Source organism: Streptomyces sp. NPDC051315 (assembly GCF_044455165.1).
Classification (GTDB): Bacteria; Actinomycetota; Actinomycetes; order Streptomycetales; family Streptomycetaceae; genus Streptomyces.
This window is the reverse complement of record NZ_JBITEN010000003.1, coordinates 170738-227945: the sequence shown is the minus strand read 5'-3', so window position 1 is coordinate 227945 and position 57208 is coordinate 170738. Positions and strand designations below refer to the sequence as shown.

Here is a 57208-nt window from a genome sequence, read left to right as displayed (position 1 = left end):
GCGAGGTCTTGCGGGAGGCCACCTTGCGGGCCCGGTCGAGGCAGGCGTTCACCGTGATGCGGTGCAGCCAGGTGGTGACGGCGGACTGGCCGCGGAACGTGTGGGCGGCCCGGTACGCGGAGACCAGGGCGTCCTGGACCGCGTCAGCGGCCTCCTCGCGGTCTCCCAGGGTCCGCAGCGCCACCGCCCACAGCCGGTCGCGGTGACGTCGTACGAGCTCACCGAAGGCGTCGGGGTCGCCCTCAACATGGCGGGCGAGGAGGTCCTGATCGCTTACGTCGCCGTATGCGCTGCCCTCTGCCATCGGACCCCCCTCCCTCGTTCCTCAGCTGGCTACTTTGATGTCCGCCACCCGGCCACGGTAGGTGCCTTCCTCGGTCAGCGGCAGCTTGGTCAGCCAGACCAGCAGGTAACGGGTCTTGACCGACTGGGTCGGCTGCAGGGTCACGGTCGTGCCGGACCCCTCGGCGACCTTCGTGAAGGCGTCGAGGGACGTGGGTTCCGATCCCGCTTCAGCGGAGGCGGCACGGAGCTGGACCGACGTCTGCCCCACGAAGGTGACGGTCACCTTCCCGACCTGCTGCACCTTGTCGAGGTCGAGGATGAGGCCTAGGCCCTGCTTCAGATTCCCGAAGTTGGCGCCCTCGTAGAAGTTCGTCTCCCAGTACGTGGAGGAGCTGTTGTCGTAGGCCTTGTCCACGTCGGAGGGCTTCTCGGAGCCGTCCCCGAGCGGGTCGAAGTCCCGGACGCCGCTGATGGTGATCGGCTGGCTGGCGGGCTTCGTCGGGCTCTTCTCGTTGCCCTCCGTCGTCTGCGTCTGGTTGGTCTCCTCGGACTTGCCCTGGTCCATCAGGGCGTCCGCGAGCTGCCAGCTGCCGAGGCCGAGGGCGGCGATGAGCAGGGCGGAGACCGCCCACTTCAGGGCCTTGCCGGTGCGGCTCTGCAGCGGGGGCGGCGGCGTCGGCACCCCCTGGGTGACGCCCGGGTGCGCGGAGGAGCGGCCGTAGGTGCCCTGCTGGTACGTGGTGCGCTGGTACTCCGGGGGCGCGGTGAAGGCCGGCTCCGGCGGGCGGATACGGGGCATCTCCCCGATCGCCTTCACCAACTCCTCGGGCGTGGTGCAGGCGGCCTCGTGCCGGGAGGCGGTGGCCCCGTCGTTGGCGAGGGCGCGCATCGCCAGCTCGGACAGACCGCGGTGGACACCGGCCCGCACCTGGTCGGGAGCGATCAGGCCGATGTCCTTGGGCAGCCCGGACAGGCCGTAGGCGTCGCTCTCGTACGGCCAGCGCTGGGTCAGCGCCGCGTACAGCAGGGCGCCGATCGCCTCGGTGTCGGTGCGCTGAGGGGTGTCGGAGCCGATACCGCGCAGTGCGGCGTTCACGGCGAGGCCGCGGATGCGCCATTGACCCGTGGAGGTGCGCAGTACGGCGTTCGGGTTCAGACGCAGGTGCGCGAGGCCCTCACGGTGGGCGGCGGCCATGGCGGAGGCGATCTGGCTGACCATCTGGTAGGCGTCGTGCGGCTCCAGCGGCCCGGAGGCGAGGAGCGTGGTCAGCTCGGTGGCGTCGGGCAGCCACTCGTGGACGACGTAGACAAGGTCGTTCTCCTCGACGGCGTCCAGTACCTGGACGAAGCGAGGATCGCCGAGCAGCGCCGAGGAACGGGCCGCGGCCAGCACCGAACGGGCCCGGGTGTGATCCGCGGGAAGGACGTGAACGCCGACGGCGCGACGCAGTTTCTCGTCGACCGCACGCCAACTGCTGAAACCGTCCAGACGGGTGACACAGTCCTCGAGGCGGTAGCGTCTGGCGAGCTTGTGACCGCTGTGCAGTTCAGGCGCCGAGGCCTTCCCGGGACGCTCCGTCCCTCCACTCCCCTGTGCCTCGTCGCTGTCCGTGTCCCGCTCCCGGTTCTTGGCCACCCCGTCGGCCGTGGACTGGTCCGCCTCTGCGGTCAGCGGCTTGTCACCGCTGGTGTCTGCCACGTCGACGGCAGCCGTACTCCGTTCCGCCACCGTCGTTCCTGCCTCCCCATTCGTTGCGCGCCGCCGACCTCGTGCGCGCCGTCCGACGCCGAACCCAATTGTGCCCACAGTCCGCCGCTATGCACGACACGCGGCGGCGGACGATGGTTGTGCGCCTACCCCCTGCCTCAGCGACCCAGGCGTCCGCGGACCATGCCGACGAGCGAGTTGAGCTCCTCGATGCGCATGCGGCGGGCGGCGACGTAGAAGATGCCGAGCAGAACGGCCCCGCCGGCCAGCAGCGAGGCGAAGGAACCGAGGACGCCCTGTCCCAGGCTGTGACCGATGCCGTAGCAGGCGGCGCCGCTGAGCAGGGCGGCCGGTACCGAGGCGATGCACAGCCGCGCGTACGTCCGCAGCACGCGGGACCCGTCGAGGTCGCCGCCGAGCCGCCTGCGCAGCCGGTTCCAGGCGACACCGACGCCGATCGCGTAGGCCAGCCCGTAGGAGGCGGCCATGCCCACCACCGCCCAGCGGGGGTCGAGCACGAAGAAGCAGACCGCGGAGGCGCCGGCGTTGACGGCGGCCACGATGACCGTGTTGTAGAAGGGCGTCCGGGTGTCCTCGTAGGCGTAGAAGGCGCGCAGGACGACGTACTGCACCGAGTAGGGGACCAGGCCGAGGCCGAAGGCCATCAGCATGAAGCCCATGTTGGTGGCCTCGCTGGTGCCGGAGGAGCCGAAGATCAGGGTGCACATCGGGATGCCGAGCGCCAGGAACCCGAAGGCGATGGGCACGATCGCGACGGCCGTGGTGCGCAGGCCCTGGGAGATGTCGTCGCGGACCGCGCCGCTGTCGCCCTCGGCCGCGGAGCGGGACAGGCGGGGCAGCAGGGCGGCCATCAGGGAGACGGTGATGATGGCCTGCGGCAGGCCCCAGATCAGCTGGGCGTTGGCGTAGGCGGCGAAGCCGGTGCCGTCGACGGGCGAGTCCTTGCCCGCCGCGGTGGACAGCTGAGAGACGACGATCGCGCCGGCCTGGTTGGCGAGGACGAACAGGAACGTCCACTTGGCGAGCGTGACGGCCTTGCCGAGGCCGTGGCCCTTCCAGTCGAAGCGCAGCCGCACCCGGAAGCCGGTCTCGCGCAGGTACGGGATCATCGCCAGGGCCTGGACGACCAGGCCCAGCAGGACGCCGACGCCGAGCAGCCGCTGGCCCTCCGGCGGAATGGTGGTGACCTTCATGCCGGAGTCCGCGGCGGTGCCGTAGACGTAGATGAACATGCCCAGCGTCACGATGATGACGATGTTGTTCAGGACCGGCGTCCACATCATCGCGCCGAACCTGCCGCGCGCGTTGAGGATCTGTCCCATCACGACGTGGACGCCCATGAAGAAGATCGAGGGCAGGAAGTAGCGGACGAAGGTGATGCCGACCTCGTTGGCGGCCGGGTCACTGGCGACCGGGTCGGACAGGAGGCGGATCAGGACCGGGGCCGCGGCGACCGAGGCGACCGTGAGCAGGCCGAGCGCCACGACGACCAGGGTCAGCAGGCGGTTGGCGTACGCCTCGCCGCCGTCGTCGTCCTCCTTCATGGCACGGACGAGCTGGGGCACGAAGACGGAGTTGAGACCGCCGCCGACGGTGAGGATGTAGATCATCGTCGGCAGCTGGTAGGCGACCTGGAAGGTGTCACCGAGCAGGCCGACGCCCAGCGCCGAGACGATCAGCGCGGAGCGGATGAAGCCGGTGAGGCGCGAGACCATCGTGCCCGCCGCCATCACGGCGCTGGACTTCAGCAGGCCCGCGGCCCGCCCGCCCTTCTTCCCGGCGGGGGCCTCGGGGGCCGGTGCGGCGGGAGTGGCGGTCAGGTTCATGGTCGCGTCGGCACCGGCCGGCGGTTCGGCGGTCACCGACAGGTGCGGAGCCGCCGCCTGGTACTGCGGCGCGGGCCCCTGGCCGCTTGGGGCGGGGGCCGGCCCCGGAACCGCCGGGGCATCCGTCGACGGCCGACTGACGCCCTGCTGCTGGTCCCGGAAGAGGTGTGCGAAGGCGTCGGGCTCGTGCCGCTCCTCGCTGGAGTGCGTGACCAGGTCGTCCACGCCCACGAACTGGGTCGTGCGGGGATCGTCGCCGTACGGCAGGTACTGGGTGGGGCCGTCCGGCTCGGGCGCCGGCGTCTGGGCCCACACCCGCGGGTCCGGGGCGTACGGGGACTGCTGCGGCTGGGCGTACAGCGGCTGCTGCGGCTGATAGGCACCCGGAGGCGGCGGAGGATGTGCGGCACGGTCGTAGAGCGCCTCGGCGACCGGATCCTGCGCGGTGAGGTCCTGGGCCCGGTAGGGGTCCTGCTCGTAGGCGTCCTGGAGGTACATGTCCGCGGGGTGCTGCGGCGGCACCTGGCCGTGCTCGGGCGGCGGGCCCTCGGGGTAGCCCGAGCTGCCCGCGGCCTGGCCGCGGTCACCGTCGTACGGCGCGTTCATGGTTACCCCACCTCATCGTCCCGGGCCCACGGCCACGACATCCTCAACGGTCCACTCTCTCACCCGTCCCGGACGGGCCGGTGCTTTCCGCTGCGGTGTCCGGAGTCCCGTCACTCGGCTGCACCGGGTCGACTGCCCTGGACCGGACACCGGACTCTTCGGTGCGCAGGCCCTCGGAGTCCTGCGGGATCACGGGGGTTCCGGCGGCGTCGCCCGTCTCGTCGGGGGCGTCCTCCTCGGCCTCGCGGGCCGCGGCGCGCTTGCGCTGTGTGTACATGCGAAACCCGGCCAGCACCAGCAGCAGCACTCCGCCGCCGATGACCAGCATCACGGTCGCCGTGATCTCGGTGACCTTCACGTCGAAGGTGACCGGCGCGCCGTACTCGCGGCCGTCCTCCGTGTAGAGCTGGGCGACCACCGACGTCTGGCCGTTGACGTTGGCGGACGTGGTGAACTTCACCGTCGTGCTGTGTCCGCCGGAGACCGCGATGGGCTGCTGGAAGTAGGCCTCGCCGCCGATCTCCAGACGCGTCGGGTTCGTCGAGGTGAGCCGCAGCACCAGATGCTCGACGCCCTGCACCAGGTTGTTCTGCACGGTGACGGGAATCGTGGCGCTGCGCCCGGAGAGCTTGGTGTCCGACTTCTGGATCAGCTTCACCTGGTCGGCGAGGGTGTCGAGGTGGTCCTGGACGCCCTGGCGGAAGGAGCTCGCGGCGGTGGTCCGGCCCCGCCACGACGTGGCCATCTCCCGGTTGATCGCGCGGCCGAACGGGGTCACCACCCGGGACTCGTCGGTGAGGATGACCTTGAAGTTGCCGAGCCTGGCCTGCGTGGTCGCGATCTCCTCGAAGGCCGACCGGGGCAGCTCCCGCTTGCGCAGTGCGGAGGGGTACTTCGAGCGCGAGGGCACCTTCGTGGTGGCGCCGGGGTCGGGCTTGGCCGTGGCGGCCGCCGTGAGCTGCTGGGACTGCGACCAGGTGCCGCCCTGGAGGGCGGTGACGGCCTCCGCCATCGCCCGGGCCTGGCTCGCGGTCGGCATCCGCTGCGGGGCGACGACGATGCTGCGCTCCTTGCCCGTCTGCAGGTTCAGCCCCAGGCTCTGGGCGAGGAACTCCTGAACGGCGAGCGTGGACGTGGAGGCCCTCGTCAGATCGCCCTGGAAGGCCGTCGAGAGCCGGGCGTCCGCTACCACCGCCGTGGTGCCGCCGCCGATGGGGCGGGCCGCGGAGGGCGTGTACGACAGGCTGCCGGTCTCTTTCAGGCTGTCGCTGCGCGCGATCACCTTGTCGGCGCCGGCGGAGGTAGCGACCTTGACGATCGACGGATCGACCGCGCCCTCGACCGGCCAGGCGAAGTCGGTGCTCGGGGTGACGTGGAGCACCGTCTCGACCGTGATGGCGGCCACGTCCGTGGCCGCCTTGAGCTGGCTCAGCGATCCGGTGACACCGGTGCCATTGTGGGCGAGGGAGGCGAGGTCCGGGTCGGCGAAGGGCAGGGCGACGACCTCCTTGTCCTGCACCGCGCCCTGCAGGTTCGCCAGGAACTGCTTGGCGATCGCCTGGTGGGTGCCGGCCGTGGTGGTGGTGCCCTCGCCGCGGACGTCATAACGCCCGGTCATCGCGTCCACGGAGGCCAGCAGGTCCGGGTCGATCACCCAGGTGACATCGAGGGCCTTGCCCAGGGTGACGAGCTGGTCCAGGCGTCCGCCGGGCGAGATCTCCTCGGCGAGGTCGTCATGGAGGAAGACCGGCGTCTGCTGCTCGTTGGAACCGGTCTCCGCCGTCATGTGGACGGTGGACATCAGCGGCCACAGCACGGTCGTCTTCGTCGCGGTCTTCGCCTCGTCCGGCTGCCAGGGCAGGAACGTCCGCTGGATGCCGAGCATCTGCTCCCACGGCTTCGCGGCGGTCTCGCCCGAGAGCGAGACGCCCAGGGGGTAGACCCCGTCGTCCTCGAGCTCGAGCTCGTCGACCGGTACGGAAATGCTGAAGTGCTGGGCGACACCCGGTGTGAGCCTGGCGAACTTGGCGACGTACTTCCCGCCCACCGGGGACCCGGCGGTGCCCGAGAGGCTGTCGGACTTCTTCGCCAGGGTCTCGATCGCCGAGCGGGTGGTCAGAGCGGACCCCACGCGCAGGTCGACCTGGGCCTCGGTGACGGCCTGCTTGCCCTTGTTGGTCACCGTGCCGGACACGGTCAGCGTGTCCCCGTCGGTGGGGACGCTGGGGCTGAGGGAGTCGACGGCGACGGCCACCGTGCCCGCGTCGGAGACCTCTCTGGCCGACGCCTGGCCGTCGGCGTGCGCCGGGGAGGCGGGCAGCTGGAGCAGACCGGCCAGCAGAGGCGCCCCCGCGAGCAGTGCTCCGGTGCGCCGCAGCCACCGGCGGGCAGGTGAGGGAGTCATCCCCGGGAAGTCTGCCGCCTCGGCCACGCGTTCGTCCGTCCCTCGTCGTCGTCAGTGGTCGTCGGAAAGTGCGTCCACGCATGGTAACGATGCGCGCTGAGGGTAAGTGCCGCGGAGTGCTCCACAAGATCGGGGAAGACGGCCGGGCCGTCCTCATATGTGCACGTATAAAGAGGAGAGCCCGCGTACGTCACGAGCGCTCGTCTTGGGCGGCTATCCGGGGAGGTGTCCGCCCCCCTTGATCGGGCGCCGGTGGCACGCCGGGCCACGTACCCTCTTCTGTTGTGCCGAACGCCAACGAAGACAACCTCAGTGCCCTGAGCCAGGTGCAGCACCGCGCGGTGAGTGAACTGCTGCGGGTCGCCCCTGTCGCCGACGACCTCGCCCGTCTTTTCCAGGAGGCCGGGTTCTCACTCGCCCTGGTCGGCGGCTCGGTCCGGGACGCGCTGCTCGGCCGGCTCGGCAACGACCTCGACTTCACCACGGACGCCCGCCCCGAGGACGTACTGAAGATCGTCCGGACGTGGGCGGACGCCGTCTGGGAGGTCGGGATCGCCTTCGGCACCGTCGGTGCGCAGAAGAGCGGCTACCAGATCGAGGTCACCACCTACCGGTCGGAGGCCTACGACCGGACCTCCCGCAAGCCTGAGGTGTCGTACGGCGACTCCATCGAGCAGGACCTCGTCCGCCGTGACTTCACCGTGAACGCGATGGCCGTGGCGCTCCCGGAGAAGAAGTTCATCGACCCGCACGGTGGCCTCGACGACCTCGCGGCCCGTGTGCTGCGCACCCCGGGTACTCCCGAGGAGTCCTTCTCCGACGACCCGCTGCGGATGATGCGCGCCGCGCGCTTCGCTGCCCAGCTCGACTTCGAGGTCGCCCCCGAGGTCGTCAGGGCGATGACGGACATGGCCGGCCGCCTGGAGATCGTCTCCGCCGAGCGGATCCGGGACGAGCTGAACAAGATGGTCCTGTCCGCCCACCCGCGCAAGGGGCTGACACTGCTGGTGGACACCGGTCTCGCCGACCACGTTCTGCCGGAGCTCCCCGCTCTGCGGCTGGAGAGCGACGAGCACCACCGGCACAAGGACGTCTACGAGCACACGCTGATCGTTCTTGAGCAGGCGATCGCACTGGAGGAGAACGGTCCCGACCTCACGCTCCGGCTGGCCGCGCTGCTGCACGACATCGGCAAGCCGCGCACCCGGCGCTTCGAGAAGGACGGCCGGGTCTCGTTCCACCACCACGAGGTGGTCGGGGCGAAGATGACCAAGAAGCGTATGACGGCGCTGAAGTACTCCAACGACCTGGTGAAGGACGTCTCACGCCTGGTCGAACTGCACCTGCGCTTCCACGGGTACGGCACCGGCGAATGGACCGACTCCGCCGTCCGTCGCTATGTGCGGGACGCGGGGCCTCTGCTCGAGCGTCTCCACAAGCTGACCCGCTCGGACTGCACCACGCGCAACAAGCGCAAGGCCGCCGCGCTGTCGCGCGCGTACGACGGGCTGGAGGAGCGCATCGCCCAGCTGCAGGAGCAGGAGGAGCTGGACGCGATCCGTCCCGACCTCGACGGCAACCAGATCATGGAGATCCTGGGTGTCGGTCCCGGTCCCGTCATCGGCAAGGCGTACAAGCATCTGCTGGAACTCCGGCTGGAGAACGGGCCCATGGAGCACGACGCGGCGGTGAAGGCGCTCAAGGAGTGGTGGGCCGAGCAGGGCTGAGGCCGTGGAACCGGGGTCATGTTTCACGTGAAACATGACCCCGCGGGGACAGACCGAGGGGCGATGTTTCACGTGAAACATCGCCCCTTGTCATGCGTGCCGCGCGACTCGGCTACTAGACCTCCTTGAGGCAGAGCACGACGTTGTGGCCGCTGCCGACCTGGTAGTAGGAGATCGTCGCTTCCTTGACGGCCTCGCACTTGGTGTCGTCGCTGGTGTCGTCGAACTTCTCGACGACCTCGAACTGGGCGTCGCTGGACGAGCAGTCGACCTCGTTGAGGTCCGGGCTCGTCTCCGTGCCGTCGTTGTGCATGCAGGAGCCCACCGAGGTGGTCTCGGCGTCGGTCCGGTCGGCCCACCAGCCGATGCCGAACTTCACACCCAGGACGAGTATGCCGACCGCGATGATGCCGAGGATGCGCACGACCTTCTTGCTGCCGCGGCCGCTGGGCGCGGGCGGCGGGGGAACGGGGGTGCCCTGGTTCGGGAACGGTGCGTACGGCTGCTGCGGGACTCCCGGCTGGCCCGGGGTGGCAGGCGTCTGGGCGTACGGGTTCTGGCCCGCGGGCGGAGTGGTCACGTTGGGGGTCCCCCTAGAACAGTGGTGCGCACAGCGCGAAATAAGACGCACGTAAAGTACAGGCCGCCACTGACAGCGCCCTAGCTGAGGGGCATCCTGTGGCATTTATGTGACACTTAACGGGCCTTAAAACGAGTCATAGCGACAGCAACCGCCCCGTAGATAACGGCCACCGTGACCACCAGCACCACCGAGCGGCCGTCCGGTGGCAGCATCAGGGCGGCGACCGCCGCCGCGCCGACGAAGGCGACGTTGAAGAGCACGTCGTAGACGGAGAAGATCCGGCCGCGGAAGCCGTCGTCGACCGAGGACTGCACGATCGTGTCCGTGGCGATCTTCGCGCCCTGGGTGATCAGGCCCAGCACGAACGTCGCCACCAGCATGGGAGCCGTGGCGAACGGGAGGCCGAGGGCGGGCTCCAGGACCGCTGCCGCCCCCGCGCACACGACGATCCAGCGCCCCGGCCCGAGCCGTCCCACCACCCCCGGGGTCACGACGGCCGCCGCGAAGAAACCGGCGCCGGAGATGCCCAACGCCACTCCCAGCAGGGCGAGCCCGTCGTCCGGGTCGGTGGTCAGGGCGTACCGGCACAGCATCAGCAGCATCACCAGCAGGGCGCCGTAGCAGAACCGCATCAGCGTCATCGCGCCGAGCGCCCGGGCGGCCTCCCGGCGGCCCGGCTCGGCGAGATGTCGTACGCCCGCCACCATGTCGCGGGCGGTGCCGGCGAGCGCGGCCGCGAGCCGGGGCTGCACCAACTCGAGGTCGGGTCCCAGCAGTTCCCGCGCCATGCGCAGCGAGGCGAGCGCCGCGCACAGGTACAGCGCGGCCCCGAGCAGCACGACGGCCGCGTCGGAGTCCGCGACCACCAGCCGTACGACGAAGGCGAGGCCGCCACCGGCCGTCGCGGCCAGGGTGCCGGCGGTCGGGGAGAGGGAGTTGGCCATCACCAGGCGCTCGGCGTCGACCACCCGTGGCAGAGCGGCGGACAGGCCCGCGAGGACGAACCGGTTGACCGCGGTGACGCACAGCGCCGAGACGTAGAAGAGCCAGTCGGGGACCTCGCTGATCATCAGGGCGGCCGTCGCCGTCGCCAGAAGGGCGCGCAGCAGGTTGCCGTGGACGAGGACCTGGCGGCGGCGCCAGCGGTCGAGCAGGACGCCGGCGAAGGGACCGACGAGGGAGTAGGGCAGCAGCAGCACCGCCATCGCGGAGGCGATCGCGGCGGCCGAGGTCTGCTTCTCGGGGGAGAAGACGACGTACGTGGCGAGCGCGACCTGGTAGACGCCGTCCGCGCACTGCGAGAGCAGTCGTACGGCCAGCAGGCGCCGGAAGTTGCCGAAGCGCAGCAGCACGCGCAGATCACGGACGACGGGCATGGGGCACAGCCTCACATACGGAGAGGGTCCCCGGGTCATCAGACCCGGGGACCCTCTTCAGCCCTGGCAGGAGCGACTCATCGACGAGCTTTAGCGCTCGACCTCACCCTTGATGAACTTCTCGACGTTCTCGCGGGCCTCGTCGTCGAAGTACTGGACCGGCGGGGACTTCATGAAGTAGCTGGAGGCCGAGAGGATCGGGCCGCCGATGCCGCGGTCCTTGGCGATCTTCGCGGCGCGCAGCGCGTCGATGATGACACCCGCGGAGTTCGGGGAGTCCCAGACCTCGAGCTTGTACTCCAGGTTCAGCGGGACGTCACCGAAGGCGCGGCCCTCGAGGCGGACGTACGCCCACTTGCGGTCGTCGAGCCAGGCGACGTAGTCGGACGGGCCGATGTGGACGTTCTTCTCGCCGAGGTCCCGGTCGGGGATCTGGGAGGTGACGGCCTGCGTCTTGGAGATCTTCTTCGACTCGAGGCGGTCGCGCTCGAGCATGTTCTTGAAGTCCATGTTGCCGCCGACGTTCAGCTGCATCGTGCGGTCCAGGATGACGCCCCGGTCCTCGAACAGCTTCGCCATGACGCGGTGCGTGATGGTGGCGCCGACCTGGGACTTGATGTCGTCACCGACGATCGGGACGCCCGCCTCGGTGAACTTGTCCGCCCACTCCTTGGTGCCGGCGATGAAGACCGGGAGGGCGTTGACGAAGGCGACCTTGGCGTCGATGGCGCACTGGGCGTAGAACTTCGCCGCGTCCTCGGAGCCGACGGGCAGGTAGCAGACGAGGACGTCGACCTGCTTGTCCTTGAGGACCTGGACGACGTCGACGGGTTCCTCGGCGGACTCCTCGATGGTCTCGCGGTAGTACTTGCCGAGGCCGTCGAGGGTGTGGCCGCGCTGGACCGTGACACCGGTGGCGGGCACGTCGCAGATCTTGATGGTGTTGTTCTCGGACGCGCCGATGGCGTCCGCGAGGTCCAGGCCGACCTTCTTCGCGTCCACGTCGAACGCGGCGACGAACTCGACGTCACGGACGTGGTACTCGCCGAACTGCACGTGCATCAGGCCCGGGACCTTGGACGCCGGGTCGGCGTCCTTGTAGTACTCCACGCCCTGCACCAGCGACGCGGCGCAGTTGCCCACGCCGACGATGGCTACGCGAACCGAACCCATTCCGGTTGCTCCCTGTGTGTACGAGTGAGGCCCTGAGTGAGCGCTCACGTGGCGGTGTCGTCGGGCGTATCCGTCCCGGGGGTGCCCCCGGGACGGGGCAGGCCGCCCGTCGCTCCAGATGTGGTGTCCTGCTGAGCGGTCTCCCCGGAGGCGGAACCTCTCAGGTCCCGTCCGGCCCGCTCGCTCTCGATGAGCTCGTTCAGCCAGCGCACTTCGCGCTCCACGGACTCCATCCCGTGGCGCTGGAGCTCAAGCGTGTAGTCGTCGAGGCGCTCTCGCGTGCGTGCCAGGGAGGCCCGCATCTTCTCCAGACGCTCCTCCAAGCGGCTGCGGCGACCCTCCAGGACGCGCATGCGCACGTCGCGGGATGTCTGCCCGAAGAATGCGAACCGAGCGGCGAACGTCTCGTCCTCGTACGCGTCCGGGCCCGTCTGCGAGAGCAGTTCCTCGAAGTGCTCCTTACCTTCCGCCGTCAGCCGATAGACGATCTTGGCGCGGCGGCCGGTGAGCGGAGCGGTGAGCGCGTCCTCCGGGGTGTTTCCCGCCTCCTCGATCAACCAGCCGTTGGCGACCAGCGTCTTGAGGCAGGGGTACAGCGTCCCGTAGCTGAACGCACGGAACACGCCCAGTGACGTATTGAGTCGTTTGCGCAGCTCATAGCCGTGCATCGGGGACTCGCGGAGCAGGCCGAGTACGGCGAACTCGAGAATCCCGGAACGCCGGCTCATAGATCGCCTCCCCTCTGCCGCGGCCCGTGGTGACGGGCGCCCTGACGGTTTTATGTCGTGCTGATGTATCGACTCGATACATCAGCACGATAGAACGGCCATCCGGAGGCGACAAGAGGGGGGAGGGTGAACGGGATCACATCGCCGATTCATCCAAGCCTGTTTGTCTGATTTGAGGCGAAGCTCGGAGCTAGGCGGGTTTTGACGGTGCGTAGTCTGTGCGCCATGCACACCACCGGGACTCGCGTGACGCCGGGGGGCGTCGAGGCCCCCGGTGCCGTACGGGTGAATGCGCCAGCGCCCGCATCCGTACTTCGGGGGGACAGGAAACCAGCCGCCGTTTCCAGGCGCGCACGGGTGCGCCTGCCCGAGGAGTAATCGTTCGATGAGCGAGCACCGTCGCAAACCGCCGCAGCCGCAGGGAGGCGGACGTGCCGCGGCCCGACGCGGCCCGTCCGGCTCGTCCTCCGGCCGCCGTGCGGCACCGCGAGGCGCCACCGGGTCTCCTTCCGACTACGGGTTCAGCCACGAAGCGGGAGGCGAGGAGCAGTCGTACAGCGGCCGCGCCGAGGCCCGGCGCGCGGCACAGAGAAGCACGGGTGGTCGACGCAGAGCGGCCGAACCCTCGGCAGGCCGCCGCGGTGCCCCGTCCGGGCCCCCCGGCCGGGGCAGGGGGCGCACGGCGCCCGCGCGGAACCGCCTGGTCGACTACCCGCGCGCGGACAAGTACGGCTGGCGCCGCTGGGTGCCGTCCTGGAAGCTCGTCGCCGGCCTGTTCGTCGGGTTCGTCGGCAGTCTCGTCGCCGTGGCGGGCATCGGCTACGCCATGGTGAGCGTCCCCAAGGTCGACGAGACGGCGACGGCGCAGAACAACGTCTACTACTGGAAGGACGGCAGCCAGATGGTTGCCACCGGTGGGGAGACGAACCGCCAGATCATCGACTCCGCGCAGATCCCGGCCGACATGCGCTGGGCGGTGATCTCGCAGGAGAACAAGACCTTCTACGACGACAGCGGCATCGATCCCAAGGGCATCGCGCGCGCCGTGTTCAACATGGCCCGGGGCGGCCAGACGCAGGGTGGCTCGACCATCACCCAGCAGTACGTCAAGAACGCCATGCTGAACGACCAGTCGCAGACGCTCTCCCGGAAGTTCAAAGAGATCTTCGTGTCGATCAAGGTGGGAGCCACGGTCGACAAGGAAGAGATCATGGCCGGTTACCTGAACTCCGCGTACTACGGGCGCAACGCCTACGGGATCCAGGCCGCCGCCCGCGCGTACTTCAACAAGGACGCCATCAAGCTCAACCCGGGCGAGTGCGCCTTCCTGTCCGCCATGCTGAAGGGCGCCACCTACTACGACCCCGCGGGTGCGGTGTCCATCGACTCGGCCGCGACGCCGGAGGCCAACAGCAAGCGTGCGCTGGTGCAGATGCAGGACACGCTCGACAAGATGGTCGAGTACAAGCACCTGAGCCCCGAGGTGCGGGCCAAGTACACCGAGCTCCCCAAGTGGCAGAACCCGCGCTCGAACACCCAGCTGAGCGGGCAGATCGGCTACCTCGTCGACCTCGCCAACAGCTATGTGGTCACCCACAGCAAGGAAACGGGGATCACCCAGGACAAGCTGCAGCAGGGCGGCTACTCGATCTACACGACCTTCGACAAGAAGAAGGTCGACGAGCTCACCAAGGCCGTCACCAAGGTGCAGAAGGCCAACATCAAGCCGGAGAAGCGCCCGGACACGGACACCCACGTGCAGTTCGGCGGTGCGTCCGTGAACCCGGCGACCGGTGCCATCGAGGCGATCTACGGCGGTGAGGACGCGACCAAGCACTTCACCAACAACGCCGACCAGACCGGTGCCCAGGTGGGTTCGACGTTCAAGCCGTTCGTGCTCGCGGCCGCGATGACGTGGGGCGTGCGCGATCCCGACCTCGGTTCCTCGCAGGCGCAGGACGAGCGCACCATCGTCTCGCCCGAGAGCCTGTTCAGCGGCAAGAACAAGCTCAAGATCAAGAACTATGACGGGACGATCTGGAAGAACGAGAAGGGCGAGGAGTGGCTGCAGACCAACGACGGCAACGTCTCGCTCGGCTCTCCGCCGGACTACAAGATCGACCTGCGTGAGGCGATGCGGGAGTCGGTGAACTCCGCCTTCGTGCAGCTCGGCATGGACGTCGGCCTGGACAAGGTGAAGGAGGCCGCCGTCAACGCCGGCGTCAAGGAGAGCACCCTCGCCGGCACGGGCTTCCCGTCGTTCTCGATCGGTATCTCCGACCCGAGCGCGATCCGGATGGCCGGCGCCTACGCCACCTTCGCGGCCAGCGGCAAGCAGCGGGACCCCTACTCCGTCCAGAAGGTCACGAGCAAGGACGGCGACATCTACACGCACAAGACCGAGACGAAGCAGGCGTTCACCTCGAAGGTCGCCGACAACGTCACGGACGTCCTGAAGACCGTGGTCGAGAAGGGCACCGGTACCGCCGCCCAGCTGGAGGGCCGTGAGGTGGCCGGCAAGACCGGTACCACCGACGGCAACAAGTCGGCCTGGTTCGTCGGCTACACGCCGCAGCTGTCGACCGCGATCAGCATGTTCCGTTACCCCGACGACGAGACGCAGAAGAACCGCACGTTCCTCGAGATGTTCGGAACCGGTGGTCAGGAGAAGATTCACGGCGCCTCGTTCCCGGCGGAGATCTGGCACGACTACATGGAGGAGGCCATGGAGGGCCTCCCCGTGAAGTCGTTCCCGACCCCCGAGCCCATCGGTGAGGTCGTCAACGACGAACCGGCGCCGGTTCCCACCCCCTCGGTCACCGAGACGGAGGAGGAGAGCCCGTCGCCGTCTCCGTCTCCCAGCGAGACGGAGACCGAGCCCTCGCCCTCCCCGAGCGAGACGTGCACCAACTTCTTCGACTGTGACGACAGCTCGGGCGGCACGAACAGTGGTGGGAACGATGGAGACACGGGCGAGACAAGTCCTTCGCCGAGCACCTCGGAGTCCGAGGAAAGCAGCAGAGGCAATCAGAACGGCGGCATCTTCGGAGGCCCAACCGGTTAGCGCACAATCGCCCGACGCGGGCGTTTCACGTGAAACATGCGCATGTTTCACGTGAAACGAGGGCCGTCCCACTGGAGCAGGCGGGGCGGCCCTCGGTTTTTTCCTAGGTCCGTACGGCAGGATGTGGCGCATGCCCAGTGCAGAATCGACGCCGGCGCGCGTCCACGAGCCGGGCCCGGTGCGGCCCACCAGGGACGACGAGGTCGCTGCGGCCGGCAGTGAGCTGATCGGCGGTCCCCTCGGACGGCGAGCCCTGACCGGGACGTCCTGGCTGACTCCCGTACGGGTCGTCGCGCTCGTGGCGATCGGGATGTTCGCCCTCGGACTGGTCCAGAAGGCGCCCTGTTACAACGGCGCCTGGTTCTTCGGCGCCAGCTCCCAGTACACGCACGCGTGCTACTCGGACATCCCCCACCTCTACCAGGGGCGCGGGTTCGCCGACGGGCTCGTCCCGTACTTCGACAAGCTCCCCGGGGACATGCAGTACCTCGAATACCCGGTGCTGACCGGAGTGTTCATGGAGGTGGCCAGCTGGCTGACACCGGGCAGCGGCAGCATCCAGCACCAGGAGCAGTGGTACTGGATGGTCAACGCCGGGATGCTGATGGCGTGCGCGGCGGTCATCGCGGTCTGCGTGGCCCGTACGCACGCCCGGCGTCCCTGGGACGGTCTGCTGGTCGCTCTGGCGCCCGCCTTCGCGCTGACCGCCACCATCAACTGGGACCTGCTGGCGGTCGCTCTGACGGCCGCGGCGATGCTGATGTGGTCGCGGCGCCGGTCGCTCGCCTTCGGCGTCCTGCTGGGCCTCGCCACGGCCGCCAAGCTCTATCCGGTCTTCCTGCTCGGGCCGCTGTTCGTGCTGTGCTGGCGTGCCGGGAAGTGGCGGCAGTTCGGCACCGCTCTGGGCGGGGCGATCGTCTCCTGGCTGGTGGTGAACCTGCCGGTGATGCTCTTCGCCTTCGAGGGCTGGTCGAAGTTCTACACGTTCAGCCAGGAGCGGGGCGTCGACTTCGGTTCCTTCTGGCTGATCCTGGCCCAGAACTCCAGCGACCCGCTCACCACCGACAGCGTCAACACGCTGGCCACGGTCCTGGTCGGGGTGTGCTGTCTCGGCATCGCGGGACTCACGCTCACCGCCCCGCGCCGACCCCGCTTCGCCCAGCTGGCGTTCCTGATCGTGGCGGCGTTCATCCTGACCAACAAGGTCTACTCGCCGCAATACGTGCTGTGGCTGGTGCCGCTGGCGGTACTGGCCCGGCCCAAGTGGCGGGACTTCCTGATCTGGCAGGCCTGCGAGGTGGCGTACTTCCTGGGGATCTGGATGTACCTGGCGTACACCACCAGCGGAGACGCCCACAAGGGGCTGCCGACCGACGGCTACCACTGGGCCATCGCGGTGCACCTGCTGGGGACGCTGTACCTGTGTGTCGTGGTCGTACGGGACATTCTGATGCCGGAGCGGGACGTGGTCCGGCAGGCCGGTGACGACGACCCCTCGGGTGGTGTGCTCGACGGCGCGGAGGACGTCTTCGTTCTCGGCGCGGCGGCCCCTCCTCCCCGGCACGCGGACGAGTTCGACGGGGCGCAGGTGGAGTGGGGCAAGCAGGGCACGGCCGACGGTTCGCCCTGAGCGAACAGGGTGCTGCCCGGTCATGCGAAAGGCCGTACACGGAAGGTTCGTGTACGGCCTTTGCCGTGACCTGGCGTGGCCTGCCGGGGTGTGGGTGTGCGGTCCGACGGCCCTGCCCTGCGTGAGCCGTGGGGGTCAGCGGTCCACGAGCCGGTCGAACTGCGTGGTGGTGTGGCGCAGATGGGCCACCAGTTCGTCACCGACCGTCGGCTCCGGGGCGTCCGCGGGCACGAACAGGATGGACACCTGCATGTGCGGCGGCTCGGCGAACCAGCGTTGCTTGCCGCCCCAGACGAACGGCGAGAGGTTCCGGTTCACCGTGGCGAGGCCGGCGCGGGCGACGCCCTTGGCGCGCGGCATGACGCCGTGCAGGGCCTTGGGGGCCTCCAGGCCCACACCATGGGACGTACCGCCCGCCACGACCACCAGGAAGCCGTCGGAGGCGGCCTTCTGCTGCCGGTACCCGAAGCGGTCGCCCTTGGCGACGCGCGTGACGTCCAGGACGGCACCGCGGTACTCGGTGGCCTCGTGGTCCCCCAGCCACAGCCGGGTGCCGATGCGGGCGCGGAAACGGGTCTGGGGGAACTGCTGCTGAAGCCGGGCGAGTTCCTCGGCCTTGAGGTGGCTGACGAACATCGTGTGCAGCGGCAGCCGGGCCGCGCGCAGCCGGTCCATCCAGCCGATGACCTCCTCGACGGCGTCGGAGCCGTCGGTGCGGTCCAGCGGCAGGTGGATGGCGAAGCCCTCCAGCCGGACGTTCTCTATGGCGGCGTGCAGCTGGGCCAGGTCCTGCTCGCTGATGCCGTGCCGCTTCATCGAGGACATCACCTCGATCACCACGCGGGCGCCGACGAGGCCGTACACACCGTCGACCGAGGACACCGATCGCACGACGCGGTCGGGCAGCGGCACGGGCTCCTCGCCCCGCCGGTAGGGCGTCAGCACCAGCAGGTCACCGCCGAAGAAGTCCTTGATGCGCGCGGCCTCGTACGTCGTGCCGACGGCGAGGATGTCCGAGCCCAGACGGGTGGCCTCCTCCGCCAACCGCTCGTGCCCGAAGCCGTAGCCGTTGCCCTTGCAGACCGGGACGAGCCCAGGGAACTGCTCCTGCACGTGCTTGTGGTGCGCCCGCCAGCGCGCGGTGTCGACGTAGAGCGTGAGCGCCATGGCCGGACCTGGGACCTTTCTCGTGGCTGCGGTGTGTCAGAGGTGAGGGAGCTGTCGGAGCTGGCCGGCGTCGAGGGTGACGCCGTCGAAGCGGTGAGGGGCGCTCAGCGGCGCGACATGTAGATGTCGAGCGCCTTGTGGAGCAGCTTGTTCAGCGGGAAGTCCCACTCGCCGAGGTACTCGGCGGCCTGTCCGCCCGTGCCGACCTTGAACTGGATCAGGCCGAACAGGTGGTCCGACTCGTCCAGCGAGTCGGAGATGCCGCGCAGGTCGTAGACGGTCGCGCCGAGCGCGTAGGCGTCGCGCAGCATCCGCCACTGCATGGCGTTCGAGGGGCGGAACTCCCGGCCGATGTTGTCGGAGGCTCCGTAGGAGTACCAGACGTGGCCGCCGACGATCAGCATCGTGGCCGCCGACAGGTTCACGCCGTTGTGGCGGGCGAAGTACAGCCGCATCCGGTTGGGGTCCTCGGTGTTGAGGGCCGTCCACATGCGCTGGAAGTACGACAGCGGGCGGGGCCGGAAGTGGTCGCGCACAGCCGTGATCTCGTACAGCCGCTGCCACTCCTCCAGGTCGTGGTAACCGCCCTGGACGACCTCGACGCCGGCCTTCTCGGCCTTCTTGATGTTGCGGCGCCACAGCTGGTTGAAGTTCTTGTGGACCTCTTCCAGGGAGCGGTTCGCCAGCGGCACCTGGTAGACGTAGCGGGGCTGGACGTCGCCGAAGCCGGCGCCGCCGTCCTCGCCCTGCTGCCAGCCCATGCGACGCAGCTTGTCGGCCACCTCGAAGGCGCGCGGCTCGATGAAGTCGGCCTCGATGTCCCGCAGCCGCTTGACGTCCGGGTTCTGGATGCCCGCCTTGATGGAGGTGGCCTCCCAGCGCCGGATGATCACCGGCGGGCCCATCTTCACGGAGAAGGCGCCCTGCTGCTTGAGGTGCGCGAGCATCGGTTCCAGCCACTCGGTCAGATTCGGCGCGTACCAGTTGATGACCGGACCCTCGGGCAGATAGGCGAGGTAGCGCTTGATCTTGGGCAGCTGGCGGTAGAGGACGAGGCCCGCGCCCACCAACTGGCCGCTCTTGTCGAACCATCCGAGGTTCTCCGAGCGCCACTCGGCCTTGACATCGGCCCAGGCCGGAACCTGCATGTGGCTCGCCGACGGCAGGCTCTGGATGTATGCCAGATGCTGCTCGCGACTGATCGTCCTCAGGGTCAGGCTCATTCGGGGCGCTCCTCGGGCTGGTGTGTCCCCATGGGTACAGGGGCTCCGGCTCTAGCGCCGAAGCCTACTGCGCCTGGGGAGCGGCCCGTTTGGGCACACGGCAGCTTCGCCCGGCCCGCGGGCGGCCGGAGGCGGTCCGCCCGGCGCGCAGGTGGCCTCCGCGTCTCCCGCGCGCCTGCGGCCCGGGAACGCCGTCCGGCGTGCCGGACCCGGATCGGTCAGGTCACCAGAGCCCGCCGAAGAGGCCGCCGTGCGCCATACCGAGGAAGAAGCCGACACCGGCGGCACCGAGGCCCAGGATGAGACCGAAGCGCTCACGGGTGGTCTCGGAGATCCACAGTCCGTACGCGCCGGTGACGATCCCCGCCAGACCCGTCCACGAGCTGAGCAGGTGCAGGCCGTCGAACATCGCCGTGACGAAGGACACCACCCCGAGTACCAGGGTCACGGCCAGCAGCGTGTCCTGGACGGGATGGCGCTTGCCGTCGGTGGCGAAGAGGGATCCGGCGGTGTTGGGTCGCAATGCCTGTGCCATAGGGCACCTCCTGCGGAAAACGGCGCATCGTAGCGCCATACACACCCGATGTGTACAGATTGGCCGTCCCCACGGCCGGATTTCAACCGGAAGCCGGTGTGCAGGTAGTCTGTACCGTCTGCACCGGTGTCTGCCCAGGCACAGCCAGGAACTCCGCCCAGCTCAGAGCGGGGGCGTCGCAAGCCGACCCCCGATTGTCAGTGGCGGCCGATACCGTTGCGTACGCATCACAACCCTCCTGCCACGGAACGACCGTGGCCGTTGAGTCCAAAGGAGGTGGGTTCCACATGCGTCACTACGAGGTGATGGTCATCCTCGACCCCGATCTCGAGGAGCGCGCTGTCTCCCCGCTGATCGAGAACTTCCTCTCCGTCGTCCGCGAGGGCAACGGAAAGGTGGAGAAGGTCGACACCTGGGGCCGTCGTCGTCTCGCGTACGAGATCAAGAAGAAGCCCGAGGGCATCTACTCGGTCATCGACCTGCAGGCCGAGCCTGCGGTCGTGAAGGAGCTCGACCGCCAGATGAACCTGAACGAGTCGGTCCTCCGGACCAAGGTCCTCCGTCCCGAGACCCACTGAGCCTCCCGCTCAGCTGATCTCGGGAATCTGAGTAGCAGCACAAGCAGCCAGCAGCAGCAAACCCGCCGAGAGGTTCCCCCATGGCAGGCGAGACCGTCATCACGGTCATCGGCAATCTTGTCGACGACCCCGAGCTGCGCTTCACCCCCTCCGGTGCGGCGGTCGCGAAGTTCCGTGTCGCGTCCACTCCCCGCACCTTCGACCGTCAGACGAACGAGTGGAAGGACGGCGAGAGCCTGTTCCTGACCTGCTCGGTCTGGCGCCAGGCGGCGGAGAACGTCGCGGAGTCGCTCCAGCGAGGCATGCGCGTCATCGTGCAGGGCCGACTGAAGCAGCGGTCCTACGAGGACCGCGAGGGTGTCAAGCGCACGGTCTTCGAGCTGGACGTCGAGGAAGTCGGCCCCAGCCTGCGCAACGCCACGGCCAAGGTCACCAAGACCTCCGGCCGCGGTGGCCAGGGTGGCGGCGGTGGCTTCGGCGGCGGTGGCGGCCAGGGTGGCGGCGGCTGGGGCGGTGGCCCCGGCGGCGGTCAGCAGGGCGGCGCTCCCGCCGACGACCCCTGGGCGACCGGCGCTCCCGCCGGTGGCGGCCAGGGCGGCGGTGGCGGCTGGGGTGGAAACTCCGGCGGCGGCGGTGGCGGCTACTCGGACGAGCCCCCCTTCTAGGCCTTCGGGCCCGGATGTCCGGGCCTGTTCGGGTCGAGGGTGGGCCGTATCCCAACTTCTTGATCACACAGGAGATACACCATGGCGAAGCCGCCTGTGCGCAAGCCGAAGAAGAAGGTCTGCGCTTTCTGCAAGGACAAGGTCACGTACGTGGACTACAAGGACACGAACATGCTGCGGAAGTTCATTTCCGACCGCGGCAAGATCCGTGCCCGCCGCGTGACCGGCAACTGCACGCAGCACCAGCGTGACGTCGCCACGGCCGTCAAGAACAGCCGTGAGATGGCGCTGCTGCCCTACACCTCCACCGCGCGATAAGGGAAGGGTGACCGACACATGAAGATCATCCTCACCCACGAGGTCTCCGGCCTCGGCGCCGCGGGCGACGTCGTCGACGTCAAGGACGGTTACGCTCGCAACTACCTGATCCCGCGGAACTTCGCGATCCGCTGGACCAAGGGCGGCGAGAAGGACGTCGAGCAGATCCGTCGCGCTCGCAAGATCCACGAGATCCAGACCATCGAGCAGGCCAACCAGATCAAGGCCCAGCTCGAGGGCGTGAAGGTCCGCCTGGCCGTTCGCTCCGGCGACGCCGGTCGTCTCTTCGGTTCCGTCACCCCGGCCGACGTCGCCTCGGCGATCAAGGCTGCCGGTGGTCCGGACGTCGACAAGCGCCGCATCGAGCTCGGTGCGCCGATCAAGACCCTGGGCGCCCACGAGACGTCCGTGCGTCTGCACCCCGAGGTTGCCGCCAAGGTCAACATCGAGGTTGTCGCGGCCTGATCGCTGCGCTCGGCGTGAACAGCTTCGGCTGAACAGCTGGGAAGGGGTCGCACCCACTGGGTGCGGCCCCTTCGGCGTGCTCGGGCCGTGTTTCACGTGAAACGCCTGGCCGACGTGCACCGCCGGTTTCACGTGAAACGGTCCCGGGGCCCGCGCCTGAGAAGCCGTCACCATCGGGTCGCGCCTTCGCGCGACACGGTCACCAGGCCACGCCTTCACGTGACACGGTCACCGGGTCGCGGTCACCGGGTCGCGCCGGTGACCACCCAGCGTCCGGAGCGGGTACGCAGCCAGAGGGTCAACATCCGGACTGCCATCATCAGCGTCATCGCTCCCCACAGAGCGGTGAGCCCACCGCCGAGCGCCGGCACGAGCAGGGCGACCGGGGCAAAGATCACCAGGGTGAGGACCATCGCCCACGCGAGGTAGGGACCGTCACCCGCGCCCATCAGTACGCCGTCCAGGACGAAGACGATGCCGCAGATCGGCTGGGAGAGCGCGACCAACAGGAGAGCGGGGAGCGCCGCGTCCTTCACCACGTGATCACCGGTGAACAACGGGAGGAAGACCGGCCGGCTGACCACCACCAGAAGGCCGAGTACGACACCCACGGCGATGCCCCACTCCACCATGCGACGGCAGGCGTCCCGGGCACCCTGGGCGTCACCGGCACCGAGGTGGCGTCCGATGATGGCCTGCCCCGCGATGGCGATGGCGTCGAGGGCGAAGGCGAGCAGGCTCCACAGCGAGAGGATGATCTGGTGGGCCGCGATATCGGCGTCACCGAGGCGTGCGGCGACCGCTGTGGCGATCATCAGGACGGCTCGTAGGGACAGGGTGCGCACCAGCAGGGGCACGCCGGCCTGGGCGGAGGCCCGTATGCCGGCGGCGTCGGGCCGCAGGGAAGCGCCGTGGCGGCGAGCGCCCCGGATCACCACGACGAGGTAGGCCGCGGCCATACCGCACTGTGCGATGACGGTGCCCCAGGCGGAGCCCGCGATGCCGAGGCCGGCGCCGTAGACGAGACCGGCGTTGAGGGCGGCGTTGGCGACGAAGCCCCCCGCGGCGACGTAAAGGGGGGTTCGTGTGTCCTGGAGACCGCGTAGGACACCGGTCGCGGCCAGGACGACGAGCATGGCCGGAATGCCGAGTGCCGAGATGCGCAGATAGGTGGTCGCGTACGGGGCGGCCGTGTCGGAGGCACCGAAAAGTTCCACGAGCGTCGGGGCCGAGGGCAGGACGGCTGCGATCACGACTGCGCCGAGCAGCAGCGCCAGCCAGATGCCGTCCATGCCCTGGCGGATGGCAGCCGGCAGGTCGTCAGCGCCCACGCGACGGGCGACGGCCGCCGTCGTGGCGTAGGCGAGGAAGACGAAGACACTGACGGCGGTCATCAGGAGTGCGGAGGCGACCCCGAGGCCGGCGAGTTGCGCGGTGCCGAGGTGGCCGACGATCGCGCTGTCGACCATGACGAAGAGGGGCTCCGCGACGAGTGCGCCGAAGGCCGGGACGGCCAGTGCGACGATCTCGCGATCGTGCCGTCGTCGAGTGGCCTGGGTCGTCGCGGGGGCGTGTGTCATGACCACCAATCTAACCGTCCACAGGTAAGAGATGCAATCCACCTATGACCCTTACTCAGGATCTCGCCGCGTATCCTCTCGCGCACCGTTCGAAGCGATCTTGGCCCGACCGGGAAAGTTTTTCTTCTGCACAGCCGGTGGACGGTAAAGGTGCAGGTCAGTGGAGTGGTGTGGGGAAAGTAGAGGGCTTGTTCACAGGGCTGTCCACCGGGTCGTGCACAGGTTTCGCGGAGTTCTCCACAGCATCGGGGCCGTCGTCCACATGGCCTGTGGATAACCAGATTGGCTGACGGTGCCCGCGGGCCTACGGTTGTCCGGCGCCCGCTCCCTCCGACGACTGTGAAAACCTCACAAAACCGACGTGCCAGAAACGGAGTTGGGCCTCTCAGTTGTCAGTGCCGTGCCGTAGAAATGAGGGGCACGGCGAGGTCCGCTCCGGCGGACGGGAGGAGGTGGCTCGGTGAGCATTTCCGAGCCCTTGGACGATCCGTGGGCCGACAGTGGTCCCAGTGATCGCCTCCCCCCGGCCCGGCGGCGCGGCGACGGGGGCCGTGGCCGAGACGAGCAGCACGACCGCGGCCGGGACACCGGTGAGTGGGACGGCGGCGGTACGGCCTTCGAGCGCGTGCCACCGCAGGACCTCGACGCCGAGCAGTCCGTCCTCGGCGGCATGCTCCTGTCCAAGGACGCCATCGCCGACGTCGTCGAGATCCTCAAGGGCCACGACTTCTACAAGCCCGCGCACGAGACGATCTTCCAGGCGATCCTCGACGTCTACGCGAAGGGCGAACCGGCCGACCCGATCACGATCGCCGCCGAGCTCACCAAGCGGGGCGAGATCAACAAGGTCGGCGGCGCCTCGTATCTGCACACGCTCGTCCAGACGGTGCCGACGGCGGCGAACGCCGAGTACTACGCGGAGATCGTGCACGAGCGCGCGGTCCTGCGCCGCCTGGTCGAGGCCGGCACCCGCATCACGCAGATGGGATACGCGGGCGACGACGACGTCGACGAGATCGTCAACCGCGCCCAGGCCGAGATCTACGCGGTCACCGAGCAGCGCACCAGCGAGGACTACCTGCCGCTCGGCGACATCATGGAGGGCGCTCTCGACGAGATCGAGGCGATCGGCTCGCGCAGCGGCGAGATGACCGGTGTGCCCACGGGCTTCACCGATCTCGACTCGCTGACCAATGGCCTCCATCCGGGCCAGATGATCGTCATCGCGGCCCGTCCCGCCATGGGTAAGTCCACGCTCGCGCTGGACTTCGCCCGGGCCGCGTCGATCAAGCACAACCTGCCGAGCGTCATCTTCTCCCTCGAAATGGGCCGCAACGAGATCGCGATGCGTCTGCTGTCCGCCGAGGCGCGCGTCGCCCTGCACCACATGCGCTCCGGCACCATGACGGACGAGGACTGGACACGCCTGGCACGCCGGATGCCCGAGGTCTCCTCCGCGCCGCTCTACATCGACGACTCCCCCAACCTGTCGATGATGGAGATCCGCGCCAAGTGCCGTCGGCTCAAGCAGCGCAACGACATCAAGCTCGTGATCATCGACTATCTGCAGCTGATGCAGTCCGGCGGCTCCAAGCGGTCCGAGAGCCGTCAGCAGGAGGTCTCGGACATGTCCCGGAACCTCAAGCTCCTGGCCAAGGAGCTGGAGGTCCCCGTGATCGCGCTCTCGCAGCTCAACCGTGGTCCCGAGCAGCGCACGGACAAGAAGCCGATGGTGTCCGACCTGCGTGAGTCCGGCTCCATCGAGCAGGACGCCGACATGGTGATCCTGCTGCACCGCGAGGACGCCTACGAGAAGGAGTCGCCGCGGGCGGGCGAGGCGGACATCATCGTGGGCAAGCACCGTAACGGTCCGACGGCCACGATCACCGTGGCCTTCCAGGGCCACTACTCGCGCTTCGTCGACATGGCGCAGACGTGATCGTGCCCTGGGCGAAATGAGCTCGACGCCTGCCGCGCTGCCAGGTGGACTGGACCCATGACGACATCTCAGGAAGAGCTGCTCCCCGGTACACGGCGTGCGCTGCTGCACCGGATCGCCGTGGCCCAGGCCGAGGGGCGGACTCCGTCGCTCGTCGCCGCGGTCGTGCGGGGCGGGCGGACGGTCTGGCACGGGGCGCGAACCTCGGTCGACGGACACGGGCCGGACGAGAACGTGCAGTACCGGATCGGCTCGATCACCAAGACCTTCACCGCCGTTCTCGTACTGAGGCTGCGTGACGAGGAAGCGCTCGACCTCGAGGACCCGCTGGAGAAGTATCTGCCGGGCATCGGCGTGGGGGAGGCCACGATCGGTCAACTGCTCGCTCACACCGGGGGACTGGCGGCCGAGTCGCCCGGGCCGTGGTGGGAGCGGACGCCGGGCGCGCTCCGTCCCGAGTTCGCCGATGTGCTCGGTGACCAGCCCGTCCTGCATCCAGCGGGGCGACGCTTCCATTACTCCAACCCCGGTTACAGCCTCCTGGGCGCCCTCGTCGAAGAGCTCAGGGGTGCGCCGTGGGACGAGGTGCTACGGCGTGAAGTGCTCGAACCCCTGGGCCTGAACCGCACGAGCACACGACCGCAGCATCCGCATGCGGGCGGTTGGGCGGTGCACCCCTGGGCCGATGTGATGCTGCCCGAGCCCACCGAGGACTTCGGCCGGATGGCGGCGGCCGGTCAACTCTGGTCCACGACCGACGATCTCGCTCGGTTCGCCGCCTTCCTGGTCCGTGGGGATGAGCGGGTGCTGAGCGCGGAGACGCTCCGGGAGATGCGGACGCCCGCGGCGCCGGCCGAACTCGCGGACCTGGTGGACGGCGGTTCCTACGGGCTCGGTCTGCGGATCGAGAACCAGGACGGCCGGTTGCTGGTCGGCCACTCCGGGTCGGTGCCGGGCTTCCTGGCGAGTCTCACCCTCAGCGAGGCCGACGACGTCGCCGCGGTGGTGCTCACCAACTGCACCTCCGGCCTGATGGTGTCTCAGGTGGCCGCTGATCTCGTCCGTATCGTGGCCGAGGCCGAGCCGCGTATGCCGGATCCGTGGCGGCCGTTGCGGGAGGCAGACCGCTCCGTCCTGGAGTTGGCCGGTCAGTGGTACTGGGGCACCAACCCCTTCGCCCTGCGCGTCATGGCTGACGGGTTCCTCTCCCTCGGGCCCCTCTCCGGCGGCGGGCGACGCTCACGGTTCCGGGAGAACGGTGACGGGACGTGGACGGGGCTGGAGGGGTACTTCGCAGGGGAGGTGCTGCGGGCCGTACGACGCCCGGACGGCACGGTGGACCATCTGGACCTCGGATCGTTCGTGTTCACGCGCCAGCCGTACGACCGAGCGGCCGACGTGCCCGGTGGTGTGGACCCGGAGGGCTGGCGGGGGATCGGTTAGCCGACCCTGTCGCACTGAGCGGGGAAAGCGCCGTGTTTCACGTGGAACACGGCGCTTCCGCAGGGGCCGTGGCCGGCTCAGAGCGCAAGCTTGAAGCCCACGTGGGAGGCCACGAAGCCCAACCGCTCGTAGAAACGGTGGGCGTCGGTGCGCGTGTTGTCCGAGGTCAGCTGCACCAACTGGCACTTCTCCCGCCGGGATTCCTCGATCGCCCACTCGATGAATCGTGTGCCCAGACCGCTGCCCCGCTCGTCGGCGTGGACACGTACGCCCTCGATGATCGACCTGGTCGCCCCGCGCCGGGACAGGCCCGGCACGATCGTGAGCTGGAGAGTGCCGACGACGCGCCCGTCGCGCACGGCGACGACCAGGCGCTGGTTCGGGTCGGCGTCGAGCCGCTCCAGGGCGGTCCGGTAGGGGGCGAGGTCGTCCGGCGACTCGCGTTGGGCGCCCAGCGGATCGTCCGCGAGCATGCCGACGATCGCGGGGATGTCCTCGGGAACGGCGGCTCGTATCTCAAGATCTCCCATAGCCGCACCCTACGCAGCGATGGGCGCCTTCAGTGACTCCACGACCCGCACCAGCGGGGCCAGTTCCGGGTTCCTCGCCGCCTCGTCGAGGGCCTCGCGCAGCGCCGCGTCGTTGGTCGGTCGGGCCGCGTCGAGCAGCTTGAGGCCGGCCTCGGTGACGTTCGTGTAGATGCCCCGGCGGTCGGTGGGGCACAGGTAGCGCTCGAGCAGCCCTCGGTCCTCGAGCCGGGTGACCAGGCGGGTGGTGGCGCTCTGGCTGAGGACGACCGCGTCGGCGACCTGCTTCATCTGCAGATGGCCTCCCTCGCCATCGTGCTGCCGGCTGAGCACGTCGAGCAGGGAGTACTCGCGCACGCTCAGGTCGTGCCGGGCCTGCAGCGCGCGCTCGATGTGGGCCTCGATTCTCCCGTGGAGCAGAGAGAGGGCGCACCAGCCCTGGGCAAGCGCGGTGAGCGCGGGGTCCGTCGCAGTCATGGGTTCCTCCGTCCCGGAGCGGTTGAGTCCAGGGTAGAGCACCCCTGCAATTGTCGGCGGTTGCATATAGCCCGCGTATGCAACTATTGTGAACGCAGGAAAAGCGCTCATGCAATCGTCTGGGAAGGTGTACCCCTCCATGCCTCTCGCGCTTCTGGCCCTCGCGATCGGGGCCTTCGGGATCGGAACGACAGAGTTCGTGATCATGGGATTGCTGCCCGAGGTCGCGAGCGACTTCGGGGTCTCCATCCCCACGGCCGGCCTTCTCGTGACCGGCTATGCACTCGGCGTCATGTTCGGCGCACCGCTGATGACCGTCCTCGGCACCAAGGTCTCCCGCAAGCGGATGCTGATGCTGCTGATGGGCCTGTTCATCGCCGGCAACCTGCTCTCCGCCGTGGCCCCGACCTTCGCCGTGATGCTGATCGGCCGTGTGGTCGCCTCGCTCGCCCACGGCGCCTTCTTCGGCATCGGCTCCGTCGTCGCGGCCGACCTGGTCGCTCCGGACAAGAAGGCCGGCGCCATCGCGATGATGTTCACCGGCCTCACCGTCGCCAACGTCGTCGGTGTCCCGCTGGGCACCCTCGTCGGGCAGAGCGCCGGCTGGCGCGTCACCTTCGGCATCGTCGCCTTCCTCGGCGTCATCGGTCTGGCGGGCATCGCCAAGCTGGTCCCGGAGGTGCCCCGGCCGGAGGGCGTACGTCTGCGCCACGAGCTGGCCGCGTTCAAGAACGCCCAGGTCCTGCTCGCCATGGCGATGACCGTCCTGGGCTTCGGCGGTGTCTTCGCGGCCATCACCTACATCGCGCCGATGATGACCCACGTGACCGGCTTCGCCGACGGCTCCGTCACCTGGCTGCTGGTGCTCTTCGGACTCGGCATGGTCGGCGGCAACCTCGTCGGCGGCAAGTACGCCGACCGCGCCCTGATGCCGATGCTGTACGTCTCCCTGGGCTCCCTGGCGGTCGTCCTGGCGCTCTTCACCGTGACCGCCCACCACAAGGCCCTCGCGGCCGTCACGATCGTCCTGATCGGCGCCCTGGGCTTCGCGACCGTCCCGCCGCTGCAGAAGCGCGTCCTCGACCAGGCGCACGGCGCGCCGACGCTCGCCTCGGCGGTCAACATCGGCGCCTTCAACCTCGGCAACGCCCTGTCGGCCTGGCTCGGCGGCCTCGTCATCGCGGCCGGCCTCGGTTACACCGCCCCCAACTGGGTCGGCGCCGTCCTCGCCGCGGCCGCCCTGGTGCTCGCCTTGGTCTCGGCCGCCCTGGAGCGCCGCGACGGCACCTCCAGCACCGTGGTCGCCGGGGGCACGCCGGCCGAGCAGCCGGTGGCCGCCCACCACTGAGCGCCACCGGTCCGCGGGGCCAGGGCCGTCCCGGCGGACCGGTCGTCTCCCGGCCACACGAAGGACCGCAGCGCCACGAAGGACATCAGCGCCTTCGGCCGCACCAGTACCTCACCACCTCACCACCACCACCAAGGAGTACTCCCCCTCATGAGCACCACCACTGCCGTCGCTCCCCTGACCATCGGCGACGCCGAAGCCCTCGTCACGGCCGCCCGCCACGCCGCCGAGGTCGCCGGGGTCACGGTCAGCGTCACCGTCCTGGACGCGGGCGGCCATCTGCTCGCCTTCCGACGGGACGACCGCGCCGTGCTGATCTCCGGCGAGACGAGCACCCGCAAGGCGTACACGGCACTCCAGCTCGACACGCCCACCGCCGACCTCGTCGACGCCGTGCGGCCGGGCGGTCTCTTCCACACCCTGCCCACCGCGCTCGACCGGCCGCTGCTGTTCATCGCCGGTGGCGTACCGGTCCACCGCGAGGGCCGCCTCATCGGCGCGATCGGGGTCGGCGGCGGTGCCCCCGAGCAGGATCACGGATTCGCCATGGCCGCGCTGGAGGCGCTCGCCTGACCCGCCTGTCTCCCCGGAGCACACCCGAACGACGCCGGTTCCCGACGAGCAGGGGAACCGGCGTCGTCGTACCCGAGTGCGTCAGCCGGCCGCCACCGTGAGCGGGGCGAACCGCCGGCTCCAGTCACCCGGCAGCTCCTGGATCCCGTAGGTCATGACGGAGTTGAAGGCGACGGACTCCAGGCCTCGCTGCTTCACCCAGGCCAGCAGTTCCTCGTGGCGCACGTCGATGTCGGTGCGCAGCGGACGGTCGGTATGGGCGGCGAGGGACGCAACGAGTGCCTTCGCCGTCTCGGTGTCCCGGGCGATCAGCGGACCCACCACATGCGTGTCCATGTTGGGCCAGGCGGCCGCGTAGCCGACGATCCGGCCCTTGTCCTCGGCGACCCGTACCTGGTCGGCGAAGGCGGGCAGCCGCGCGATCACATGCGTGCGGTCGGTGCCGAACACCTCCTCGTCGAGCCGCACGATCGCGGTGAGGTCCTCGGCCGTGGCCGCACGGGTGACGACGTCGGGCGTCGGTCCGTCGGCGGTGAAGTGCCCGGCCACCATCTCCGCCCGGCCCGTGGCCTTGAAGCCCAGCTCCTCGTACAGCGGACGACCGTTCGGTGTCGCGTGCAGGGTCAGCGGGGTGGTGCCCATCAAGGAGACGACGTGCCGCATCAGGTGCCGGCCGATGCCCCGACGGGAGTGTCGTTCGGCGACCAGCACCATGCCGATGGCGCCGAGCGCGGGCCGGTCGTGCGGGCCGTACTCGGTGACGACGCAGGCGCTGACGAGACCTCCGTCGGGATCGTCGATGCCGTACCCCTTCCCGGCGGTGAGGAGGAGGCCCCACTTGTGTTCCTCGCGCGGCCACCCCCGATTCTCTGACAGGTCTGCACAGGCGGTGAGATCGCGGTGCGTCAGGCGGCGGACGGGGAGAGCGGCGGGGGAAGGAGTCGGCACGCAGGTCAGGCTGTCCGACCGGCGCCCTCGCCGTCCACCTGTTTCCCCGATCACGCACGTGCTTTTGGCCATGTCGTGGCCGGCTCCCTCGGCAGCCGACAGCCGACAGCCGAGGGAGCCGACAGCCGAGGGAGCCGACAGCCGACAGCCGAGGGAGCCGACAGGCCGAGGACGTTTCACGTGAAACGTCGTGGGCAGTGGGCGCTTGTGATCCGTGCCGAAGCTCTGAGCGTCTTTCGTCAATGCGCTGCCCCGTCTGTCGTTAGCCTCGGCGCATGGCGAGACTTCATCTCTTCGATCTCGACGGCACGTTGTTGCACGGGACGTCGGCACCGGTCGAGATTTCGCGTCAACTCGGCTTGGAGGCGGAGACGGTCGCATTGGACCGGGCGGCCGCGGCGGGACGTATCAAGCCGCCGGAGTACGCCAGGCACGTGCACGCGCTCTGGGCGCAGCTCACCGACGCGCATGTGGCGGCGGCGTTCGACGCTGCTCCTTGGCTGACCCGTATTCGTGAGGTCTGGGCGGAGATCAGAAGCCGGGGCGAGTACTGCGCGGTGGTATCACTCTCGCCTTCGTTCTTCGTGGAGCGGCTGACCGGGTGGGGCGCGCACGCCGCTTACGGTTCCCGGTTTCCCGCGGTGCCTTTCACCGAGCCCGTGGACCCGGCCGGAGTACTCAGCGCCGCCGCGAAGGTACTGATCGCCGACCGGCTGTGCGCGGAGTTCGGACTGACACGGAACGACTGCGTCGCGTACGGCGATTCGCTGTCGGACAAGGACCTGTTCGGTGTGGTGCCGGTCTCCGTGGCGGTCAACGCGGACAGCCATCTGTCAGGTCTCGCGACGCACTCCTACGCGGGGAAGGACCTGTGGGATGCCTATGAATTGGTGCAGTTCCCCCGGTGAATGAGGAAACCGGAGGGGTGCGCGCCATGCCCGTCGTCGGGGGAGGGAAGGGGGGACTTGTGCGCCGAGCGGCGCCCGGTATGGTCGACTCCGGTTCGTGCCCCGGATGTGACGCACGAGATGGGGTGCACATATTCCGTGCGGGCCGAGAGCAGGGCAATGCAGCCTAACGGGACGGAGAGATCGAAGGACCGCGATTTCGGTTATGCGGCCGGTGCATCCCTACGAGGCGGGATGCTGCGGTGAGAGGACTGCGGTCACTGTCGCACTCTCGCCTTACGCGACCGTACACAGCAGATTACGGGTGACCGCGACCGTATCGGCCGCGGTAGGGAACGGAACGGAAAAACAAGCCGTCTGCGGGGGAAGCAGGCACCTTCCGATCGTGGAAGTGCGCAGACCGACCGAAAGATGTTCGAGGCGAGGCACACCATGGACGCTCCGACCACCAGGTCGGCCGACAGCGGCACGTCCGGCGGCGGGGAGGGTTGGTTCACACCGCGCAAGGCGCCGGCACCGGCTCCCGGCAACGAGCAGGGAACCTCCGACGGCCGCCGCCTGGCGGCGCTGCGCCCCGTGGGCAGGGGCGCGGCGACCACCGACGGCGAACCACCCCAGGGTGAGGCCGCCGACCCGGACTCCCGAATACCCGAGACGGACTCCGCGCCGACGCCACCCGCGACCGACCGGCCGCAGCAGCCCGTGGAGCGCCCGGCCACCGTCCAGGTGCAGGACGCCGTCCCCCAGGCCGCGGCGGAGAGCCCGGCGGAGCCCGCCCCCGCTGCGAACGCCTCGCCGGACGCCGTGCTCATCCGCCGGACCATGGCCGAGGTGGCTCCCGTGGCCGACAAGGTCACCTCGTACTTCTACGCGCTGCTCTTCGTCCGCCACCCGGACCTGCGCCCGCTCTTCCCACCCGCGATGGACGCCCAGCGGGACCGGCTGCTCAAGGCCCTGCTCACCGCCGTGGAACACATCGACAACACGCCGGTCCTCGTGGACTACCTGCAACAGCTCGGCCGCGGCCACCGCAAGTACGGAACCCGCCCCGAGCACTACCCGGCCGTCGGCGAGTGCCTCATCGGGGCGCTGAACAAGTACGCCGGGTCGGTGTGGGACGCCGAGACGGAGGCGGCCTGGGTGCGGGCCTACACGACGATCTCCCAGGTCATGATCGACGCGGCGGCCGCCGACGAACTGCGCGCGCCGGCCTGGTGGCACGCGGAGGTCGTCTCCCACGACCTGAGAACCCCGGACGTCGCCGTCCTCACCCTGCGCCCCGACCAGCCCTACCCCTTCCTCGCCGGGCAGTACACGAGCCTGGAGACACCGTGGTGGCCGCGGATCTGGCGGCACTACTCCTTCGCCTCGGCACCCCGCTCCGACGGACTGCTGACGTTCCATGTGAAGGCCGTCCCCGCCGGCTGGGTCTCCAACGCGCTGGTCCACCGAGCCCGGCCCGGCGATGTCGTCCGCCTCGGCCCGCCGGCCGGCTCGATGACCGTCGACCACACCAGCGACAGCGGACTGCTCTGCCTGGGCGGCGGCACCGGCATAGCCCCCATCAAGGCGCTCGTCGAGGACGTTGCCGAGCACGGTGCCCGCCGCCCGGTCGAGGTGTTCTACGGCGCCCGCAGCGACCACGACCTGTACGACATCGACACGATGCTCAGGCTCCAGCAGTCCCATCCCTGGCTGGAGGTCCGCCCGGTGGTCGACCGCGACGGTGCGCTCCAGCTCCCCGAGGCCATACGGGCCTTCGGCCCCTGGACCGCGTTCGACGCCTACGTCTCCGGCCCGCCCGGCATGATCCGCAGCGGAGTGGCCGCCCTGCGCGGCATCGGCATCCCGACGGAACGCATACGCCACGACTCGGTCGAAGAGCTCGTCGCCGCCGGACACTGAACCGGCGGTCCCGCGGTCACCCCAGGTCAGGAGCGTGCATGGCGCGTACGCCCTCGATGTTGCCGTCGAGGTAGTGCCGAAGCGACAGCGGTACGAGGTGGACGGAGGCGATGCCGACCCGGGTGAACGGCACCCGGACGATCTCGTACTCGCCGACGGGCTCCTCGACCTCGGGGCCGTGCCGCAGCGCCGGGTCCATCGACTCCAGACGGCAGACGAAGAAGTGCTGCACCTTCACCCCGGTCGCGCCACCGTCCTCGCCGATGTGCTCGACGGTGTCGACGAAGCAGGGCACCACGTCGGTGATCTTGGCGCCGAGTTCCTCGTACACCTCGCGGTGCAGGGCGTCGACGACGGTCGGGTCCTCCGGCTCGACCCCACCTCCGGGCGTGAGCCAGTAGGGATCCATGCCGGGCTTGGTGCGCTTGATCAAGATCAGGTCGTCACCGTCCAGCAGAACGGCGCGGGCGGTGCGCTTGACCACGGGTCGGACGGTCATGGGAGAAATGTGGCCCGGCTGGTTCCACGTGAAACATCGCGAAATGTCACCGATCGACCCCACCCCGTGAGAACCCGGAGGAGCCGCTCAGCACCAGTCGGCAGCCGTCCGAAGCAGCCATTCGTGGGCCCGCGCGATATGCGGCATCGCCAGCGTGCCGGTACGCACCACCAGGACGTACGTCCGCAGCGGCGGCACTGCGGGCTCATGCAGTGCGACGACGTCACCGCGGTCGAGCGCGGCCGCGCACAGATAGCGGGGCACCACCGCCAGGCCGGCGCCCGCGATCGCGCAGGCGAGGACCGCGCGCAGGTCGGGGACGATGACGGTGCCCGATGCGGCAGGGCGCGAGTCGAAGACGGAGGCCCAGTAGCGGGAGACGAAGGGCAGTGACTCGTGGACCTCCACGACCGGGAGGTTCTCCAGCGCGGACGCACCCGCGCGGCGCAGCTTCTGCGGACCGATGAGCTCGGCCCGGCGCGGGGAGGCGACCAGGACATGCTCCTCGTCGCACAACGGGGTGGCGGTGAGGAGGGCGCCGCGGGGCCGGGCGGTGCTGATGGCGAGGTCGTGGTGCCCGGAGGCCAGCCCCTCCAGGACTTCCTCGGCGGTTCCGAAGGAGGCGCGCAGGGCGAATCCCTGCCTGTCGTCGCCGGTCAGTTCGGTGAGGGCGGGAAGAGCCCGTTCGGCGGTGAACTCGGGGGGCCCGGCCAGATGCAGGGTCCGTACGGAGGATTCGTCGTCGAGACCGGTCTCCGCGATCTCGACCAGGGCGTCCAGATGCGGGGCGGCCTTGTGGGCGAGTTCGTCGCCGATGGTCGTCGGCGTGACACCACGGGCCTGGCGCAGGAACAACGGGCGTCCCAGTTGCCGTTCCAGTGTGCGGATCTGGGAGGTCACGGCCGGCTGCGACAGGCCCAGCAGGGCGGCGGCACGGGTGAAGGAGCCGGCCCGGTGCACGGTCACGAAGGTGCGCAGCAAGGCCAAATCCATCAAGCGTGCCCCTCCCCCTGCCCTTCTCACGGCCCGAGGCAGGGCCCAACTATAAATAAGTCGATAGGTCTCTGTCGCTACTGTGATTGGACACTGACACAGAGTCAACTAGCCTTGTTCGCGCGGTTCTTCGCGCGCGGAACCGCGGACGGTCCGAGCCACGAGGGGGGAGGCTCGGACCGTCCGATGTGCGTAGCGGGACACCGCGGGGTGTCCGTCAACCGTTCACCGCGCCGACTCCTCCAGCGCACGCAGCACATCCGCCACCAGGTCCTCGGGATCCTCCGCTCCGACCGACAGACGGACGAAGCCCTCCGGTACCGCATCCCCGCCCCAGCGTCCGCGCCGCTCGGCCGTCGACCGCACCCCGCCGAAGCTCGTCGCGTCGTCCACGAACCGCAGCGCCTCGAGGAAACGCTCGGCACGCGCGCGCGTGGGCAGAGCGAAGGAGACCACGCACCCGAAGCGCCGCATCTGCCGTGCGGCCACCTCGTGGGACGGATCGCCGGGCAGCCCCGGATACCGCAGCCCGGTCACCTCGGGCCGCCCCCGCAGCGCCTCGGCGACGGCCAGGGCGCTGGCGTTCTGCCGGTCGACCCGCAGCGGGAGCGTGGCGATCGACCGGTGCGCGAGCCAGGCCTCCATGGGCCCCGGGATCGCCCCGACGATCTTGCGCCAGCGCCGTACGGCCGTCATCGACTCACCGGCGCGTCCCGTGACGTAACCGAGGAGAACGTCGCCGTGTCCGGTGAGCTGCTTCGTGCCGCTGGCCACCGCGAAGTCGGCACCGAGTTCCAGTGGGCGCTGTCCGAGCGGCGTGGCGAGCGTGTTGTCGACGGCCACCAGGGCGCCACGCGCGTGTGCCGCCTCGACGAGCCGCCGGATGTCGCACACGTCGAGCCCGGGGTTCGACGGCGACTCGATCCACAGCAGCCTCGCGCCGTCGAGGACGTCGAGCTGGGCGTCGTCAGCGGTCGGCGCGGTCCGCACCTCGATGCCGTACGCCTCCAGCTGGGCCCGGACCAGGGGCAGCGCCTGGTAGCCGTCGCTGGGCAGGACGACGGTGTCCCCGGCGCGCAGCTGGGAGAAGAGCACCGACGAGATCGCGGCCATGCCGGAGGCGAACACGAGCGTCTCGACGCCGTCCTGCCCGGGTGCCTCCAGCTCGCCGACGGCGCGCTCCAGGTGCGTCCAGGTGGGGTTCTCGTCGCGGCCGTAGGTGTACGGGCCCGTCGGCTCGCCCGGCAGGTGGAAGTGGGCGGCGAAGACCGGCCCCGGCAGGGTCGGCTCGTACTTCACCGGCTCCGGCAGACCCGCCCGCACCGCGCGCGTGCCCTCGCCCACGGGGCGCTCCCCGCCCCTGGCGGAATCGTTCATGCCACTCGTCCCTCCACGTCCTCACGTACCGCGGTGAGCAGCCCCTCGCTCGCCTTCTCCACCATCTCAAGACATTCCTCGAAGCCGTCCCGGCCCCCGTAGTACGGGTCGGGGACGTCGAGATCGTGGCCGGCGGCGGGGTCGTACGCGCGCAGCAGGCGTACCTTCCGGGCGTCCTCGTCGGTGGGCGCGAGGCGGCGCAGCGCCCCGAGGTGGCCGGAGTCCAGGGCGATCACGAGGTCGAGGCGCGCGAACCAGGACCGCTCGAAGACACGGGCCGTGTGTGCGAGGGCGTACCCGTGCTCCTCGAGGACCGAGACGGCGCGCGGGTCGGCTCCCTCGCCGACGTGCCACTCACCCGTGCCCGCGCTGTCGACCTCGACCAGCCCGTCGAGGCCGGCCTCCGCCACCCGCGCGCGGAAGACCGACTCGGCCATCGGGGAGCGGCAGATGTTGCCGGTGCAGACGAAGCACACGCGGTAGGACATCGTGGGATCAGTCCTTGTCGGGCAGGACGACGTTGAGCGCCCAGGAGACGACGGAGATGATCAGGCCGCCCACGACCGCGGTCCAGAAGCCCTCGACGTGGAAACTCAGGTCGAACGTGTCCGCCAGCCACGAGGTGAGCAGCAGCATCAGCGCGTTGACGACCAGCGTGATCAGGCCGAGCGTGAGGACGAAGAGCGGGAAGGTCAGCACCTTCACGATCGGCTTCACCAGGAAGTTGACGAGGCCGAAAAGCAGCGCCACCAGGAGGAGGGTGCCGACCTTCTTGCCCGTGCTGTCGCCGGTCAGGGTGATCTTGTCCAGCAGCCAGACGGCGACCGCCAGGGCCCCCGCGTTGGCGATCGTCTTGACTACGAAATTCTTCATGTGTCTGATCGTGGCAGAAGAGATCGGCTGCGAGCGTGGACGAGGGCGATGAAGGCATTCCGGCTGGACGAACTGGAGGCGGAGCGAGCCGCCAACGACGGCGCCTACCTGCAGTTCCTGCGGGAGCGGAACATGTCGGTGGGGCTGTACGCGCTCAACGCCGGGGACCATGATCCACAGAACCCGCACCACCAGGACGAGGTGTACTTCGTCGTGAGCGGCCGGGCCTCCCTCACCGTCGGTCTGGCAACCACCCAGGTGGCGCGCGGCAGCGTGGTGTACGTGCCGGCCGGGGTCGCCCACAAGTTCCACCACATCAGCGAGGACCTGCGGGTCCTGGTCGTGTTCTCGCCACCTGAGGGCTGATCGTCTCCGCCCGGGAGGTGACGCGCCGCCTCCGGGTTCCCTAGGGGACCGGTCAGGGGAGGACAAGGGGCGCGAGGCCCCCGAACACCCATGCTGCGGACCTAGCATCGACGGCAGGACATCGGAAGGAACCGGTACGTCACAGGTGCCGGACATCCGACCGAACGAGGACAGGGACGAGGACGAGGGCGATGCGAGAGATCTTTGCGGGACTGCCGTGGTGGGTGAAGTGGGTGGCGGTGCCGCTCATCGCCCTGGTCGTGTTCGGCGGCCTGATAGCCAATGTCGTCGGCTTCGTGATCGGCCTGCTCTTCAAACTGCTGGTCTTCGTGGCGCTGGTCGGCGGACTGATCTACGTCGTACGGAAGTTCACGTCGAGTTCCTCCTCGCGCAGCGACTGGTGAGGGGTGCCGGGACCGGTGATCGGTAACAGGAATCACCGGTTCCCTCGGCCGGGGGAAGTTTCCCTCAGGGCCCGTCCGCGAGCGGTGGCGGACGGTTAGAGTCCGGAGCCCGACGCGGGGACGAACCCCGCGAGCGGTCCATCCCCCTCCCGTGTCTCCCCGCACGGACCGCCCTCTCGCGCTTCGGGAGTGACCCTTGGCCACCGTTGACACCGCCTCAGCGGAACCGTACGCACCCCCCGCCCGCCGCTGTTCCACCGCGCCCCCGCTCCAGCGTCCGCCGGGTGCCGGCGTCCCCGAACAGCCGCAGCCCGCGACCACGCTCATCGGCTCCGTGCAGCGTGCGATGCGTCTGCTGGAGAGGGTCGCCGAGCACGCGTGCGGAGCCCCGGCCAAACAACTGGCCCGCGAGACGGGTCTCGCGCTTCCCACGGCGTACCACCTGCTGCGCACCCTGGTCCACGAGGGCTATCTCCGCCGGGAGAAAGGGCTGTTCTTCCTCGGTGAGGCCGCCGAGCGGCTGGGCAGCAGCGGAGCGGCGCAGAAACGTCGCAGCACGGTCGTCGACACGCTCGCCCACTGGCGGGATTCGATCGGTGTGCCCGTGTACTACGCCGTGTACCGCGAGGGCGAGATCGAGGTCATGTGCGTCTCCGACACCCCCGGCAACCCGGCGGTCGAGGAATGGGCCGACTTCCGTGAGACCGGGCACGCGCACGCCATCGGCCAGTGCCTGCTGTCGCAGCTCGACGAGGAGTCCCGCCGCGACCACCTGGACCGCTACCCCGTGCAGTCCATCACCCCGTACACGGTGCGCGACGACCACACCCTGATGCGGAGGCTGGACCGCGTCCGTCGGATGGACACGGTCGTCGAACGGCAGGAGTACGCGCTGGGCACGGTGTGCGCCGCCATTCCCATCACCGTGGGCACCACCGCCGCCACCATGGCCATCTCCCTCCCCGCCCACCAGGCCGACCGACTGCTGTCGGCCGCCCGGCAACTGCAGGACGAGGTCGGACGGATGCTGGGATCACTCGCGATCTCTATCAGTATCTGAAAACTCACTCCTTGTGATCTGTTGTGTACGTTCAGCAAGATGCCTTGCAATGTCAGGGGTTGATTCCCAGCCATTCGACGGCCATGACGGGGTTAGGCGATGCGCGAGTCCGTACAAGCAGTACAGGCAGAGGTCATGATGAGCTTTCTCGTCTCCGAGGAGCTCTCGTTCCGTATCCCGGTGGAACTGGGCTATGAGACCTGCGATCCCTACGCCGTACGGCTCACCTTTCACCTCCCCGGTGATGCTCCGGTGACCTGGGCGTTCGGGCGGGAGCTGCTCATCGACGGAGTGGGCAGACCGTGCGGCGAGGGGGACGTCCGGGTCTCACCGGTCGACCCGGACTCGTTGAGCGAGGTGCTGATCCGGCTTCAGGTAGGGGGCGACCAGGCGGTGTTCCGCTCCTCGGCGGCACCCCTCGTCGCCTTCCTCGACCGCACCGACAAGCTGGTGCCACTGGGCCAGGAGGGCGCACTCGCCGACTTCGACGCTCATCTCGACGAGGCGCTGGACCGGATCCTGGCGGAGGAGCAGAGCGCCGGCTGAGGGGTGCGGCGGCGAACGGTGGCGGAACGCTTCGGCATGGGTGGGGAGGTGCAGGAACGCTTCTCCTTACCCGTGGCCCGGGAATGGGAAGCGACGGACGTGCGGACCGGCCGTCGGTACCGGCTCGCACGCCCACCGCGTCAGCGCTTGCGCCGCCTGCCGCGACCGCCCCGGGCTGCCTGGGGCACCGGGCCGCCCGCACCGGCCGGCGCTGTCCCCGGCGCCGCGTCCGGGGCCGTACCGGTTGCCGTACCGGGCTGCGGTCGGTCGGCCGAGACCACCAGGGCCGCCAGGGCCGTGGTCACCGGCACCGACGCGACCAGACCGATCGAGCCCACCAGCGTGCGCACGATCTCCTGGGCGACCAGCTCGCTGTTGGCGACCGTGCCGACGCTGCTCTGGGCGATCGAGAAGAGCAACAGCAGCGGCAGTGCCGCGCCGGCGTAGGCGAGGACCAGCGTGTTGACCACGGAGGCGATGTGGTCCCGGCCGATCCGGATGCCGGCCCGGTACAGCCCGCGCCAGCCCATCGACGGGTTGGCCTCGTGCAGCTCCCAGACCGCCGACGTCTGGGTGACCGTCACGTCGTCGAGAACACCGAGCGAGCCGATGATGATGCCGGCGAGCAGCAGACCGCTCATGTCGATCGACGGATACAGGCCGTGGATGAGACCGGTGTTGTCGTCCGTGTTGCCGGTCAGCGCGGCCCAGTCGTTGAACCACGAGCCGAGGACGCCGATCAGCAACAGCGAGATGAGCGTCCCGAGTACCGCGACCGAGGTGCGGGCCGAGAGGCCGTGACACAGGTAGAGCGCGATCAGCATGATGGCACTGGCGCCCACCACGGCCACGACCAGCGGGTTCGACCCCTGCAGGATCGCGGGCAGGATGAAGAAGTTGAGGATCAGGAAGCTGATGGTCAGCGCGACCAGAGCCATGACGCCCCGCAGTCGCCCGACGACCACGACGGCGACGGCGAAGATGGCGGCCAGCAGTCCCAGGGGGAGGCGGCGGTTCACGTCGGTGACCGAGTACTGCAGGTCCCTCGGCGCGGAGGGCTCGTAGGCGACCACGACCTCCTGACCCTCTTCCAGCTGCCGTGACTGGTCGGGCTGCACGATCTCCGTGAAGGTACGGCCCTTGTCCTTGCCGCTGTCCACCCGGATCGTGGCCTGCTTGCAGGTGCCGTTCGCCTGCTGCTGGGCGGAGGAGCCCTCGGCCGTGGAGGTGTCGCCGGTCGGGGTGCCGCCGGAGGCGTTCACCGACGAGCAGCTCACGCTCACGACCTTGGTGACCGTCGCCTGCTGGGTCTGCCGGTCGAAGCCGACGCCCGTGCGCTCGTGCGGCGGAGCACCGCCGGGCCACAGCACGACCAGTCCGGTCAGCACGGCCACGGCGAAGGGGATGAGGATCGCCGCGATGACCTTGCGCAGGTGCTGGGAGACGGGGGCGGCCGGACCGTGACCGTGGCTGTGCGCGTGCCCGTGGCCGCCACCGGAACCGGGGCCGTGGCCGCCACCGTGCCCCGGGCCGTAGCCGCCACCGGAGTCCGGGCCCTGCCCGCCACCGGAACCTTGGCCGTAGCCGCCACCGAAACCGGGGCCGCCACCGGAACCCTGGCCGTAACCGCCCCCGGAACCGGGGCCGTGCCCGCCATTGTGCCCGTCGTCAGGGCCGTGACCGTGACCATGGCCGTGACCACCCTCATACCCGCCACGGGGGCCGCTCCCGCCGGGACCGCCTCCGCCGGGACCGCCTCCGCCGGGACCGCCTCCGCCGGGACCGGCGCCACGGGGAGCGACGCCACCGGGACCGGCTCCACCCGGACCGCGCTCGCCGGCGCCAGGACCCGGCCCGGAGGTACGGGAGCCCTGCTCGCCACCACCGTGCCCGAGCCCGGCGCCGCGTGAGCCGTGCTCACCGCCACCGAAACCGGGCCCGCCGTAGCCACCTCCCGGCGCCTGAGCGCCAGCAGGCCTCTGCGCGCCACCAGGCCTCTGCACGCCACCGAAGTCAGGACGACCGCCGCCGCATCCGGGACCCTGGGCCTGCCCGCTGCTGAAATCGCGGCCGTCGCCAGGACGGGGCCGACCACCGGCACCAGGACCGGACTGGCCACCGGCACCGGGAGCCGACTGATCACCGGCACCGGACCCGGGCCGACCACCAGCGCCAGGACCGGACCCGGCACCAGGACCGGATCCGGCATCGGCACCGCGTCCGGCACCCGGGCCATGGTCACGGCCGGAGCCGGGACCCTGGCCGCGTCCGGCACCCGTTCCGCGGGGCGGCTCGGGCGGTGGGAACGGGGGATGGTGTGTCGTGGTCACCGACCGATCATCGCAAGAACGAGGGGGGCCCTCTGTTCACCGCGCCCGAATTGCCGCTAGCGTGGGGTCAACCTTTGCACACGCGGGAGCTCGGAGCACCGGGCTGAGAGGGCGCTGACCTCCGTCTTTGCGATGTTTCACGTGGAACGTCATCGGTATCGAGTGATGTTTCACATGAAACGCCGGCAGACGGTAGCCGCTGCGTCGACCGCTGAACCTGTTACCGGGTAATGCCGGCGTAGGGAGTAGGTCTCATGACCAACAAGGACGCACGCACGCCTGCCTCCACGCAGATCTCCGCCGAGATCTCCGCCAACGGGGAGGCCGGGAAGTCCATCGGCTGGCACAAGGCGTACGTCGAGGGCCCGCGCCCCGACCTGCGGGTGCCGGTCCGTCAGGTGCACCTCACCAACGGGCAGTCGGTCACGCTGTACGACACCTCCGGCCCATACACCGATCCGCTCGTGGAAACCGACGTCCGCAGGGGCCTACCGCCACTGCGGGAGAACTGGATCATCGCCCGCGGCGACACGGAGGAGTACGCGGGCCGCCCCGTCCGTCCTGAGGACGACGGCATCAAGCACACCTCGCCGCGCGGTGGGCTGCGCAACCTCGACGCGGTCTTCCCGGGGCGTCCCCGGCTGCCGCGCCGGAGTCGCGACGGCAAGGCGGTCACGCAGCTCGCGTACGCACGCCGAGGAGAGATCACCCCCGAGATGGAGTACGTGGCCATCCGGGAGAACGTGGCACCCGAGGTGGTCCGTGAGGAGATCGCGGCGGGCCGGGCGGTCCTGCCCGCGAACGTCAACCACCCGGAGATCGAGCCGATGATCATTGGCAAGCGGTTCCTGGTGAAGGTCAACGCCAACATCGGCAACTCCGCCGTGACCTCCTCGATCGAGGAGGAGGTCGAGAAGATGACCTGGGCGACCCGTTGGGGCGCCGACACGGTCATGGACCTGTCCACCGGCCGCAATATCCACACCACGCGCGAATGGGTCCTGCGCAACTCTCCCGTCCCCATCGGCACGGTGCCGCTCTACCAGGCGTTGGAGAAGGTCGACGGCAAGGCCGAGGAGCTGACCTGGGAGATCTACAAGGACACGGTCATCGAGCAGGCCGAGCAGGGCGTGGACTACATGACGGTCCACGCTGGCGTGCGCCTGCCGTACGTCCCGCTCACGGCGAACCGCAAGACCGGCATCGTCTCGCGCGGCGGCTCGATCATGGCGGCGTGGTGCCTGGCCCACCACAAGGAGTCGTTCCTCTACGAGAACTTCGAGGAGCTCTGCGAGATCCTCGCCGCCTACGACGTCACGTACTCGCTCGGCGACGGCCTGCGGCCCGGCTCGATCGCGGACGCCAACGACGAGGCGCAGTTCGCGGAGTTGCGCACGCTCGGGGAACTCAACCGGATCGCGAAGCGTTTCCATGTTCAGACGATGATCGAGGGCCCGGGACATGTCCCGATGCACAAGATCAAGGAGAACATCGACCTTCAGCAGGAGATCTGCGATGAAGCTCCGTTCTATACGCTCGGCCCACTGACGACGGACGTCGCGCCGGCGTACGACCACATCACCTCCGGCATCGGTGCCGCGATGATCGCCTGGTGGGGCACGGCCATGCTCTGCTACGTCACGCCCAAGGAACACTTGGGCCTGCCCAACCGTGACGACGTCAAGACCGGCGTCATCACCTACAAGATCGCCGCCCACGCAGCCGACCTCGCCAAGGGGCATCCCGGTGTGCAGGAATGGGACGACGCGCTGTCCGACGCCCGTTTCGAGTTCCGCTGGGAGGATCAGTTCAACCTGGCCCTCGACCCGGACACGGCCCGCGAGTTCCACGACGAGACCCTGCCGGCGGAGCCGGCCAAGACCGCTCACTTCTGCTCTATGTGCGGGCCGAAGTTCTGTTCGATGAAGATCTCCCAGGACATCCGCCGCGAACACGGTGGGACGCGCACGGAGATCGAGGAGGGGATGGCCCAGAAGTCGAAGGAGTTCGCGGCGGCGGGCAACAGGGTGTATCTGCCGCTGGCGGACTGACCTCCACCTGCCGCGGCCCCGCCGGCCCGTGCCCGCCCGCGTCGGCTCACACCGCCGCGGCGGGCCCACCGCGGCGGGCCCGCCCTCGCCTCAATTCAAGTGGGGTGCTCGCCGGTGAGGTGAGCCCCGGCGAGCACCACCCCTGTGCCCACGGCGGCCGAACCCCGGCGTCGGAGCACAGGGGGCCGCTCCTGACAGTGCCGCCGGCACGGGGGATGCGGGTCTCCCCTGACCGCGGTGTGGCCGTGCCCGGTCATGCCAAGACGGTTGCTCGGCGGGCGTGGGTCGGCAGACTGGCTCCATGACAGCGCGATCCATGAGCAAGGGCGCCAATCTGCCGGTCGACGCGTCGGCCGTGCGCGTCGAGATCAGCTGGACCGAGAGGGCCGGTGGGCCGGATGTCGACGCGTCGGCACTGCTGCTGACCGCGGCCGGGAGGGTGCGGGACGACCGGGACTTCGTCTTCTACAACCAGCCGCGGCATGCCTCCGATGCCGTGACCCACCTGGGGAAGCGCAGCGACGCCGGTGTCACGACGGACGCGGTGGAGGTCGACCTGCGTGCGCTGGAGAGTGCCGTCACGCGCGTGGAGCTGTGCGCGTCGGCGGACGGGGGCACCTTCGGGCAGGTCAGCGGCCTGACATTGAGGCTGCTCGACGCCGGGAGCCTGGCCGAGCTCGCGCGCTTCGAGATGCAGGGGGAGATGGAAACGGCGTTCATCGGCGGCGAGTTGTACCTGCGCGAGGGGAGGTGGAAGTTCCGTGCGGTAGGGCAGGGGTATGCCTCCGGGCTGGCGGGACTGGCCACCGACTTCGGGATCACCATCGATGACGATCCGTCAGCAACCGTCTCCCCGGCGTCGCCGGTCCCCTCGTCCTCGACGACCGCCTTTCCCACAACGACCGCCTCGCCGACGACACCCCCCATCGCCCAGGCACCGCCTCCCCCCACACCCCCCGTCCGGCCGGCCCCTCCCGCCCAGACCCCTTCCCCTGCGCCTTCCGCCCAGCCCCCTTCCGCCCCTCGCCTGACCAAGGGTGAGGAGCGGCTCCCCGTCGACATGCGCAAGCGGCTGTCCCTGCGCAAGGAGCAGGTGGCCGTCAGTCTGAGCAAACGGGGAGCGGCGGGGGTGAGAGCAAGGGTGATCCTCGTCCTGGACGCCTCCGGTTCCATGGCCTTCCTCTACTCCCGGGGCGTGGTGGCGGACGTCGTGGAGCGCATGGCGGCCGTGGCGGCCCAGCTCGACGACGACGGCGAGATGCAGGCCTGGACGTTCGCCTCCCACGCGGCCCGCCTTCCCGACCTGCGTCTGGGGGAGCTCCCCGAGTGGCTGCGGCTGCATGTACGGGTGGGAGAGATCAGCCTCTTCCGCCGGGGCAAGAAGCCGAGGAAGGGTCTGGAGCCGGGGCAGGTCGACATGCGGACGGTCGGCATCCAGAACGAGGAGCAGAAGGCGATCGCCCAGGTCAGAGAGTACGTACGGGAGAATCCGGCGGCCGCTCCGACCCTGGTGCTGTTCTTCTCCGACGGCGGTGTCTACCGGGACGCCGCGATCGAACGGGAACTGCGTGCCGCGGTGGAGGAGCCGATCTTCTGGCAGTTCGTGGGCCTCGGCCGGTCCAACTACGGGGTGCTGGAACGCTTCGACACCCTTCCGGGGCGCCGCGTGGACAACGTCGGCTTCTTCGCCGTGGACGACATCAGCACCGTCCCGGACCAGGAGTTGTACGACCGACTCCTGTCCGAGTTCCCGTCCTGGGTCACGGCGGCGGGCCGGGCGGGCATCCTCTGACCTCGCCGATGCTGCCTGCGCGCGGGCGGCGCCGACGGCGACGGGCCGGCGGCGCGTGACGGGCCGGCCGTCGGGACGGGCGCTCGCCACGACCGGGGCGCGGCGGTCCCGCCGCACGGTCGGGTGACTCCCCCGATCCGGGCCGGCCGGGCGTCCGGCTTGCGCTCCCCTGCGGCGGGGGCGCAAGCCGAAGGCCTATTCCGGCTGGTGTTCCGGGCCTCCGAAGTCCGGGCTGGTGTAGTCCGGGCTGCTGAAGCTGGGACGCGAACCGGCCGAGCGTCCGTCGTCGGGGCTGCTGAATCCCGGACGGTCGTAGCCGATCTTCGGCAGACGGCCGCTGGGCGCCGGTGGGGCCGGTTCGGAGTGCAGTGCGGCGGCCGCGCCGGGGTCGGCGAGGGCCTCGCGCAGAAACGGCAGGATGCCCCGTTCCAGCAGGGCTTTCCGCCAGGCTTCCTTGGCTCGGGCCACCTCCTCGCTCAGTTCGGCGTACGGTCCGGCCTCCAGGGAGGGCCGGTTGCGCAGGGCGGTGAGCAGGAGTCCGACGGTGGCGACGAGGATCGAGGCCGCGGCGATGCCCCCGAACGCCCATCCGGTGGTCACCATGGCCTGGGCGAACGACTGCTCGGGGTCGAGCATCCGGAGGACGTATCCGACGAGCAGGAAGATCACCGCGGCGGTTCCGGCGAGTACGGGGGTGAGGACGGCGGCGACGGCGACGGCGCCCGCTCCGGTCTCGGCGACCTGGGCCGCGTCCCCCATGGTGGTGGCGAGCCCCATCCCGCCCACACCCGGCTCACCGGAGCCGGACTCGTGCGGGGGCGACGAAGGGGTGGACGGCGCCGGGTTGCGCAGTTCCTCGCGAACCTTCACATAGTGCTGGTACTCGGTCGCCGCGGCCGCCGTGATGAGTGCGGTGGCGTTGAGCGCCATGGTGCGCAGCTGTTCGACATTGAGCCGCTGACCGACAGCGGTCAGTTCCGGGTGGTGTGGTGCGGAGCGCAGCGCCTCGTCGAGGACCCGCTCGTACTCCTGGCGGTCCTCGCTGTGCAGGTGCCGCGGAACGCTGTTCATGTGCATCCCCCGATGCTCCGTAGGGCTTGGGGCTCGCATGCCAACGAGCCGTCGGGCAGAAACGGAGGGGAGCCTGCTACGGATAGAGCGATGGTAGAGCGGCGACGGCATGAGGTAACAGGGGGTTTGCTGAAATTGGCCCCTGGCCTGCGGCGTCGGCGGACGCGTCCGGTTCGGTCGACACCGGACGCGTGAACGGTCAGACAGCCAGCGGCAGTTGCTGGACCAGCAGCTTTCCGGCCATCGTCACGCCACCGTCCATCGCGATGGCCAGTCCGTCGGCGTAGACGTGCGGTCCCTCGACCACGGGACCGGCCGTGTCCTCGCCGTCCTCGGACCCGACCTCGCCCAGCAGGTACGGGATCGGGCTGTGGCCGTGAACGATGCGGGTGCCGCCGTACGTATCCAGCAGCGAGCGGACGGCGTCGGCGCCGCCCTCGTCGCGGAAGGAGAAGCGCTTGGTGAACTTGCGGAACAGGTCCCACACTTCGTCCGCGTCGTTGCGGGTGAGCGTCTCGCGGATGGTGTCGTTGACCGCCTCGATCGAGTCGCCGTAGTCGAGGTAGGCGGTGGTGTCGGAGTGGACGAGGAGATGGCCGTCGACCTCCTCGACGGCGTCGAGACGGGCCATCCACTGCAGGTGGTGGTCCTGGAGGCGGTCCATGTCGGACTTCTGGCCGCCGTTGAGCAGCCAGGCCGCCTGGAAGGTGGCGGTGCCGGCCCCGGAGTTGACGGGGGTGTCGCCGAAGCGCTTGGCGCCGAGCAGGAGCAGCTCGTGGTTGCCCATGAGCGCCTTGCAGTAGCCGCCTGCCGCGGCGGCCTCGGCGGACAGCCGCATCACGAGATCGATGACGCCGATGCCGTCGGGGCCCCGGTCGGTGAAGTCGCCGAGGAACCACAGCCGGGCGGTGCCCGCGCACCAGTGGCCGGCCGTGTCGATGAGGCCCTTGTCCTGCAGCGCGGAGATCAGTTCGTCGAGGTAGCCGTGCACGTCGCCGACGACGAACAGCGGACCCGGGCCGGCCGCGGGCTGCGGTGCCTGGGCGGCCGCGGGCTCGACGGTCACCTGGAGCGTGTCGCCCCGGTTGATCACCGGCAGGTCGCGCTGGGTGGGCGTGTAGCCCTCGGGGTGCTCCAGCGGATCCTCGAGGGGCGGAGCCGCGTTCCCGGGATGCGCGCCGTGAGCGTACGGACCGGTCTCGTGGACGTATGCAGGCACCCGGAAATCGCGCACCGTCGCCGTACGCTCCACCTCGGGTCCCTGACCGGCCCCCTGAGTCATCAGACCCCTCCACCATCGCGCCGCATCTGCACCGCTTCGGACTGCCTGGTCGCGACGGCCCGCGGTGCCGTGGGCCCATCATAGGAATGCGAATCGTGCCGTGTGATGACCCAGGGGTGCTGAATCAGAGCAAGCCGCGGGTTCACCGCGGCTTTCGCCCCGATTGGACTGGCTTCGGCAGTCTCCGAATTCACCCGAGCACACCGTGCCACACCTTCGCGCCCCGCACGCCACCCGTCACGCACCGGAACCAGGGGGGAGGGCGTGGGTCTCCGTCCCGAGGGGCCGCGAGCCGCCACCGGTACGGCCGGCACGCGCCACTGGTGCCGCCACCGGCACGGCATCCGCCACCGGTACGGCATCCGCGTGGTCCTTCCGGCGAACGCCGTCGGCGGGAGGCGGCGGGACACCTCTCCGTGGACCTCACAGCCTCCCCAGCCCGACTCCGTCCAGGCTTCCACCGGGGCCGGAGCGGCGGCCTGCCGTAGGCCGACCCCGACCACGCGGCCGCCCGGCGCCCGGGGCGGTCGGCGATGTCGGCAGACGGCGCGTCTCCCTCAGGAGGCACTCACCCCGGAGCGCGCCCCTGCACCGCACCCGTACGCCCCACTCGGCGCCGGTGAGGACCGGGCCCCCGGGCCGCGTGCCTCGGGGGCACGTACGGTCCGCCGCTATGTCTCCTCGGGGGCCCGAGGAGCACTCACCGTCGTGCGCTGCGGACGTCGCTGGGACGAGGTACGCACGATCAGTTCGGTCGGTATCACCTGCTCGACGGGCTGGTCCGACTCGACGCCCTCGATGGCGTCGATGAGCAGCTGGACCACCGCCGTGCCGATGCGGCGCGGCTTCAGGGAGAGGGTGGTGATGGGGGGTTCGGTGTTGGCGTACACGGTGGACTCGCTGCAGCACACCAGCAGCAGGTCCTCCGGGACGCGCAGGCCGTAGCGGCGGGCGGCGGCGAGCAGGTCCGTGCCGTTGGGGTCGAACAGCCCGTAGACGGCGTCGGGGCGGTCGGGGCGGGCCAGCAGCCGGTCGGCGGCGACGGCGCCCGCGCACGGGTCGTGGGCGGGGTAGGCCTCGTAGACCGGGGCCTGCCCGACCCGTTCGCACCAGTGCAAGTACGCGCTGGTGGACAGGTGGGTGTACGTGTCGGTGCTGGTGCCGGTGAGCAGGCCGATGCGGCGGGCGCCGGCGTCGGCGAGGTGGTCGAGGATGTCGAGGACGGCGGCCTCGTGGTCGTTGTCGACCCAGGCGGTGACGGGGAGCGGACCGGCCGGGCGGCCGTCGGAGACGACCGGTAAGCCCTGCCGGACGAGCTCGCTGACCACTGGGTCCTGGTCGGAGGGGTCGATGACGACCGTGCCGTCCAGGGCGACGTTCGACCACACGTCGTGGCGTGAGGTCGCGGGGAGGATGACGAGGGCGTAGCCGCGGGCGAGGGCCGCGGAGGTCGCGGCGCGCGCCATCTCGGCGAAGTACGCGAACTCGGTGAAGGTGAAAGGTTCATCCCCGTACGTCGTCACGGTCAGGCCGATGAGGCCCGACTTGCCGGTGCGGAGTGTTCTGGCCGCGGCCGAGGGGCGATAGCCCAGTCGGTCGGCGACCTCTCGGACATGGCGTCGGGTGGCATCGGGGAGCCTGCCCTTGCCGTTGAGGGCGTCGGAGACGGTCGTGATGGAGACTCCGGCGGCGGCGGCCACGTCCCTGATGCCCGCTCGGCCCGGCCGGCTGCCTCGGCGTGAGGTTTCCGCGCGGCTCACCTGGTGCTTCCCTGCTGCTGTCATGGCGAGCCGATAGTAGGGCTCATTCGGTGGGGTAGGGCGGACGCATATGCACGCGTTGACAGGCACGTTTCTGCACGGTCGCCAGGGGTCAAATGCCTTGGAAACGAAGCCAGTTGCGAGGTTCCATGCCAGGACGTGGTGTGTGGGCACGGATGAGCCTGCCAACGCACCGATGTTTCGAAGAGGTCTCAACTCACCTGCACGAGGGATGCGCGCCACGGAGTGAGCTACCGGCGCGTAGATATATGTATGGCGCGCCCCCGTTTCGTACGCCTTCGTGCGGTGATGCCGCCGATGCGGCCCGTACGGCGGCCGGACGGCGGCCGGACGGCGTCGGCACGAGCGGCCGGACGACGTCCCCACGGCGGGCGGATGACGTCCGCACGATGATCGGACGACGTCGACACGGTGGCCGGGCGGCAGGTGTACGACGTCGGTGGCATGGCCCGGTGGCAGGAGCAGGGCGGCGGAGCTGTACGGCGTCGGCGAGGTGGCCCGGCGGCAGGCGTACGACGTCGGCGCGGTGTCCGGTGGCCAGGCGGGCGGCGTCGACGCCCGGGCCGGGAGGCGAGGGGTGCCCGGAGCCGTGGCCAGGCTGGTCGTCCTCAGCTGTTCGCACCAGGCCCGAATCCTCATAAGGTGAGCAGTATTGAAGCCGGTGGTGGTCACGAGGAGGACTGCGGTGAGCGAGACGAGCCCCAAGCTGCGCGCCGAGCTGGAGGGGATCCCCACCTACAAGCCGGGGAAGCCGGCCGCGACCGGTGGTCCCGTGGCCTACAAGCTGTCCTCCAACGAGAACCCGTATCCGCCGTTGCCGGGCGTGCTGGAGCGGGTCACGGCCGTCGCCGCGTCCTTCAACCGGTACCCGGACATGGCGTGCTCGGGTCTGCTGGACGAGCTGTCCGAGCGCTTCGGCGTGCCCGTCTCCCACCTCGCCACCGGCACCGGCTCGGTCGGCGTCGCCCAGCAGCTGATCCAGTCGACGGCGGGACCCGGCGACGAGGTGATCTACGCCTGGCGGTCCTTCGAGGCGTACCCGATCATCACGCAGATCAGCGGCGCGACCTCGGTGCAGGTGCCGCTGACGGCGGGGGATGTGCACGACCTGGACGCGATGGCCGACGCGATCACCGAGCGGACCCGGCTGATCTTCGTCTGCAACCCCAACAACCCCACGGGAACCGTCGTCAAGCGGGCCGAGCTGGAGCGGTTTTTGGATCGGGTGCCCGCTGATGTGCTGGTCGTGCTCGACGAGGCCTATCGGGAGTTCATCCGCGACCCCGAGGTGCCGGACGGCGTCGAGCTGTACCGGGAGCGGCCGAACGTCTGTGTGCTGCGTACCTTCTCCAAGGCGTACGGTCTCGCCGGGCTGCGGGTCGGTTTCGCGATCGCCCATGAGCCGGTGGCGGCCGCGCTGCGCAAGACGGCGGTGCCGTTCGGTGTGAGCCAGCTCGCGCAGGAGGCGGCGATCGCCTCGCTCCAGGCCGAGGACGAGTTGCTCGGCCGGGTCGGCTCACTGGTCTGCGAGCGCAAGCGCGTGGTCGACGGGCTGCGGGAGCAGGGCTGGACGGTGCCGGAGACGCAGGCGAACTTCGTGTGGATACGGCTGGGCGAGCACACGGTCGCCTTCGCGGCGGCATGTGAGCAGGCCGGTGTGGTGATCCGGCCGTTCCCGGGCGAGGGCGTGCGGGTGACGGTCGGGGAGCCGGAGGCCAACGACATCTTCCTGAAGGTGGCGGAAGGGTTCCGGAAGGAGCTGTAGAGCCTGACCGTCCCCGGCCGGCCGCTGCGGGCGCCTTGGTTTCACGTGGAACCAAGGCGCCCTTCTCATGCCCTGGACGCGCCGCTCCACCGCAGGTGGGAGGGCTGATGACGGTTAGGGACCCCCCGCCCTTCGGGTGTCGAACGGGTATGCGTCATAATTGCTTGTGAATGTGAACGCTTTCACAAGCGTGTGAGGTAAGGAGCGGCGACGTGGACCTGGCTTTGGCGCCGGAGACCCTGGCGCGATGGCAGTTCGGCATCACGACCGTCTACCACTTTCTGTTCGTCCCCCTGACGATCTCCCTGGCCGCGCTCACGGCCGGTCTGCAGACCGCATGGGTGCGCACGGAGAAGGAGAAGTACCTCAGGGCGACCAAGTTCTGGGGCAAGCTCTTCCTGATCAACATCGCGATGGGCGTGGTCACCGGCATCGTGCAGGAGTTCCAGTTCGGCATGAACTGGTCGGACTACTCCCGCTTCGTCGGTGACGTCTTCGGTGCCCCGCTCGCCTTCGAGGCCCTCATCGCCTTCTTCTTCGAGTCCACCTTCATCGGGCTGTGGATCTTCGGCTGGGACAAGCTGCCCAAGAAGATCCACCTGGCCTGCATCTGGATGGTCTCGATCGGCACCCTGCTGTCGGCGTACTTCATCCTCGCGGCCAACTCCTGGATGCAGCACCCCGTCGGCTACCGGATCAACGAGGCCAAGGGGCGCGCCGAACTCACCGACTTCTGGCTGGTCCTCACCCAGAACACCGCCCTCAACCAGGTCTTCCACAGCTTCTCGGCGGCCTTCCTGACGGGTGGCGCGTTCATGGTGGGCATCGCCGCCTTCCACCTGATGCGCAAGAAGCACATCCCGGAGATGCGGACCTCGCTGCGGCTGGGCCTGGTCACCCTGGCGGTCGGCGGCCTGCTCACCGCGGTCAGCGGCGACACCCTCGGCAAGGTCATGTACGAGCAGCAGCCGATGAAGATGGCCGCGGCCGAGGCCCTGTGGGACGGCGAGGAGCCGGCGCCCTTCTCCGTGTTCGCGTACGGGGACGTCGACAAGGGGCACAACAAGGTCGCCCTGGAGATCCCCGGCCTGCTGTCCTTTCTGGCGCACAGCGACTTCGAGTCGTACGTGCCCGGCATCAACGACACCAATGAGGCCCTGCAACAGAAGTTCGGCCCCGGTGACTACAAGCCCATCGTCCCCGTCGCCTACTGGGGCTTCCGCTGGATGATCGGCTTCGGTATGGCCTCCCTCTCCCTGGGGCTGCTGGGCCTGTGGCTCACCCGCAAGAAGTTCCTCCTGCCGCTCGCCCTGCGGACGGGGGAGGACGAGGTGCCGCGTCTGGTGTTGCTGAAGAAGCCGCTCGGGGCAAGGCTCACCCGGCTGTACTGGCTCGCGGCGCTGTGGACCATGGCGTTCCCGCTGATCGCCAACTCGTGGGGCTGGATCTTCACCGAGATGGGCCGCCAGCCCTGGGTCGTGTACGGCGTGATGCAGACGCGGGACGCCGTCTCCCCCGGCGTCTCCCAGGCCGAGATCCTCACCTCGATGATCACCTTCACCGTGCTGTACGCCATCCTCGCCGTCGTCGAGGTGAAGCTGCTGGTCAAGTACGTGAAGGCCGGCCCGCCCGAGCTCACCGAAGCCGACCTCAACCCGCCCACGAAGATCGGCGGCGACTCCCGTGACGCCGACAAGCCGATGGCCTTCTCGTACTAGGCCGAGGGAGCTGCACAGTCATGGAACTGCACGACGTCTGGTTCGTCCTGATCGCCGTCCTGTGGACGGGCTACTTCTTCCTGGAGGGCTTCGACTTCGGGGTCGGTGTCCTCACCAAGCTGCTCGCCCGCGACCGGCCCGAGCGGCGCGTGCTCATCAACACCATCGGGCCCGTCTGGGACGGAAACGAGGTGTGGCTGCTCTCGGCGGGCGGTGCGACCTTCGCCGCCTTCCCCGAGTGGTACGCCACCCTCTTCTCCGGCTTCTACCTGCCGCTGCTGCTCATCCTGGTCTGCCTCATCGTTCGCGGTGTCGCCTTCGAGTACCGGGTGAAGCGGCCCGAGGAGAACTGGCAACGCAACTGGGAGCACGCGATCTTCTGGACCTCGCTCCTCCCGGCCTTCCTGTGGGGCGTGGCCTTCGGCAACATCGTGCGGGGCGTGAAGATCGACCGGAACTTCGAGTACGTCGGCACCCTCGGGGACCTGCTCAACCCGTACGCGCTGCTCGGCGGTCTGGTGACCCTGACGCTGTTCACCTTCCACGGTGCGGTGTTCACCGCCCTCAAGACCGTCGGCGACATTCGGGAGCGGGCGCGGAAGCTGGCGTTCAAGGTCGGTCTGGCGACCGCTGTCCTCGCGCTGGTCTTCCTGCTGTGGACGCAGGTCGACGGCGGTGACGGCAAGACCCTGGTCGCGCTGGTCGTGGCGGTCGGCGCTCTGGTCGCGGCCCTCGTGGCGAATCAGGCTGGGCGTGAGGGCTGGTCGTTCGCACTGTCCGGCATCACCATCGTGGCCGCCGTGGCGATGCTGTTCCTGACGCTCTTCCCGAATGTCATGCCGTCGACGCTCAACGAGGAGTGGAGCCTCACGGTGACCAACGCCTCGTCGAGCCCGTACACCCTGAAGATCATGACCTGGTGCGCGGCGATCGCCGCGCCGGTCGTGATGCTCTACCAGGGGTGGACCTACTGGGTGTTCCGCAAGCGGATCGGTACGCAGCACATCGCCGAGGCTGTGCACTGAGTCCGGATCGGGGCATGTTTCACGTGAAACACGCCCCTTGAGAAGAGGGTGTGTTTCACGTGAAACCGATCGATCCGCGTCTGCTCCGATACGCCCGCGCCACGCGTCTCTTCCTGGTGGCGGTCGTCGGGCTGGGTGGCCTCGGAGCGGTGCTGGTCATCGCGCAGGCGATGCTGATCGCCGAGGTGGTGGTCGGCGCCTTCCAGCATGGGCTGTCGGTCACCGGACTCCGCACGCCCTTGCTGCTCCTGGTGGGGGTGGCGATGGGTCGTGCGCTGGTCTCGTGGCTCACCGAACTCGCCGCACACCGTGCGAGTGCCGCCGTGAAGTCGGAGCTGCGGGGGCGGTTGCTGGAGCGGGCCACCGAGCTCGGACCGGGGTGGTTGAGCGGACAGCGGACCGGTTCGCTGGTGGCCCTCGCCACACGCGGTGTGGACGCCCTCGACGGCTACTTCTCGCGCTATCTGCCGCAGTTGGGGCTCGCGGTGGTCGTGCCGGTGGCGGTGCTGGCGCGGATCGTGACCGAGGACTGGGTGTCGGCCGCGATCATCGCCGGCACGCTGCCGCTGATCCCCCTCTTCATGGTGTTGATCGGCTGGGCCACACAGTCGCGGATGGACCGTCAGTGGCGTCTGCTGTCACGGCTGTCAGGGCACTTCCTCGACGTGGTGGCGGGACTGCCCACGCTGAAGGTGTTCGGCCGCGCCAAGGCACAGGCCGAGTCCATTCGACGCATCACCGGCGAGTACCGCCAGGCGACGATGCGGACGCTGCGGATCGCCTTCATCTCGTCGTTCGCGCTGGAGCTGCTGTCGACGCTGTCCGTCGCCCTGGTCGCCGTGACGATCGGCATGCGGCTCGTCCACGGTGAGATGGATCTGTACGTCGGCCTGGTCATCCTCGTGCTCGCCCCGGAGGCGTACCTCCCGCTGCGGCAGGTCGGGGCGCAGTACCACGCGGCGGCCGAAGGGCTCGCGGCGGCCGAGGAGATCTTCGCCGTGCTGGAGACGCCGGTGCCGGTGTCGGGCAGCGGCGCGGTGTCGGCGGGCGGCGTGGCCTTCGAGGGCGTGTCGGTCCGCTATCCCGGCCGGTCCGCCGACGCCGTGTCCGACGTGTCCTTCACCGTCCCCCCCGGGGAGACCGTCGCGCTCGTCGGCCCGAGCGGCGCGGGCAAGTCGACCCTGCTGAACGCCCTGCTGGGTTTCGTGCGGCCCACCGCCGGCCGGATCCGGGCCGGGGCAGCCGATCTCGCCGACCTCGATATGGAGCAGTGGCGCTCCCGGATCGCGTGGGTGCCCCAACACCCGCACCTGTACGCGGGGACGATCGCGGAGAACGTACGGCTGGCGCGTCCCGACGCCGACGACGCTGCCGTCCGCCGGGCGCTGGCGGACGCGGGGGCGCTGGAGTTCGTGGACGCGCTGCCCGCCGGGGACCGGACGGTGCTCGGTGAGGACGGAACCGGGCTGTCCGCGGGGCAGCGGCAGCGGCTCGCACTGGCCCGGGCGTTCCTCGCGGACCGGCCGGTGCTGTTGCTGGACGAACCGACGGCCGCCCTCGACGGAGAGACCGAGGCCGAGGTCGTGGCGGCGGTGCGGCGGCTCGCTGAGGGGCGGACGGTTCTGCTCGTGGTGCACCGGCCGGCGCTGCTGGCGGTGGCGGACCGGGTGGTGCGGCTGTCGGAAACCGAGGCCCCCCGGCACATCGAGGTCGTCGCCAAGGACGTCTCGGCCGCGTCGGCGGAGACGGCCGTTTCCACCGCGCCGGAAGAACCCGAGACGGTCTTCCAGGCGGCCGAGGGCGGTGTCCTCAGCCGGGTCCGGGCCATGGCCGGTGCCCGGCGTGGCCGGCTCGTCCTCGCGCTCCTGCTCGGCAGTCTGGCCCTCGGCAGTGCCGTCGGGCTCATGGCCACCTCGGGATGGCTCATCTCGCGGGCCTCGCAGCAGCCGCCGGTGCTGTATCTGATGGTGGCCGTGACGGCGACAAGGACCTTCGGCATCGGGCGGGCCGTATTCCGGTACGCCGAGCGGCTCGTGTCGCACGACGCCGTGCTGCGGATGCTCGCCGACACCCGGGTCGCCGTCTACCGGCGGCTGGAGCGGCTGGCGCCCGCCGGACTGCGCACGACCCGCCGGGGCGACCTGCTGTCGCGGCTCGTCGCCGACGTGGACGCCCTACAGGACTACTGGCTGCGCTGGCTGCTGCCCGCAGGCGCCGCCGTCGTCGTCTCGGCCGGGTCGGTCGCGTTCACCGCGTGGCTGCTGCCCGAGGCCGGGGCCGTACTCGCGGCGGGGCTGCTGGCGGCCGGAGCGGGCGTGCCGCTGGTGACCGGTGCCGTGGCGCGCCGGGCCGAGCGCCGGCTAGCCCCGGCCCGAGGGGTGCTCGCCACCCGCACCGCCGACCTGCTCACCGGCACCGCCGAACTGACCGTCGCCGGCGCCCTCCCCGCCCGCGTCGGCGAGGTGCGCGCGGCCGACTCCGTGCTCACCCGGATCGCCTCGCGCGCCGCCACCGCCACCGCGCTCGGGGACGGACTGACCGCGCT

The 57208-nt window shown here is 69.7% G+C and carries 49 protein-coding genes and 1 riboswitch (2 of these 50 cut by a window edge); of the genes, 25 read left to right on the top strand and 24 right to left on the bottom strand.

Annotation, left to right across the window (positions count from 1 at the left end):
- The 4 genes from sigM to ACIBBD_RS07365 form a co-directional block, all read right to left on the bottom strand.
- A protein-coding gene (sigM, locus tag ACIBBD_RS07380; RefSeq protein WP_399418330.1) for an RNA polymerase sigma factor SigM crosses the window boundary here: on the bottom strand, positions 1-304 show its 5' end (the start). 422 nt of this gene lie to the left of the window's left edge; the window shows 304 of its 726 coding nt (coding positions 1-304); it begins with the start codon at positions 302-304; its stop codon lies beyond the left edge, outside the window.
- A gap of 21 nt (positions 305-325) precedes the next feature.
- The gene (locus ACIBBD_RS07375) at positions 326-2014 is read right to left on the bottom strand and encodes a protein kinase family protein (protein ID WP_399418329.1); all 1689 of its coding nucleotides are present in this window, start codon (positions 2012-2014) and stop codon (positions 326-328) included.
- Between the two features lie 137 nt (positions 2015-2151).
- On the bottom strand, positions 2152-4446 hold the full coding sequence (murJ, locus tag ACIBBD_RS07370) for a murein biosynthesis integral membrane protein MurJ (protein ID WP_399418328.1): 2295 nt from the start codon (positions 4444-4446) through the stop codon (positions 2152-2154).
- 43 nt (positions 4447-4489) lie between these two features.
- Positions 4490-6877: a DUF6049 family protein gene (locus tag ACIBBD_RS07365; RefSeq protein ID WP_399418327.1), complete on the bottom strand. Its 2388-nt coding sequence runs from the start codon at positions 6875-6877 to the stop codon at positions 4490-4492.
- Positions 6878-7134: 257 nt separating this feature from the next.
- On the opposite strand from ACIBBD_RS07365, the gene ACIBBD_RS07360 reads away from it, so the two are divergent.
- The gene (locus tag ACIBBD_RS07360; RefSeq protein WP_399418326.1) at positions 7135-8577 is read left to right on the top strand and encodes a CCA tRNA nucleotidyltransferase; all 1443 of its coding nucleotides are present in this window, start codon (positions 7135-7137) and stop codon (positions 8575-8577) included.
- Between the two features lie 115 nt (positions 8578-8692).
- Here the strand turns inward: ACIBBD_RS07360 and ACIBBD_RS07355 are convergent, their stop codons facing one another.
- The 4 genes from ACIBBD_RS07355 to ACIBBD_RS07340 form a co-directional block, all read right to left on the bottom strand.
- Positions 8693-9157, bottom strand: coding sequence for a hypothetical protein (locus ACIBBD_RS07355; RefSeq protein WP_399418325.1), 465 nt, complete (start codon positions 9155-9157; stop codon positions 8693-8695).
- A 116-nt stretch (positions 9158-9273) separates the two neighbouring features.
- Entirely contained in the window at positions 9274-10536 is a 1263-nt protein-coding gene (locus tag ACIBBD_RS07350) for an MFS transporter (RefSeq protein WP_399418324.1), read from the bottom strand.
- Between the two features lie 90 nt (positions 10537-10626).
- On the bottom strand, positions 10627-11709 hold the full coding sequence (locus ACIBBD_RS07345) for an inositol-3-phosphate synthase (protein ID WP_399418323.1): 1083 nt from the start codon (positions 11707-11709) through the stop codon (positions 10627-10629).
- Positions 11710-11753: 44 nt separating this feature from the next.
- Complete coding sequence (locus ACIBBD_RS07340; protein ID WP_399418322.1) at positions 11754-12437, bottom strand: helix-turn-helix transcriptional regulator; 684 nt, start codon at positions 12435-12437, stop codon at positions 11754-11756.
- Positions 12438-12822: 385 nt separating this feature from the next.
- On the opposite strand from ACIBBD_RS07340, the gene ACIBBD_RS07335 reads away from it, so the two are divergent.
- Both ACIBBD_RS07335 and ACIBBD_RS07330 read left to right on the top strand, forming a co-directional pair.
- Complete coding sequence (locus tag ACIBBD_RS07335) at positions 12823-15501, top strand: transglycosylase domain-containing protein (protein WP_399418321.1); 2679 nt, start codon at positions 12823-12825, stop codon at positions 15499-15501.
- 130 nt (positions 15502-15631) lie between these two features.
- Positions 15632-17131: a glycosyltransferase family 87 protein gene (locus tag ACIBBD_RS07330; protein ID WP_399418320.1), complete on the top strand. Its 1500-nt coding sequence runs from the start codon at positions 15632-15634 to the stop codon at positions 17129-17131.
- A 135-nt stretch (positions 17132-17266) separates the two neighbouring features.
- Here the strand turns inward: ACIBBD_RS07330 and ACIBBD_RS07325 are convergent, their stop codons facing one another.
- The 3 genes from ACIBBD_RS07325 to ACIBBD_RS07315 form a co-directional block, all read right to left on the bottom strand.
- A complete protein-coding gene (locus tag ACIBBD_RS07325) occupies positions 17267-18298 on the bottom strand; it encodes an alanine racemase (protein WP_399418319.1) in 1032 nt (343 codons plus the stop codon).
- A 104-nt stretch (positions 18299-18402) separates the two neighbouring features.
- On the bottom strand, positions 18403-19521 hold the full coding sequence (gene femX, locus ACIBBD_RS07320) for a peptidoglycan bridge formation glycyltransferase FemX (RefSeq protein WP_399418318.1): 1119 nt from the start codon (positions 19519-19521) through the stop codon (positions 18403-18405).
- A gap of 223 nt (positions 19522-19744) precedes the next feature.
- On the bottom strand, positions 19745-20056 hold the full coding sequence (locus ACIBBD_RS07315) for a hypothetical protein (RefSeq protein WP_399418317.1): 312 nt from the start codon (positions 20054-20056) through the stop codon (positions 19745-19747).
- Positions 20057-20343: 287 nt separating this feature from the next.
- Here ACIBBD_RS07315 and rpsF point away from each other — a divergent pair, with 287 nt between their 5' ends.
- The 4 genes from rpsF to rplI all read left to right on the top strand — a co-directional run bounded on the left by rpsF (position 20344) and on the right by rplI (position 22082).
- Entirely contained in the window at positions 20344-20634 is a 291-nt protein-coding gene (rpsF, locus tag ACIBBD_RS07310) for a 30S ribosomal protein S6 (protein ID WP_004950685.1), read from the top strand.
- Between the two features lie 80 nt (positions 20635-20714).
- Positions 20715-21299, top strand: a complete 585-nt coding sequence (locus tag ACIBBD_RS07305; RefSeq protein WP_399418316.1) for a single-stranded DNA-binding protein — start codon at positions 20715-20717, stop codon at positions 21297-21299.
- Between the two features lie 81 nt (positions 21300-21380).
- Positions 21381-21617 (top strand): 30S ribosomal protein S18, encoded by a 237-nt coding sequence (gene rpsR, locus ACIBBD_RS07300; protein ID WP_003949403.1) that lies wholly within the window; start codon positions 21381-21383, stop codon positions 21615-21617.
- An 18-nt stretch (positions 21618-21635) separates the two neighbouring features.
- Positions 21636-22082 carry a 50S ribosomal protein L9 gene (gene rplI / locus ACIBBD_RS07295; RefSeq protein WP_399418315.1) on the top strand — a complete coding sequence of 149 codons (447 nt, stop codon included), beginning with the start codon at positions 21636-21638 and terminating at the stop codon, positions 22080-22082.
- A gap of 242 nt (positions 22083-22324) precedes the next feature.
- Here the strand turns inward: rplI and ACIBBD_RS07290 are convergent, their stop codons facing one another.
- Positions 22325-23662 (bottom strand): MATE family efflux transporter, encoded by a 1338-nt coding sequence (locus tag ACIBBD_RS07290; RefSeq protein WP_399418314.1) that lies wholly within the window; start codon positions 23660-23662, stop codon positions 22325-22327.
- Between the two features lie 460 nt (positions 23663-24122).
- On the opposite strand from ACIBBD_RS07290, the gene dnaB reads away from it, so the two are divergent.
- The gene (gene dnaB, locus ACIBBD_RS07285; RefSeq protein ID WP_399418313.1) at positions 24123-25601 is read left to right on the top strand and encodes a replicative DNA helicase; all 1479 of its coding nucleotides are present in this window, start codon (positions 24123-24125) and stop codon (positions 25599-25601) included.
- 57 nt (positions 25602-25658) lie between these two features.
- Positions 25659-27044 carry a serine hydrolase domain-containing protein gene (locus ACIBBD_RS07280; RefSeq protein ID WP_399418312.1) on the top strand — a complete coding sequence of 462 codons (1386 nt, stop codon included), beginning with the start codon at positions 25659-25661 and terminating at the stop codon, positions 27042-27044.
- A 77-nt stretch (positions 27045-27121) separates the two neighbouring features.
- Here ACIBBD_RS07280 and ACIBBD_RS07275 read toward each other — a convergent pair whose 3' ends face one another.
- Together ACIBBD_RS07275 and ACIBBD_RS07270 are read right to left on the bottom strand one after the other, a co-directional pair.
- Positions 27122-27574 (bottom strand): GNAT family N-acetyltransferase, encoded by a 453-nt coding sequence (locus ACIBBD_RS07275; protein ID WP_399418311.1) that lies wholly within the window; start codon positions 27572-27574, stop codon positions 27122-27124.
- Positions 27575-27583: 9 nt separating this feature from the next.
- Entirely contained in the window at positions 27584-28048 is a 465-nt protein-coding gene (locus tag ACIBBD_RS07270; RefSeq protein ID WP_399418310.1) for a MarR family winged helix-turn-helix transcriptional regulator, read from the bottom strand.
- Positions 28049-28187: 139 nt separating this feature from the next.
- On the opposite strand from ACIBBD_RS07270, the gene ACIBBD_RS07265 reads away from it, so the two are divergent.
- Positions 28188-29396, top strand: a complete 1209-nt coding sequence (locus ACIBBD_RS07265) for an MFS transporter (RefSeq protein WP_399418309.1) — start codon at positions 28188-28190, stop codon at positions 29394-29396.
- A gap of 150 nt (positions 29397-29546) precedes the next feature.
- Positions 29547-29969: a heme-binding protein gene (locus ACIBBD_RS07260; RefSeq protein WP_399418308.1), complete on the top strand. Its 423-nt coding sequence runs from the start codon at positions 29547-29549 to the stop codon at positions 29967-29969.
- Between the two features lie 81 nt (positions 29970-30050).
- On the opposite strand, the gene ACIBBD_RS07255 is transcribed toward ACIBBD_RS07260, so the two are convergent.
- Complete coding sequence (locus tag ACIBBD_RS07255; RefSeq protein ID WP_399418307.1) at positions 30051-30917, bottom strand: GNAT family N-acetyltransferase; 867 nt, start codon at positions 30915-30917, stop codon at positions 30051-30053.
- Positions 30918-31192: 275 nt separating this feature from the next.
- Between ACIBBD_RS07255 and ACIBBD_RS07250 the strand changes: the two genes are divergently transcribed.
- Both ACIBBD_RS07250 and ACIBBD_RS07245 read left to right on the top strand, forming a co-directional pair.
- On the top strand, positions 31193-31825 hold the full coding sequence (locus ACIBBD_RS07250; RefSeq protein WP_399418306.1) for an HAD family hydrolase: 633 nt from the start codon (positions 31193-31195) through the stop codon (positions 31823-31825).
- Between the two features lie 432 nt (positions 31826-32257).
- Positions 32258-33730 (top strand): globin domain-containing protein, encoded by a 1473-nt coding sequence (locus tag ACIBBD_RS07245; protein WP_399418305.1) that lies wholly within the window; start codon positions 32258-32260, stop codon positions 33728-33730.
- A gap of 16 nt (positions 33731-33746) precedes the next feature.
- Here the strand turns inward: ACIBBD_RS07245 and ACIBBD_RS07240 are convergent, their stop codons facing one another.
- From ACIBBD_RS07240 to ACIBBD_RS07220, 5 genes are all read right to left on the bottom strand, one after another.
- On the bottom strand, positions 33747-34229 hold the full coding sequence (locus ACIBBD_RS07240; protein ID WP_399418304.1) for an NUDIX domain-containing protein: 483 nt from the start codon (positions 34227-34229) through the stop codon (positions 33747-33749).
- 87 nt (positions 34230-34316) lie between these two features.
- Positions 34317-35222 (bottom strand): LysR family transcriptional regulator, encoded by a 906-nt coding sequence (locus ACIBBD_RS07235; protein WP_399418303.1) that lies wholly within the window; start codon positions 35220-35222, stop codon positions 34317-34319.
- Between the two features lie 225 nt (positions 35223-35447).
- Entirely contained in the window at positions 35448-36599 is a 1152-nt protein-coding gene (locus tag ACIBBD_RS07230) for a cystathionine gamma-lyase (protein WP_399418302.1), read from the bottom strand.
- On the bottom strand, positions 36596-37087 hold the full coding sequence (locus ACIBBD_RS07225) for a low molecular weight protein-tyrosine-phosphatase (protein ID WP_399418301.1): 492 nt from the start codon (positions 37085-37087) through the stop codon (positions 36596-36598). The genes ACIBBD_RS07230 and ACIBBD_RS07225 overlap by 4 nt, the downstream gene beginning before the upstream one ends.
- Before the next feature lie 7 nt (positions 37088-37094).
- The gene (locus ACIBBD_RS07220; RefSeq protein WP_399418300.1) at positions 37095-37472 is read right to left on the bottom strand and encodes a phage holin family protein; all 378 of its coding nucleotides are present in this window, start codon (positions 37470-37472) and stop codon (positions 37095-37097) included.
- Between the two features lie 48 nt (positions 37473-37520).
- Between ACIBBD_RS07220 and ACIBBD_RS07215 the strand changes: the two genes are divergently transcribed.
- The 4 genes from ACIBBD_RS07215 to ACIBBD_RS07200 all read left to right on the top strand — a co-directional run bounded on the left by ACIBBD_RS07215 (position 37521) and on the right by ACIBBD_RS07200 (position 39848).
- The gene (locus ACIBBD_RS07215; protein ID WP_399418299.1) at positions 37521-37838 is read left to right on the top strand and encodes a cupin domain-containing protein; all 318 of its coding nucleotides are present in this window, start codon (positions 37521-37523) and stop codon (positions 37836-37838) included.
- A gap of 191 nt (positions 37839-38029) precedes the next feature.
- Positions 38030-38242, top strand: a complete 213-nt coding sequence (locus ACIBBD_RS07210; RefSeq protein ID WP_399418298.1) for a DUF5326 family protein — start codon at positions 38030-38032, stop codon at positions 38240-38242.
- Between the two features lie 196 nt (positions 38243-38438).
- Positions 38439-39302, top strand: a complete 864-nt coding sequence (locus ACIBBD_RS07205; protein WP_399418297.1) for an IclR family transcriptional regulator — start codon at positions 38439-38441, stop codon at positions 39300-39302.
- Positions 39303-39401: 99 nt separating this feature from the next.
- Entirely contained in the window at positions 39402-39848 is a 447-nt protein-coding gene (locus ACIBBD_RS07200) for an SsgA family sporulation/cell division regulator (protein ID WP_399418296.1), read from the top strand.
- Positions 39849-39988: 140 nt separating this feature from the next.
- Here ACIBBD_RS07200 and ACIBBD_RS07195 read toward each other — a convergent pair whose 3' ends face one another.
- Positions 39989-41242: a YibE/F family protein gene (locus ACIBBD_RS07195; protein ID WP_399418295.1), complete on the bottom strand. Its 1254-nt coding sequence runs from the start codon at positions 41240-41242 to the stop codon at positions 39989-39991.
- A 252-nt stretch (positions 41243-41494) separates the two neighbouring features.
- Here ACIBBD_RS07195 and ACIBBD_RS07190 point away from each other — a divergent pair, with 252 nt between their 5' ends.
- The 3 genes from ACIBBD_RS07190 to ACIBBD_RS07180 all read left to right on the top strand — a co-directional run bounded on the left by ACIBBD_RS07190 (position 41495) and on the right by ACIBBD_RS07180 (position 46021).
- Positions 41495-41758 (top strand): hypothetical protein, encoded by a 264-nt coding sequence (locus tag ACIBBD_RS07190; RefSeq protein WP_399418294.1) that lies wholly within the window; start codon positions 41495-41497, stop codon positions 41756-41758.
- Positions 41759-42250: 492 nt separating this feature from the next.
- Positions 42251-42440: riboswitch (TPP riboswitch) on the top strand.
- Positions 42433-44229, top strand: a complete 1797-nt coding sequence (thiC, locus tag ACIBBD_RS07185; protein ID WP_399418293.1) for a phosphomethylpyrimidine synthase ThiC — start codon at positions 42433-42435, stop codon at positions 44227-44229. Its footprint overlaps the riboswitch before it by 8 nt.
- Before the next feature lie 301 nt (positions 44230-44530).
- Positions 44531-46021, top strand: a complete 1491-nt coding sequence (locus ACIBBD_RS07180; protein ID WP_399418292.1) for a VWA domain-containing protein — start codon at positions 44531-44533, stop codon at positions 46019-46021.
- Positions 46022-46216: 195 nt separating this feature from the next.
- Here the strand turns inward: ACIBBD_RS07180 and ACIBBD_RS07175 are convergent, their stop codons facing one another.
- The 3 genes from ACIBBD_RS07175 to ACIBBD_RS07165 form a co-directional block, all read right to left on the bottom strand.
- Positions 46217-47098, bottom strand: coding sequence for a hypothetical protein (locus tag ACIBBD_RS07175; RefSeq protein WP_399418291.1), 882 nt, complete (start codon positions 47096-47098; stop codon positions 46217-46219).
- A 193-nt stretch (positions 47099-47291) separates the two neighbouring features.
- Positions 47292-48374, bottom strand: a complete 1083-nt coding sequence (locus tag ACIBBD_RS07170; protein WP_399418290.1) for a metallophosphoesterase — start codon at positions 48372-48374, stop codon at positions 47292-47294.
- Between the two features lie 671 nt (positions 48375-49045).
- Complete coding sequence (locus ACIBBD_RS07165) at positions 49046-50158, bottom strand: LacI family DNA-binding transcriptional regulator (RefSeq protein ID WP_399418289.1); 1113 nt, start codon at positions 50156-50158, stop codon at positions 49046-49048.
- A gap of 436 nt (positions 50159-50594) precedes the next feature.
- Between ACIBBD_RS07165 and ACIBBD_RS07160 the strand changes: the two genes are divergently transcribed.
- The 5 genes from ACIBBD_RS07160 to cydD all read left to right on the top strand — a co-directional run.
- The gene (locus tag ACIBBD_RS07160) at positions 50595-50801 is read left to right on the top strand and encodes a hypothetical protein (RefSeq protein ID WP_399418288.1); all 207 of its coding nucleotides are present in this window, start codon (positions 50595-50597) and stop codon (positions 50799-50801) included.
- Positions 50802-50840: 39 nt separating this feature from the next.
- Entirely contained in the window at positions 50841-51920 is a 1080-nt protein-coding gene (gene hisC / locus ACIBBD_RS07155; RefSeq protein ID WP_399418287.1) for a histidinol-phosphate transaminase, read from the top strand.
- A gap of 212 nt (positions 51921-52132) precedes the next feature.
- The gene (locus ACIBBD_RS07150) at positions 52133-53638 is read left to right on the top strand and encodes a cytochrome ubiquinol oxidase subunit I (protein WP_399418286.1); all 1506 of its coding nucleotides are present in this window, start codon (positions 52133-52135) and stop codon (positions 53636-53638) included.
- A 20-nt stretch (positions 53639-53658) separates the two neighbouring features.
- Positions 53659-54663, top strand: coding sequence for a cytochrome d ubiquinol oxidase subunit II (gene cydB / locus ACIBBD_RS07145; protein WP_399418285.1), 1005 nt, complete (start codon positions 53659-53661; stop codon positions 54661-54663).
- Between the two features lie 59 nt (positions 54664-54722).
- Positions 54723-57208, top strand: the 5' portion of a protein-coding gene (gene cydD, locus ACIBBD_RS07140; protein WP_399418284.1) for a thiol reductant ABC exporter subunit CydD. Its footprint extends 1003 nt past the window's final position; 2486 of the gene's 3489 nt are visible here — the first part of the coding sequence; the start codon lies at positions 54723-54725; its stop codon lies beyond the right edge, outside the window.

Bases quoted from the DNA above. Each gene is read 5' to 3' on its own strand.
- ACIBBD_RS07225 (WP_399418301.1), bottom strand. From the start codon at position 37,087: ATGTCCTACCGCGTGTGCTTCGTCTGCACCGGCAACATCTGCCGCTCC.
- ACIBBD_RS07345 (WP_399418323.1), bottom strand. From the start codon at position 11,709: ATGGGTTCGGTTCGCGTAGCCATCGTCGGCGTGGGCAACTGCGCCGCG.
- ACIBBD_RS07180 (WP_399418292.1), top strand. From the start codon at position 44,531: ATGACAGCGCGATCCATGAGCAAGGGCGCCAATCTGCCGGTCGACGCG.
- ACIBBD_RS07210 (WP_399418298.1), top strand. From the start codon at position 38,030: ATGCGAGAGATCTTTGCGGGACTGCCGTGGTGGGTGAAGTGGGTGGCG.
- ACIBBD_RS07315 (WP_399418317.1), bottom strand. From the start codon at position 20,056: ATGGCACAGGCATTGCGACCCAACACCGCCGGATCCCTCTTCGCCACC.
- rpsF (WP_004950685.1), top strand. From the start codon at position 20,344: ATGCGTCACTACGAGGTGATGGTCATCCTCGACCCCGATCTCGAGGAG.
- ACIBBD_RS07290 (WP_399418314.1), bottom strand. From the start codon at position 23,662: ATGACACACGCCCCCGCGACGACCCAGGCCACTCGACGACGGCACGAT.
- ACIBBD_RS07260 (WP_399418308.1), top strand. From the start codon at position 29,547: ATGAGCACCACCACTGCCGTCGCTCCCCTGACCATCGGCGACGCCGAA.
- ACIBBD_RS07215 (WP_399418299.1), top strand. From the start codon at position 37,521: ATGAAGGCATTCCGGCTGGACGAACTGGAGGCGGAGCGAGCCGCCAAC.
- ACIBBD_RS07165 (WP_399418289.1), bottom strand. From the start codon at position 50,158: ATGACAGCAGCAGGGAAGCACCAGGTGAGCCGCGCGGAAACCTCACGC.
- ACIBBD_RS07270 (WP_399418310.1), bottom strand. From the start codon at position 28,048: ATGACTGCGACGGACCCCGCGCTCACCGCGCTTGCCCAGGGCTGGTGC.
- cydB (WP_399418285.1), top strand. From the start codon at position 53,659: ATGGAACTGCACGACGTCTGGTTCGTCCTGATCGCCGTCCTGTGGACG.
- ACIBBD_RS07275 (WP_399418311.1), bottom strand. From the start codon at position 27,574: ATGGGAGATCTTGAGATACGAGCCGCCGTTCCCGAGGACATCCCCGCG.
- ACIBBD_RS07220 (WP_399418300.1), bottom strand. From the start codon at position 37,472: ATGAAGAATTTCGTAGTCAAGACGATCGCCAACGCGGGGGCCCTGGCG.
- ACIBBD_RS07265 (WP_399418309.1), top strand. From the start codon at position 28,188: ATGCCTCTCGCGCTTCTGGCCCTCGCGATCGGGGCCTTCGGGATCGGA.
- ACIBBD_RS07170 (WP_399418290.1), bottom strand. From the start codon at position 48,374: ATGACTCAGGGGGCCGGTCAGGGACCCGAGGTGGAGCGTACGGCGACG.
- ACIBBD_RS07305 (WP_399418316.1), top strand. From the start codon at position 20,715: ATGGCAGGCGAGACCGTCATCACGGTCATCGGCAATCTTGTCGACGAC.
- ACIBBD_RS07280 (WP_399418312.1), top strand. From the start codon at position 25,659: ATGACGACATCTCAGGAAGAGCTGCTCCCCGGTACACGGCGTGCGCTG.
- femX (WP_399418318.1), bottom strand. From the start codon at position 19,521: ATGAGCCTGACCCTGAGGACGATCAGTCGCGAGCAGCATCTGGCATAC.
- rpsR (WP_003949403.1), top strand. From the start codon at position 21,381: ATGGCGAAGCCGCCTGTGCGCAAGCCGAAGAAGAAGGTCTGCGCTTTC.
- ACIBBD_RS07200 (WP_399418296.1), top strand. From the start codon at position 39,402: ATGCGCGAGTCCGTACAAGCAGTACAGGCAGAGGTCATGATGAGCTTT.
- ACIBBD_RS07235 (WP_399418303.1), bottom strand. From the start codon at position 35,222: ATGGATTTGGCCTTGCTGCGCACCTTCGTGACCGTGCACCGGGCCGGC.
- ACIBBD_RS07245 (WP_399418305.1), top strand. From the start codon at position 32,258: ATGGACGCTCCGACCACCAGGTCGGCCGACAGCGGCACGTCCGGCGGC.
- ACIBBD_RS07250 (WP_399418306.1), top strand. From the start codon at position 31,193: ATGGCGAGACTTCATCTCTTCGATCTCGACGGCACGTTGTTGCACGGG.
- murJ (WP_399418328.1), bottom strand. From the start codon at position 4,446: ATGAACGCGCCGTACGACGGTGACCGCGGCCAGGCCGCGGGCAGCTCG.
- ACIBBD_RS07175 (WP_399418291.1), bottom strand. From the start codon at position 47,098: ATGCACATGAACAGCGTTCCGCGGCACCTGCACAGCGAGGACCGCCAG.
- ACIBBD_RS07330 (WP_399418320.1), top strand. From the start codon at position 15,632: ATGCCCAGTGCAGAATCGACGCCGGCGCGCGTCCACGAGCCGGGCCCG.
- ACIBBD_RS07230 (WP_399418302.1), bottom strand. From the start codon at position 36,599: ATGAACGATTCCGCCAGGGGCGGGGAGCGCCCCGTGGGCGAGGGCACG.
- ACIBBD_RS07325 (WP_399418319.1), bottom strand. From the start codon at position 18,298: ATGGCGCTCACGCTCTACGTCGACACCGCGCGCTGGCGGGCGCACCAC.
- ACIBBD_RS07340 (WP_399418322.1), bottom strand. From the start codon at position 12,437: ATGAGCCGGCGTTCCGGGATTCTCGAGTTCGCCGTACTCGGCCTGCTC.
- ACIBBD_RS07350 (WP_399418324.1), bottom strand. From the start codon at position 10,536: ATGCCCGTCGTCCGTGATCTGCGCGTGCTGCTGCGCTTCGGCAACTTC.
- ACIBBD_RS07335 (WP_399418321.1), top strand. From the start codon at position 12,823: ATGAGCGAGCACCGTCGCAAACCGCCGCAGCCGCAGGGAGGCGGACGT.
- rplI (WP_399418315.1), top strand. From the start codon at position 21,636: ATGAAGATCATCCTCACCCACGAGGTCTCCGGCCTCGGCGCCGCGGGC.
- thiC (WP_399418293.1), top strand. From the start codon at position 42,433: ATGACCAACAAGGACGCACGCACGCCTGCCTCCACGCAGATCTCCGCC.
- ACIBBD_RS07240 (WP_399418304.1), bottom strand. From the start codon at position 34,229: ATGACCGTCCGACCCGTGGTCAAGCGCACCGCCCGCGCCGTTCTGCTG.